The sequence below is a fragment of the Mycolicibacterium chengduense genome (genome assembly GCF_033741155.1).
Classification (GTDB): domain Bacteria; phylum Actinomycetota; class Actinomycetes; order Mycobacteriales; family Mycobacteriaceae; genus Mycobacterium.
Genome location: NZ_JAWQNH010000003.1, coordinates 114873 through 172384, shown reverse-complemented (window position 1 = coordinate 172384; position 57512 = coordinate 114873). Strand labels below are relative to the sequence as shown.

Genomic DNA, 57512 nt, shown 5'->3' with positions numbered 1-57512 from the left:
GGCGCCGACGGTGGCAATGGCCTGCAGGGCGGTGAAGATGCCCTCACCGGTGGCGGTGCGGTCGGCCAGCTGCAGTTTGTCGATCCCGTTCTTGGTGGCGTCCCGGTTGGTGGTCGGCGAGACCAGCACGGTGGCGGTTCCGGCGTAGGCGATCAGCCCCAGGTTGATGCCAGGGGTCAGCTGGTCGGCGAACTGTTTGGCGGCCTCCTGCGCGGCGACCAGCCGGCTGGGCGCCACGTCGGTGGCCCGCATGGACTGCGAGACGTCGATGACCAGCATCACGACCGCACGGTTGCGCGGGATACGGACGTCATGGGTGGGACCGGCCATCGCGACGGTGAACAGCAGCAGCGACGCGACCAGCAGGATCGCGGGAACGTGGCGCCAGCGGGTGGGCTGCTTGGGCGCCACCTTCTCCAGCAGTTCCATATTCGCAAAGCGCAGGATGCGCTTCTGGCGGGCCAACTGCACGACGATGTACAGCCCGACCAGGCCGAGGATCACCAGCAGGAACAGGAAGAACCACTTGTGTTCGAATCCCGTCAGCGTCATCGGTCCGAGCAACGGCAAAGTCATGTGCGGCTTGTCATTTCCGTTTCGATACTCATCGGGCTGCCAGGGCGCCGCGCCGGCGGTTGGCGACGAACCGGACCACGTCGGCGATCCAGTCCCGGTCGGTGCGCAGCGTCAGCAGAGGGGCGTCGCAGCGGCGCAGGGTGCGGGCCACCTCGGCGCGGTGGGCGGCGGCCGCCTTGGCGAAATCGTCGCGCAGCTTGGCGTCGATGGTGAATTCCCGGGTGACACCGGTCTCGGTGTCCTGCAGGATCACATCGCCGATATCGGGCAGTTCGATATCGCGGGGATCGAGGATCTCGATCCCCAGCACCTCGTGCCTGCCGGAGATGGCGCGCAGCGGCCGCATCCAGTCGATCGGGCCGAGGAAGTCGCTGATGATCACCGCCATCCCGCGCCGGCGTTCCGGACGGCGCAAGGCGTCGATGGTGGCGGCCAGGTCACCGCGCACCCCGTGCGGGGCCTGCGGTGTGGTGGCGATGGCCCGCAGCAATTCCTGCTCGTGCAGCCGGCCCGACAGCGCCGGCACCCGGCGCAAGGTGTCGCCGTTGGAGATCAGCGCGCCCAGCCGGTTGCCACCACCGCTGTTGAGGAAGGCGATCGCGGCCGCGGCGGCCACCGCCAGATCGCGTTTCTCGCAGCCTGCAGTGCCGAAGTCCAGGCTGGCGGACACGTCGACCACCAGCCAGGTCTCCAACTCCCGGTCGGCGATCATCTGGCGCACGTGCGGGTGGGTGGTGCGCGCGGTCACCGACCAGTCCATCCGGCGCACGTCGTCGCCGGGCTGGTACATCCGCGACTCGCCCGGTTCGGAGCCCGGGCCGGGGATCAGGCCGAGGTGGTCCCCGTGCAGCACCCCGTCGAGCTTGCGGCGGACCGTGAGCTCGAGCTTGCGCAGCGCGGCCGACAGCTGCGGGTCACGGATCTCGCCCCGCTTGAGTGATGGCAGGTCGACCGTGCGGCCTTGCTCCGGCGGCACAGTATCGGTCACCGACCGCTGGCCGCCGCCGCGGCAGGCACCCCGGGAGGCGCCGAATGCCCTTGCTGCGGAATGGCATTGACCTGCGGCAGGCCGACGGTTTGCAGGATCCGGTTGATCACGGTCTCCGAGGAGATCTCGTCGGCCAGCGCGTCGTAGGTGAGCACCAGCCGGTGCCGCAGCACGTCAGGGATGACCTCGACGACGTCCTGCGGGATGACGTAGTCGCGGCCGCGCACCAACGCCAGCGCGCGGGAGGCGGAGATAATGCCCAGCGAGGCACGCGGCGAGGCGCCGTAGGCGATCCACGCCTTGGCGTCGGGCATGCCGAACTTCTCCGGCTCGCGGGTGGCGGTGACGACGCGCACCACGTAGTCGACCAGGGCGTGGTGCACGAAGTTGTTGGCGGCCACCTCTTGCAGGCGCAGCAGGTCGCCGGTGTTGAGGATCTGCTTGGGCTCCGGCGGTTTCACACCCATCCGGTAGATGATCTCGCGCTCTTCCTCCGGCGACGGGTAGTCGACGTTGAGCTTGAACAGGAACCGGTCGCGCTGCGCCTCGGGCAGCTGATAGACACCCTCCTGCTCGATGGGGTTCTGGGTGGCCATCACCAGGAACGGATTGGGCAGCGGGAACGTCTTGCCGCCGATGGAGATCTTGCGCTCGGCCATCACCTCGAGCAGGGCGGACTGCACCTTGGCAGGCGCCCGGTTGATCTCGTCGGCGAGCAGGAAGTTGACCACCACGGGGCCGAGTTCGATGTCGAACTCCTCCTTGCCCTGCCGGTAGATGCGGGTACCGACGATGTCGGTGGGCACCAGGTCCGGCGTGAACTGGATGCGGGCGAAGGTACCGCCGACCACCTTGGCGAATGTTTCGACGGCCAGCGTCTTGGCCACGCCAGGCACGCCTTCGAGCAGCACGTGCCCCTTGGCCAGCAGCCCGACCAGCATGCGCTCCACCAGCTGGTCCTGCCCGACGATGATGCGCTTGACCTCGAAGATCGCGCGTTCGAGGGTGTGTACCTCGTTCTGCAGCGCGCTGTTGTTGGCGGGGGCGGCGGAAGCCTGTGTCGGCGCTCCGGGCGGGTAGCCCTGCGTCGGGGCCGGGCCTGGGTAGCCTCCGGCGCCCTGCGGCGGCCCACTCGGTGACGTCATCTAGCTTCCTCCCACAGTCGTTGTGTGTACCCGGCTGGTCAACCCTGAACTAACAAGGCGCCGCCGGTGCGGCGACACGCCCGCCGTCAACTATTCCAGGCTGTTCGGGATCCGTCGACGGCGCGGGCCCCTGCTCAGGCTGTCCTCAGGATTCGATGATGCGCGACAGGTGCGGGGACATGCCCGCCATCCGGACCGGGCTGACGGTCACCTTCTCGGCGCTACCGGAGGCCTCCAGCATCTTGCCGCCCCCCAGATAGATGGCCACGTGCTGGCTGCCGCCGGGCCCGTAGAAGATCAGGTCACCGCGCTTGGCCTGCGACGGCGGGATGGGCCGTCCGGTGTTGTACTGGTCGCCGGAGTACTTGGGGATCTGCACCCCGACACCGGCGAAGGCGTACCGGGTCAGGCCGGAGCAGTCGAAGCCCATCTTTCCGGCGTCGTAGTCCACGCCGGGGCCCGGACCGGTGAGGGTGCCCCCGCCCCACGAGTACGGCACACCCATCTGCGAGCCCGCCCGGCGGATCACGTATTCGATGGCCTGCGGGCCGCGCACCCGGCCGCCGGGCAGGGCGGCGGCCGACTTGGGCGCCAGCCCGAGGGACTGCAGGAACTGCTGGCCCAGATTGGCGGTGGTGTCCAGGGCGATCTTGCTGACCTGGAAGCCGGCGTTGGCCATCGCCACCGGATCACCGGGCCCGCCGGAGCTGACGATCTTGGGCAGGGTCGGATCCCATTGCCCGTCGTCGGGCGCCGCGGCGGCCTGGGGCGCGGAAACCACAGAGCCGAGCGTCAGCGCCGCCCCGGCCAGAACCGAGACGACGGCGACCTTCAGTCGAAATATCTTGGAGCGCAATACAATCCTCAGGTCAGTACTCGATGTAGCGAATGACGTACGGGGTCATGCCGCCGGTCCGCACCGGCGAGACCTTGACGTTGGACCCGGTGTAGGGCGCTTCGAGCATCTGCCCGTTGCCGAGGTACAGGGCGACGTGCTGGCTGCCGCCGGGGCCGTAGAAGATGACGTCGCCGCGGCGCATCTCCGAGGACGGGATCTTGCGGCCCATGTCGTACTGCGAGCCCGAGTAGTGCGGCAGCTTGATCCCCACCCCGGCGAAGGCGTACAGGATCAGGCCCGAACAGTCGAAACCGACTGTGCCGGCGCCGGAGTCGATGCCCCGGCTCGGGCCGCCGGCGTTGCCGCCACCCCACGAGTACGGCACGCCCATCTGCGACATGGCGCGCTGGATCACGTACTCGGAGGCCTGCCTGCCGTACACGCGCGGGATGGCGCCGTTGGTATAGCCGGTCGGCGTCGGGATCAGGCCCAGCTTCTGCAGGAAGGTGCGGCCCATGTTCGCGGTGAGTTGGGCCGAGGTGTTCATGATGCCGAGGATCGCGTTGATGATCGCGATCGGATCCCCGCTGACGAACGCGCTCGGGATCATCGGAAGGGTGGTGTCCCACTGGCTGGTGTTGGCCGGGGCGGCGGTCTTGCCGGGGGCGCGGTCCCAGTCGGCGCCCGCGGCGGGCGCCGGCCCGCCGGGCTTGGGCGCGGCCTGCGGCTGGGCCGCGCCGGGGGCCGGTTGGGTCGCGTCGGGCGCCGGTTGGGCCGGCCGCTCGGCGGCGGCCAATTTCGCCTGTGCCGCACTGCGTTCGGCGGTCAGCTTGTCCAATTCCTGCTGCTGGCCGGCGAAGGTCTGCTGAGCCTGGATGAGGCTGGCCACCGCGGCGTCCTGGCTGGCTTGCGCAGCGGCGGCCGCCTTGTCCGCGGTGTCTTTGGCCAGCCGGGCGGCCGACTCCCGGTTGATCTGTTCGGTGCGGGCCCGCTGCAGGTCGGTGATGACCTGTTGTGAACTCATGGCGAGCGCCTGGCCGGCCGCGGCGGTGCGCAGCGCCTCGGCCGGGTCGGCGGCGGTCAGATAGGACGCCGACGGGCCGTTGACGTACGTCGCGGCGGCGAAGGTGTCGAAACGCTTCTGGGCGTCGGCGATCCGGGCGTCGGCGTCGCTCACGTCGCGCTTGCTCTCGTCCAGTTTCTGCTGCGCGATCGCGACGTCGTCGCGGGCGTTGGCGACGTCGACGAGGGCCTTGTTGACGCTCTCCTGCTGCGTCTGCACGGCAGCGCCGAGGTCCTGCAGTTTCTGGTCGGCGTCGGCCACGGCGGCGACGAGTGCGGCGATGCCCTCCGGGTTCACCGGTTCGGCGACCGAGACGGCTCCGTTCGGCATGGTCCCCGCCAGCAGCACGCCGAAGGTCACGGGGAACGCGCACAGCTGCACGTACCGCCGGGAGGCGCCAGGGGTGCGTCTCATTCGACTCAGGTCTCCTCGGGCTGGACGCGAACGTCATGGCACTTCACGCAGTGCCAGGAGTCGCCCCGGAGGCGATGCTCACCCATCACATGGGTCACATCAATCACAGCTGCAACTACAGGCACTGTCTGCACCGTACGTCACAGCGCGCTCTAAAGAAACTTTAGTAACAAATTACATGTTTGTAATTGAATCCGTTGTGACCGAACGGTGATATTCGAATTCATCGACACCACTCGGCGGCCACTCAGCGCCCCATCACGCCATTACTGCGGTGCGCCGGAAACCGCTTTCTCAGCAACGCCGCGCTTGGCACGAACCTGCAGCATACGGGTACCGACGGCGGCCGCAGCTACCCCCAGCGTGAGCACGATGGTAAACGGTGTCCACGGAAAGTCCGGGGTGTGCAACTGCGACACGAAATTCTTCGAAGATTGGACGGCATTACCCGTTTTCGCCAGGTCCTGACCGGCCTCCAAGGTGACCCGGTCATAAACGTGGCTGTAGGTGCCCGCGAAGCCCGGACTGATCACCAGCACCGTCGATCCCGGGTAGACCGTGCCGACGTCGTTGGCGACATCACGCAACGGTGTGTCGATGGGTGGACTCGTCGGGAGCACCACCAGTTTGAGGTCGATCCCCTGAGCCTTCGCGTCGGCGACCACCTGGGCCAGCCCGGCGGGATCGGCCGACGCGGGGGCGGCCACCCCGTCCTCGCGGACGTCGGTCAGCACCTGAGCCATGCATTGGTCCACCGGGGTGGACAGGCCCAGCCCCACGGTGGAACAGACGTCGGGTGGAATGTATGCGGGCACGAACTGAACCGTCACCTGGCAGACGGTACTGGAAATTCACCCAAGCGACTGGCAGCACGCGCGCGAGCGGACGAGACTGGAGCGGCCCCCTCGGGCGATTCACAGGACAAGCGTACTGTTAGGATTATCGACGCCGTCGACACAGCCCGTCGCGGCGATGACTAACCGGGAGTTGATGTGACTAGCACAGATTCGGTCAATTCATTTGGAGCCCGCGACACTCTCACCGTCGGGGACAACAGTTACGAGATCTACCGCCTCGACGCGGTACCCGGGACCGAGAAACTGCCCTACAGCCTGAAGGTGCTCGCGGAGAACCTGCTGCGCACCGAAGACGGCGCCAACATCACCAAGGAACACATCGAGGCCATCGCGAACTGGGATCCTTCGGCCGAGCCGAGCATCGAGATCCAGTTCACCCCCGCCCGCGTGCTGATGCAGGACTTCACCGGCGTGCCGTGCATCGTCGACCTGGCCACCATGCGTGAGGCCGTCGCCACCCTCGGCGGCGACCCGAACAAGGTCAACCCGCTGTCCCCCGCCGAGATGGTGATCGACCACTCCGTCATCCTCGACGTCTTCGGCAATGCCGGCGCCTTCGAGCGCAACGTCGAGCTCGAATACGAGCGCAACGGCGAGCGCTACCAGTTCCTGCGCTGGGGCCAGGGCGCCTTCGACGACTTCAAGGTCGTCCCGCCCGGCACCGGCATCGTGCACCAGGTGAACATCGAGTACCTCGCCCGGGTCACCATGGTCCGCGACGGCGTGGCCTACCCCGACACCTGTGTGGGTACCGACAGCCACACCACCATGGAGAACGGCCTCGGCGTGCTGGGCTGGGGCGTCGGCGGTATCGAGGCCGAGGCGGCCATGCTGGGCCAGCCGGTCTCGATGCTCATCCCCCGCGTCGTCGGCTTCAAGCTGACCGGCGAGATCAAGCCGGGCGTCACGGCCACCGACGTGGTCCTCACCGTCACCGACATGCTGCGCAAGCACGGCGTCGTCGGCAAGTTCGTCGAGTTCTACGGCAAGGGTGTGGCCGAGGTGCCGCTGGCCAACCGCGCCACCCTGGGCAACATGAGCCCCGAATTCGGCTCCACCGCAGCCATTTTCCCCATCGACGACGAGACCATCAACTACCTGCGCCTGACCGGCCGCAGCGACGAGCAGCTCGCCCTGGTCGAGGCCTACGCCAAGACGCAGGGCATGTGGCACAACCCGGACTCCGAGCCGGTCTTCTCCGAATACCTGGAGCTGGACCTGTCCACCGTGGTGCCCTCGATCTCCGGTCCCAAGCGTCCGCAGGACCGCATCGAACTCTCCGATGCCAAGAACGCGTTCCGCAAGGACATCCACAACTACGTCGAGGAAAACCACCCGACGCCGGAGACCAAGCTGGACGAGGCCGTCGAGGAGTCCTTCCCCGCCAGCGATCCGGCCACGCTGTCCTTCGCCGACGACGGTGCCGTCGACGTCCGCCCGTCGGCCGCCAACGGAGCCTCGGGCCGGCCGTCCAAGCCGGTCACCGTGCGTTCCGAGGAGCGCGGTGAGTTCGTGCTCGACCACGGCGCCGTCGTGGTCGCGGGCATCACCTCGTGCACCAACACGTCCAACCCGTCGGTCATGATCGGCGCCGCGCTGCTGGCCAAGAAGGCCGTCGAGAAGGGCCTGACCTCCAAGCCCTGGGTCAAGACGAACATGGCACCGGGCAGCCAGGTGGTCACCGACTACTACAACAAGGCCGGCTTGTGGCCGTACCTGGAGAAGCTGGGCTACTACCTGGGTGGCTACGGCTGCACCACCTGCATCGGTAACACCGGTCCGCTGCCCGACGAGATCTCGGCGGCCATCAACGACAACGACCTGTCGGTGACCGCGGTGCTGTCCGGCAACCGCAACTTCGAGGGCCGCATCTCCCCCGACGTGAAGATGAACTACCTGGCCTCGCCGCCGCTGGTGATCGCCTACGGCATCGCGGGCACCATGGACTTCGACTTCGAGACGGACCCACTCGGCCAGGACAGCGACGGCAACGACGTGTTCCTCGCAGATATTTGGCCGTCCGCCGCCGAGATCGAGGAGACGATCGCCAGCTCCATCAACCGGGACATGTTCACCGACTCCTACGCCGACGTGTTCAAGGGCGACGAGCGCTGGCGTTCGCTGCCCACCCCGGAGGGCAACACCTTCGAGTGGGACGAGAAGTCCACCTACGTCCGCAAGGCCCCGTACTTCGAGGGCATGCCCGCCGAGCCGGAGCCGGTCAAGGACATCACCGGCGCCAGAGTGCTTGCCCTGCTGGGGGATTCGGTGACCACCGACCACATCAGCCCGGCGGGTTCGATCAAGCCCGGCACCCCGGCCGCCCAGTACCTCGACGCCAACGGCGTGGAGCGCAAGGACTACAACTCCCTTGGCTCGCGGCGCGGTAACCACGAGGTGATGATCCGCGGCACCTTCGCCAACATCCGCCTCAGGAACCAGCTGCTCGACGATGTCTCGGGCGGCTACACCCGCGACTTCACCCAGCCCGGTGGTCCGCAGGCGTTCATCTACGACGCCTCGGTCAACTACCAGAAGGCCGGCATCCCGCTGGTCGTGCTGGGTGGCAAGGAGTACGGCTCCGGTTCGTCGCGCGACTGGGCGGCCAAGGGCACCACGCTGCTGGGTGTGCGCGCCGTGATCACCGAGTCGTTCGAGCGCATCCACCGCTCGAACCTGATCGGCATGGGCGTCATCCCGCTGCAGTTCCCCGCCGGTGAGTCGGCCGCCAGCCTCAAGCTGGACGGCACCGAGACCTTCGACATCACCGGTATCGAAGAGCTCAACGCCGGCAAGACGCCCAAGACGGTGCACGTCACCGCCACCAAGGAGAATGGTTCCAAGGTGGAGTTCGACGCGGTCGTCCGCATCGACACCCCCGGTGAGGCGGACTACTACCGCAACGGCGGCATCCTGCAGTACGTGCTGCGCAACATGCTGAAGTCCTGAGCCGAAGCTCCCAGGCGATAAGTCAGCGCAGTGCCGAAAGTCACCGACGACCATCTGACGGCGCGCCGGCGCCAGATTCTCGACGGTGCCCGGCGCTGCTTCGCGGAGTACGGATACGAGAAGGCGACCGTGCGACGGCTCGAACACACCATCGGGCTGTCGCGCGGCGCCATCTTCCATCACTTCCGCGACAAGGACACGCTGTTCTTCGAACTGGCCCGCGAGGACGCCGAGCGGATGGCCGAGGTGGCCTCCCGGGAGGGCCTCATCCAGGTGATGCGCGACATGATCGCCGCGCCGGAGCAGTTCGACTGGCTGGCCACCCGGCTGGAGATCGCGCGCAAGCTGCGCAACGATCCGGCCTTCCACGCCGGGTGGGCCGAGCGGTCAGCCGAACTGTCGGCCGCCACCAGTGAGCGGTTGCGGCGGCAGAAACAAGCCGGCCGGCTGCGCGACGACGTCGCCGGTTCGGTGCTGCAGAACTATCTGGACCTGGTGCTCGACGGACTGGTGGCCCGACTGGCATCCGGCGACAGCACCGAAAACCTCAGCGCGGTACTGGACCTCGTCGAGGAGTCGGTGCGCCAGCGCGGCTGATCAGCCGATGCGCCGGTGGTTGGGACCGCCGCGGCTGCGCATGGTGGTGCCGGATTCGCGCAACATGCTGTGTACGGACCCGTACGAGCGGCCGGTCATCGCCACCAGTGACCGGATGCTCGCGCCCCGCTCGTAGGCGGTGCGCAGCTCGGTCAACACCTGGTCTCGGGGCTTGCTGCTTTCGTTCATCAGACGTCTCCCCACTTCTGCGAATGCATCCCGCGGGTACACAGCCTAGGAAGCAGTCAAACGTGCCGGGCCAAATTCGGGAAATGCGTTGCGAACTCAAATAAGTTCGCGCGGCACCGCAAACTCAGGCGAGCTCGATCAGGTCCCGGTACTCGTCGGACCAGAAGTCCTCGGTGCCGTCCGGCAGCAACACCACCCGCTGCGGATCCAGCGCCTCGGCGGCGCCCGGATCGTGGGTCACCAACACCACCGCACCCTCGTAGCTGCGCAGCGCGTCGAGCACCTGCTCACGTGAGGCCGGATCGAGGTTGTTGGTCGGCTCGTCGAGCAACAAGACGTTCGCGGTCGAGGCCACCAGGCCGGCCAGCGCCAACCGGGTCTTCTCGCCACCGGACAACGTCCCGGCCGGCTGGTCCAGCTGTGGACCGGTGAACATGAAGGCGCCCAACAGTCCTCGCAGATCCTGCTCGCCGGTGTCAGGTGCGGCGTGCCGGATGTTCTCCCAGACGGTCGCCCCGTTGTCCAGGGTGTCGTGCTCCTGGGCGAAGTAGCCGATCTTCAATCCGTGGCCGGGATCCAGGCCACCCGCGTCGGGCGTCTCCACGCCGGCGAGCAACCGCAGCAACGTCGTCTTGCCCGCACCGTTGAGACCGAGCACCACCACGCGCGAGCCGCGGTCGATGGCCAGGTCCACCCCGGTGAAGATTTCCAGCGACCCGTAGGTTTTCGTCAATCCTTTGGCAACCAGGGGTGTCTTGCCGCACGGCGCCGGGGTGGGGAACTTGATCCTGGCTACCTTGTCGGCCACCCGTTCGGCGTCGAGCTCGGCGATCATCCGCTCGGCACGACGCAACATGTTCTGGGCGGCAACGGCTTTGGTGGCCTTGGCGCCCATCTTGGCGGCCTGGGCCCGCAGCGCTCCGGCCTTCTTCTCGGCGTTGGCCCGCTCACGACGGCGACGCTGCTCGTCGGTGGCGCGCGCATCGAGGTACTTCTGCCAGCCCATGTTGTAGATATCGGCCTCACCGCGGACCGCGTCCAGGAACCACACCCGGTTGACCACATCGGCCAGCAGGTCGACATCGTGGCTGATGACCACCAGTCCACCGGTGTGGTTTTGCAGGAAGGTGCGCAGCCAGCCGATCGAGTCGGCGTCGAGGTGGTTGGTGGGCTCGTCGAGCAGCAAGGTGGTACCCGAGCCCGAACCCTCGGACGCGGCGAACAGGATGCGGGCCAATTCCACCCGTCGGCGCTGACCGCCGGACAAGGTGCGCAGCGGCTGGGTCAGCACCCGATCGGGCAACCCGAGGCTGGCGCAGATCCGGCCGGCTTCGCTCTCGGCGGCATACCCGCCGAGTGCGGCAAAACGTTCTTCGAGCTGGCCGTAGCGGCGCACCGCCTTGTCCCGGGCGGCGTCGTCGGCGACCTCGGCCATCAGCGTCTGCTGCTTCTCCAGCTCGGACAGCAGGGTGTCCAGGCCGCGGGCGGACAACACCCGATCCCTGGCCAGGACGTCCAGGTCACCCTCGCGGGGGTCCTGGGGCAGGTAACCGACCTCGCTGGTGGCCTCGACCTTGCCGGCATAGGGTTCGCCCTCGCCGGCCAGGATGCGCATGGTGGTGGTCTTGCCCGCGCCGTTGCGTCCGACCAACCCGATCCGGTCGCCGGGCTGCACGCGCAGTGCGGCGCCCTCGATGGACAGCAGTGTGCGCGCCCCGGCGCGGACCTCCAGGTCCGTTGCGGTGATCACGCACCTACCTCCTCGTTCTCGCTATTTGTCGTCGGTGAAGATGGCGGGCCGCTTCTCGGCGCGCGCGGCGACCGCTTCCTCGAAATTGGCGGTGAGCAGGCGCACGAACAGCTGGCCCAGACCTTCGGCCTGCATATGCCCCTCGAGGCTCGCGGCGTCCAGTCCACTCCACAGCGTCCGCTTGGTCAACTCGGTTCCCGGCCGGGAAAACGCCGCGATGCGCTGGGCAATTCCGTAGCAGTATGCCAGCAATTCGTCCTCGGCCACCACTTGCGATACCAGCCCGATCCGTTCGGCCTCGGCCGCGTCGACGTCGCGTCCGGTCAGCATGATCTCGAACGCCCGCGACGCGCCGATGGCCCGCGGCAGCAGGTAGGACAATCCCAGTTCGCTGGCCGTCAGCCCGTTGTTGATGCCGGCGGCCCGGAAGTAGGCACCCGACGCCGCGACCCGGATATCGCAGGCCAGCGCCAAGCACAGGCCACCGCCGATGGCGGCGCCGTTGACGGCGGCGATCACCGGCTGGTGCATGCGGCGCAGCGCCAGGATGACCTCGTCGAGCACCTCCATGGACCGCAAGGCGAACGTCGGCCGGGTCAGCCCGGCCACATGCGGCACCGAGCCCGCCGACTTGTGGTCGGCTCCGGAGGAGAAGCCCCGGCCGGCGCCGGTCAGCACCACCACCCGCACGTCGTTGTCGAACCGCAGCTCATCGAGCACCGCCCGCAGCGGCACCATCACGTCAAAGGCCATCGAGTTCATCCGCTCGGGCCGGTTCAGTGTGACCAGTGCCACGCCGGGATGCGGTCGGTCGACGAGGACGAAGTCGCTGTGATCAGTCACACGTGCACGCTAGCGCGTGCCGGGTGCGTCAGTTCTGTTGCGACGCGATGGCCGCGTCAGTTCTGCTGCGACGCGATGGCCGCGTCGATATCGAACTCTTTGATCTTGGTGATGAGCTCGTCCAGCTGTGCCGGCGCCAGCGCTCCGGACTGCCGGAACACCTGGTGCCCCTTCTTGAACGCCATCAGCGTCGGAATGGCCTGGATCTCGGCGGCCTGCGCCAACTCCGGCTCGGCCTCGGTGTCGACCTTCGCGTGCACCACATCGGGGTGCTTGTCGGCCGAGGCTCCGTAGGTCGGGGCGAAGGCGCGGCACGGACCACACCACGACGCCCAGAAGTCGACGATCACGATCTCGTTGTCGTCGAGGATGCCCTTGAATTCGGCTGCGGTGATGTCTCGTGTACCCACGGTTTTCCTAACGTTTTCCCGGTTGCCGTTGTTCCGTCTGACAACCATTGTCGCCGCCCCGTTCGCGCGGTGCTCGGCGTTGGCCGGAATCGGCCGCGTGCGTCAGACCGTGAAACCGAGCGCCCGCAGCTGCTCGCGGCCGTCGTCGGTGATCTTGTCCGGGCCCCACGGCGGGTTCCACACCCAGTTCAGCTTGATGTCCTTGACCAGGCCGGCCCCGATCAGCGCGGTGCGGGTTTGGTCCTCGATCACATCGGTGAGCGGGCAGGCCGCCGAGGTCAGCGTCATGTCGATCAGCGCGACCTTGCCGGCCTCCCCGTCCTCCAGGTTCAGCCCGTACACCAGGCCGAGGTCCACGACGTTGATGCCCAGCTCGGGGTCGACCACATCGCGCATCGCTTCTTCGACGTCGGCCAGCAACAGTTCTTCGGTCTGATCACTCATCGTTTCTCCTCCACGTCGAAAACACCGTCGCTGGCTTGCGCCACGGCATCTTTGAAAGCCATCCAGCCCAGCAGGGCGCACTTCACCCGGGCCGGGTAGCGGGAAACCCCGGCGAATGCGATGCCGTCGCCCAACACATCCTCGTCACCTTCGACATTGCCGCGGGACGAGATCATCTCCGTGAACGCCGCGACGGTCTTGAGCGCATCGCCGACGGTCTGGCCGATCACCTGGTCGGTGAGCACCGACGTCGAGGCCTGACTGATGGAACATCCCTGGCCGTCATAGGAGATGTCGTCGACGGTCTCGCCGTCCTCGGACAGCCGCACCCGCAGCGTCACCTCGTCACCACAGGTGGGGTTGACGTGGTAGACCTGCGCACCGAACGGCTCCCGCAGCCCGCGGTGGTGCGGATGCTTGTAGTGGTCCAGGATGACTTCCTGGTACATCTGTTCCAGTCGCACGCCGTCACGCCCCGAAGAACTCGATGGCCCGTTTCACGCCCGCCACCAGGCTATCGACCTCGTCGAGCGTGTTGTAAACCGCGAAGGACGCCCGCGCGGTCGCGGCGATGCCGAACCGGCGGTGCAGCGGCCAGGCGCAGTGGTGGCCCACCCGCACGGCCACGCCCTCGTCGTCGAGCACCTGCCCGACGTCGTGGGCGTGCACCCCGTCGACGACGAAGCTCACCGGCGATCCGCGGTGGTCCAGCGTGGTGGGGCCGATGATCCGCACACCGGGGATGGCGCCCAGCCCGTCGAGCGCCGCCGCCACCAGGTCGTTCTCGTGGGCGTGCACCGCCGGCATGCCCAGCGCGCCGAGATAGCGTGCGGCCGCGGCCAATCCGACCACCTGGGAGGTCATCGGGGTGCCCGCCTCGAACCGCTGCGGCGCAGCGGCGTAGGTGGTGGCCGCCATGGTGACGGTCTCGATCATCGAACCGCCGGTGATGAACGGCGGCATCGCATTGAGCAACGCGCGCCGCCCGTAGAGCACGCCGATGCCGGTCGGACCGAGCATCTTGTGACCGGAGAAGGCCGCATAGTCGACGTCCAGGGCGTGGAAATCCACCGGCTGATGGGGCACGGACTGGCAGGCATCCAGCACCGTCAGTGCGCCGACGGCCTTGGCCCGCGACACCAGTTCCGAGACCGGTGCGATCGCCCCGGTGACATTCGAATGATGGCTGAAGGCAACGACTTTGACCCGCTCGTCGAGCTCGAGCGAATCCAGGTCGATACGTCCGTCGGCGGTGACGCCATACCAGCGCAGCGTCGCGCCGGTGCGCTGCGCCAGCTCCTGCCAGGGAATCAGGTTGGCGTGGTGCTCCAGCTCGGTGGTGACGATGACATCGCCCGGCCCGACCGCGCGGTCGAACCGCCGGTCCCCCAGCGTGTACGCCACCAGGTTCAGCGATTCGGTGGCGTTCTTGGTGAACACCAGCTCGTCATCGTCGGCACCGACGAAGGCCGCGATATCGGCGCGGCCCTGCTCGTAGGCGTCGGTCGACTCCTCCATCAGCTGGTGCGCGCCGCGGTGCACCGCGCCGTTGGAGGTGGTCAGGAAGTCACGTTCGGCATCGAGCACCTGCAGGGGCTTCTGCGATGTCGCACCGGAATCCAAATAGGCCAACTGGTTTCCGCCGCGCATCACCCGGCTCAGGATCGGAAAGTCAGATCTGATCCTGGTCACATCCAGATCGACTGACGCCGTCATGTCAGGCGCCAGCGTGTGCCTGATCGGAGGCCTGGGTGAAGCGCTCATAGCCGTTCTCTTCCAGCTCATCGGCCAGTTCCGGGCCGCCCGAGGTGACGATGCGCCCGTCGAAGAAGACGTGCACGAACTGCGGCTTGATGTAGCGCAGGATGCGGGTGTAGTGCGTGATCAGCAGGACGCCGCCGTTCTCGGCTTCCTTATAGCGGTTCACGCCTTCGCTCACGATGCGCAGCGCGTCGACGTCCAGACCGGAGTCGGTCTCGTCCAGGATGGCGATCTTCGGCTTGAGCAGACCCAGCTGCAAGATCTCGTGGCGCTTCTTCTCACCACCGGAGAAGCCCTCGTTGACGCTGCGCTCACCGAATGCCGGGTCGATGTCCAGATCCGACATGGCGGCCTTGACCTCTTTGACCCAGTGCCGCAGCTTCGGCGCCTCGCCGCGGACGGCGCTCGCGGCGGTGCGCAGGAAGTTCGACATCGACACACCGGGCACCTCGACCGGGTACTGCATGGCCAGGAACAGCCCCGCGCGTGCGCGTTCGTCGATGCTCATCTCCAACACGTCGGCGCCGTCCAGGGTGATCGAGCCCGACGTGACGGTGTACTTGGGATGGCCGGCGATGGCGTAGGACAGCGTCGACTTACCGGAGCCGTTGGGGCCCATCACCGCGTGTGTCTCACCGGATTTCACGGTGAGGTTGACGCCCTTGAGGATCGGGATCTCCTGCCCGTCCGGGGCGTTGACGCTGACGTGCAGGTCGGTGATGGCGAGGGTGGTCATGAGTGGGTGTTTCCTTCGGTCAGTTCAAGTTCGTGTTCGATGGCTGCGGTGAGGCGGTCACGGACCGCGGGCACGGAGATCTTCTGGATCAGTTCGCCGAAGAAGCCGCGCACCACCAGCCGGCGGGCCTGATCCTCGGGGATACCGCGGGCCCGCAGGTAGAACAGCTGCTCGTCGTCGAAGCGCCCGGTGGCGCTGGCATGGCCGGCGCCGAGGATCTCGCCGGTCTCGATCTCCAGGTTGGGCACCGAGTCCGCGCGGGCGCCGTCGGTCAGCACCAGGTTGCGGTTGACCTCGTAGGTGTCGGTCCCGGTGGCCTCGGCGCGGATCAGCACGTCGCCCACCCAGACGGTATGGGTGTCGGGCTTGTCGGTGGACGGATCCCCTTGCAGCGCGCCCTTGTACGTGACGTGCGAACGACAGTTGGGCTGGGCATGGTCGACCAGCAGCCGGGACTCCAGGTGTTGGCCGTCGTCGGCGAAGTACAGCCCGAGCAGTTCGGCGTCGCCGCCGGGCGCATCGAAGCGCACCCGCCCGGTCAGCCGGGCGATCTCGGCGCCCAGGGTGACGTTGAAGTGGCGGAACACCGCGTCCTTGCCGAGCGCGGCGTGATGCATGGTGACGTGCACGGCGTCGTCGGCCCAGTCGGCGATCGACACCACCTTGAGCTGCGCGCCGGCGCCGAGCACGAATTCGACGTTGTCGGCGTAGGTTCCGCTGCCGCGGTGGTCGATCACCACCACTGCCTCGCCCAGTTGCTCGACGCGGATCTGCAGGTGCCCGTAGGCGGTCGCACCCGCGCCGGGCCCGCTGACGGTGATCTCGACCGGCTCGTCCACCACCGTGTTGCGCCCGACCGTCACCACCGTCGCCTGCGAGAACGACGAGAACGCTTGGGCGGCAACCCGATCAGCGGGCACGCCGCCCTGGCCGAGCCGCTCGTCGCCGCGCTGGACGGTCTCGACGGTGACGCCGGGGCGCTCGGTGACCTCGATCACCGCGCTGCCGTCGGCGGCCGCGGTGCCGTTGTGCAGCCCGCGCAGCCGCTTGAGCGGGGTGAACCGCCAGATCTCGTCGCGGCCGGCCGGCACCTCGAAGGCGTCGACGTCGAACGACGTGAACGCCTCGCCCTTGGTTGCTTCCAGAGCGACATCCATCAGCCGACCGCGCCTTCCATTTGCAGCTCGATGAGCCGGTTCAGTTCCAGGGCGTACTCCATGGGCAGTTCCTTGGCGATCGGCTCGACGAAACCACGCACCACCATCGCCATCGCCTCGTCCTCGGTCAGCCCACGGCTCATCAGGTAGAACAGCTGGTCCTCGCTGACCTTGGACACCGTCGCCTCGTGGCCCATCGTGACGTCGTCCTCGCGGATGTCGACGTAGGGATAGGTGTCGCTGCGGCTGATCGTGTCGACCAGCAGCGCGTCACATTTCACGCTGGATTTCGAGCCGTGCGCTCCCTTGTTGACCTGGATCAGGCCGCGGTAGGACGCGCGCCCGCCGCCGCGGGCCACCGACTTGGACACGATGTTGCTCGACGTGTGCGGCGCCAGGTGCAGCATCTTGGCTCCGGTGTCCTGGTGCTGCCCCTCGCCGGCGAACGCCACCGACAGCACCTCACCCTTGGCGTGCTCACCGGTCATCCAGACCGCCGGGTACTTCATGGTGACCTTGGAGCCGATATTGCCGTCGATCCACTCCATGGTGGCGCCGGCCTCGGCCCTGGCCCGCTTGGTGACCAGGTTGTAGACATTGTTCGACCAGTTCTGGATGGTCGTGTACCGAACGCGCGCACCGGGTTTCACCACGATTTCGACCACGGCGGAGTGCAGCGAGTCACTCTTGTAGATCGGCGCCGTGCAGCCCTCCACGTAGTGCACGTAGGAGCCCTCGTCGGCGATGATCAGGGTGCGCTCGAACTGGCCCATGTTCTCGGTGTTGATCCGGAAATAGGCCTGTAGCGGGATGTCGACGTGCACACCCGGCGGAACGTAGATGAACGAGCCACCCGACCAGACCGCGGTGTTCAGGGCGGAGAACTTGTTGTCGCCGGCCGGGATCACTGTGCCGAAGTACTGCTTGAAGATCTCCGGGTGCTCACGCAGGCCGGAATCGGTGTCCAGGAAGATGACGCCCTGGGCTTCCAGGTCCTCGCGGATCTGGTGGTAGACCACCTCGGACTCGTACTGGGCGGCCACGCCGGCGACCAGTCGCTGCTTCTCCGCTTCCGGGATGCCGAGCCGGTCGTAGGTGTTGCGGATGTCCTCGGGCAGTTCCTCCCAGGACGCGGCCTGCTTCTCGGTGGACCGCACGAAGTACTTGATGTTGTCGAAATCGATGCCCCCGAGGTTGGAGCCCCAGTGCGGCATGGGCTTCTTGTCGAAGGTGCGCAGTGCCTTCAGCCGGATGTCGAGCATCCACTCGGGCTCGTTCTTCTTGGCCGAGATATCCCGCACGACGGCCTCGGACAGGCCTCGCTGGGCGCTGGCGCCGGCGGTGTCGCTGTCCGACCAGCCGTAGCCGTACTTGCCCAGGGACGCAATGGTCTCCTCCTGGGTCAGCTGTTCCGGGGTGAGGGTCACTGCGACACTCCTTGTGTGGTGGTGGATTCGGCTCGGGCTGCGGGCCGAACTGACGCGGGCCCTTCGGACCCCAGTGGAACGTGGGTGGTGCAGGCGCAGTCGCCGTTGACGATGGTGGCGAGCCGCTGCACATGGGTGCCCAGGATCTCGGCGAAGGCCTGCCGTTCGGCATCGCACAACTCCGGGAACTCCTCGGCCACATGCGATACCGGGCAATGATGCTGGCAGATCTGCACACCCGACAGCGGACCGGCCACCGGTGTCGTGGTGGTTCGGTACCCGGCCTTGGTGAGCGCGGCGGCCATCCGGTCGGCCGTCTCGGCCACGTCGTCGGTGTGCGGAGCGGTCACCACCTCGGCGAGGATGCCGTCGATGCGGCGCCGGGCGAAGGTCTGCACCGCCTCGTCGCCGCCGATCTCACGCAACTGCCGCATGGCGGCTGCGGCCAGATCGTCGTAGGCGTGATGGAGCTTGGCGCGCCCGGCGGCGGTGATCCGGTACCGCTTGGCGGGCCGGCCACGGCCGTTGTGCTGCCACGCGGCGGCGGCACTGGCCTGGGCGTCCCCCGCCTCGATCAACGCGTCGAGGTGACGGCGCACGCCGGTGACCGAGATACCCAGCCGGTCGCCGATGTCGCCGGCGGTGACGGGGCCTTCCAGCAGCAACTGCACGATGGCGCTGCGGGTATCACCCTCAGGGGTCGGGCCGTCGGGGGTGATGTGAGGATCCGACAGGGCCGCGGGCGCGGCCGAAGCCACGCCAGAGACCTCCGGATTTAATTTCACAACACTATTGTGTCGGAATTCGACCTGCGGTTCCAGCAAGGGCACCCTAACTGTGCAGGAGCTCACCGGGCCACCGTCTACGCTGCTGGGATGACCGCGCTCGGGTCCTTCAGTTCGGCGGTCGCCCGATGGCATGCCGACGAGCGGACCGTTGGCTCCCCGCTCAACGACGCAGAAGTCGTCGCGCTGCGTCGTACCAGGGTTTTCGGCGCGACCGGCACCGTTCTCATGGCCATCGGCGCCCTCGGCGCCGGCGCCCGGCCCGTCGTTCAGGATCCGACCTTCGGCGTGCGGCTGCTGAACCTGCCGTCGCGCATCCAGACCGTATCCCTGACCATGACCACCACCGGCGCGGTGATGATGACGCTGGCCTGGCTGATGCTGGGCCGGTTCGCGCTGGGGCCGCGCCGGATGTCACGCAGCCAGCTGGACCGCACGCTGTTGCTCTGGGCGCTGCCGTTGCTCATCGCCCCGCCGATGTACAGCAAGGATGTGTACTCCTACCTGGCCCAGAGCCAGATCGCCCGCATCGGGCTGGACCCGTACAAGGTCGGTCCCGCCCCCGGGCTCGGCCTGGACCACGTGTTCACGCTGTCGGTGCCCAGCCTGTGGCGCGATACGCCTGCGCCCTACGGTCCGCTGTTCCTGTGGATCGGCCGCGGCATCTCCGCGCTCACCGGCGAGGACATCGTCGCGGCGGTGCTATGCCACCGCCTGGTGGTGCTGCTCGGCGTCGGACTGATCGTGTGGGCCACGCCCCGGCTGGCACAGCGCTGCGGGGTGGCCGAGGTGAGTGCGCTGTGGCTGGGTCCGTGCAACCCGCTGCTGTTCATGCATCTGGTGGCCGGCATCCACAACGAGGCACCCATGCTCGGATTGATGCTGGCGGGAACCGAATTCGCGCTGCGCGGCATCGACGGGGTGCGGGCCGGGGTCTGGCGGGTGCCCCCCAAACCGCTGGGCATGCTGGTCTTGGGCACCGTGCTGATCGCGTTGTCCTCGCAGATCAAACTGCCGTCCTTGTTGGCCGTCGGCTTCGTCGGCATGGCGCTGGCCTGGCGCTGGGGCGGCACCGTCAAGGCGTTCTTGGCGGCCAGCTGCTCGCTGGGCACCATCTCGCTGATCGTCATGGCGGTGATCGGCTGGGCCAGCGGCCTGGGGTTCGGCTGGCTGTTCACCCTGGGCACCGCCAACGTGGTGCGGTCCTGGATGTCCCCGCCGACCCTGATCGCGCTGGGCACCGGCCAGGTGGGCATCCTGCTGGGGCTGGGCGACCACACCACGGCCGTGCTGGGCCTGACCCGTGGTATCGGTGTGATCATCATCGCAATCCTGGTGACCTGGCTGTTGTTGGCCGTGTTCCGGGGCCGACTGCATCCCGTGGGTGGACTCGGGGTAGCCCTCGGCGCCACCGTGCTGCTCTTCCCGGTGGTGCAGCCGTGGTACCTGCTGTGGGCCATCATCCCGCTGGCCACCTGGGCCACCCGGCCCGGATTCCGCGGTGCGACCATCGCGATCACCCTGGTGGTGGGCATCTTCGGCCCGACCGCCAACGGCGACCGGTTCGCGCTCTTCCAGATCCTGGACGCCACCCTGGCCAGCACGGTGATCGTGCTGGCGCTGATCGCGCTGACCTGGCGCCGCCTGCCGTGGCGCGCCCTGCCCGGCGCACCCGTGGTCAGGTCCGCCGCTTACGCTGAATCCCCGTGACCACCGCTTCTGCCGCCACCCCGGTGCGCCTGCGCGGCGTGACCAAGCGCTACGGGGCCACCACCGCGGTCTCCGAACTGGACCTCGACGTCCACCGCGCCGAGGTGCTGGCCCTGCTGGGCCCCAACGGCGCGGGCAAGACCACCACGGTGGAGATGTGTGAGGGATTCCTGCGGCCGGACGCGGGCAGCATCGAGATCCTGGGTCTGGATCCAGCCGCCGAGAACAGCCGGGTCCGGGAACGCATCGGGGTGATGTTGCAGGGTGGCGGCGGTTATCCGGCCGCCCGGGCCGGTGAGATGCTCGACCTGGTCGCCTCCTATGCCGCCCACCCGCTGGATCCGCGGTGGTTGATGGACACCCTCGGGCTGACCGACGCCGCCCGCACCACCTATCGCCGGCTCTCCGGCGGGCAGCAGCAACGCCTGGCGTTGGCCTGCGCCGTGGTGGGCCGCCCGGAGCTGGTGTTCCTGGACGAGCCGACCGCCGGGATGGACGCGCACGCCCGCATCGTGGTGTGGGAGCTGATCGACGCGCTGCGCCGCGACGGTGTCACCGTCGTGCTGACCACCCACCAGCTGACCGAGGCCGAGGAACTGGCCGACCGGCTGGTGATCATCGACCACGGCAAGACCGTCGCCGCCGGCACCCCGGCCGAGCTGATGCGCAGCGGCGCGGAGAACCAGTTGCGGTTCAGCGCACCACCCAAACTGGACCTGACGCTGTTGGTGTCGGCCCTGCCCGAGACCTACCGCGCCTCCGAGGCAGCCCCCGGCGAGTACCTGGTGGAAGGCCATATCGATCCACAGGTGCTGGCGACCGTCACCGCGTGGTGCGCCCGGCTCGACGTGCTGGCCACCGATATGCGCGTCGAACAGCGCAGCCTCGAGGACGTCTTCCTCGACCTGACCGGACGGGAGCTGCGTTCGTGACCAACCGCTTCGCCGCAGGCACCTTTGCCCCCGACCCGCGCCCGGCGGGTGTGCGCCAGATGCTCACCGCCCAGTACGGGCTGGAACTCAAACTGCTGCTGCGCAATGGTGAGCAGCTGCTGCTGACCATGTTCATCCCGATCACCCTGCTTATCGGGCTGACGCTGATGCCGCTGGGCTCGTTCGGCACCGACCGGGCGGCGACGTTCGCGCCGGCCATCATGGCGCTGGCCATCATCTCCACGGCGTTCACCGGGCAGGCCATCGCGGTGGCCTTCGACCGTCGCTACGGCGCCCTCAAACGCCTCGGCGCCACGGCCCTTCCGGTGTGGGGCATCATCGCCGGTAAGTCACTGGCCGTCGTGACCGTGGTGTTCCTGCAGTCGATCCTGTTGGGCGCCATCGGGATTGCCCTGGGCTGGCGGCCCGCGGTGCTGGGCCTGCTGCTCGGCGCGGTGGTCATCGCGCTGGGTACCGCGTCGTTCGCCGCACTGGGCCTGCTGCTCGGCGGGACCCTGAAAGCCGAGATCGTGCTGGCGGTGGGCAACCTGGCGTGGTTCGTGTTCGCCGGCCTGGGCGCCCTGACGCTGGAGGGCGGGTTGGTGCCGCATACCGTCGCCTGGGTCGCCCGACTCACCCCCTCTGGTGCGCTCACCGAGGCGCTGACCCAGGCGATGGCGCTGTCGGTGGACTGGTTCGGCATCGTCGTGTTGGCGGTGTGGGGCGGTGTCGCCGGATTGTGCGCCCTGCGCTGGTTCCGCTTCACCTAGACCGTGGGTCCGGTCGTGACGGTCGCCGGTGTCGACGCGTGCCGTGGCGGCTGGGTGGGTGTGGTGCTGCGCGACGGCGCCTTCGCCGGCATCCACGTCACCGAACGACTCGCCGACCTGGTCGCGCGGTTCGGCGTCGTCGCCGCTGTCGGGGTGGACATCCCGCTGGGGTTGATGGAATCCGGGCCGCGCGGCACCGATACCGCCGCCCGTGCGCTACTCGGCAGCCGCCGATCCACCATCTTCGAGATCGCGCCGCGACCGTGCTGGGAGCAACCCGATCACGCCGCGGCCAGTGCGTTGAGCCGCCGCCTGATGGGCAAGGGCATGAGCATCCAGTCCTGGGGGCTGAAGGCCAAGCTGCTGGATGCCAACGCACTGCACGACCGACAGGCCGCACCGCTGTGGGAGGTGCACCCGGAACTGTCGTTCCAGCAGATGGGCCTGCAGTTCGCCGACGGCGCCAAGAAGACCTGGCGCGGGCAGCGGGCCAGGCTGCGGGTGCTGGCCGCCAACGGTATCGACGTGCCGGAGGATCTGGGCGTGGCGGCGCGAGTGCCCGCCGACGATGTCCTGGATGCGGCGGCGGTGGCGTGGAGCGCCGCCCGGATCGCGGCAGGCCAGGCGTACAGCGTGCCCGACCCGCCACGGGTCAACGAGCGGGGCCAGCGAGTCGCGATCTGGTGTTGAGCAGCCCCTACTACGGCCTGTAGTTAGCATTGTTCTACGATCGGGCCGTGGCGGTGTATCGGTGGTTTCTCAAAGTCGTCGACCTGCTGCCCCTGCCCAGCCTGCGCGTCCAGCGGCTCATCGCCTTCCTCGTCATCCTGACTCAGGGCGGCATCTCGGTGACCGGCGCGATCGTCCGGGTGACCGCCTCCGGGTTGGGCTGCCCGACCTGGCCGCAGTGCTTTCCCGGCAGTTTCGTGCCGGTGCCGCATGCCGAGGTGGCCATCGTGCATCAGGCCGTCGAGTTCACCAATCGGCTGTTCACCTTCGGTGTGGTGGCCACCGCCGCACTGGCCGTGCTCGCGGTGACCCGGGCCCGGCGCCGCCGCGAGGTGCTGGTGTACGCCTGGCTGATGCCGGCCTCGACCGTCGCCCAGGCGGTGATGGGCGGCATCACCGTGCTCACCGGCCTGTTGTGGTGGACGGTGGCCATCCACCTGCTGGCATCGATGATCATGGTGTGGCTGGCGGTGCTGCTCTACGTCAAGATCGGCGAACCCGATACCGGGGTGGTAACCGATCAGGTGGTGAAACCGTTGCGCCAGTTGACTTTCGTGTCCGCGGTGGTGCTGTCGGGCATCTTGGTCACCGGGACACTGGTGACCGGGGCCGGCCCGCACGCCGGCGACAAGAGCCTGGACCGGGTGGTGCCCCGGCTGGAGATCGAGATCACCACCCTGGTGCATGTGCATTCGTCGTTGCTGGTGGCCTACCTGGCGCTGCTGATCGGGCTGGGATTCGGACTGCTGGCCGTGGGCGCGCCGCGGGCGGTGCGGATCCGCTGGGTGGTGCTGGTGGTGCTGGTCGCCACGCAGGGCATGATCGGCGCCGTGCAGTTCTACAACGGCGTCCCCGCGGCACTGGTCGCGGTGCACGTGGCCTTCGCCGCGGCATGCACTGCCGGCACCGCCGCGCTATGGGCGTCCATGCGGACGCGACAGTGGTCCGAGCCCCAGCCGCTCCAGGGCTGACTCGACGCCGACCGCGAAATCCCGCTCGGCACGCGCCTTCTGCGTGGCGTCGAGCTGCCGGAACCCCAGTGACGGCTCGATCAGTTCCAGCTCCAGCAGCCGGGCATCGTCGGCGCCGAGCACGTCGACACGGGCGTAGAGCAGGTCCTCGCGCCGCATCCCGAATCGGCGCACCACCGACATCACGGCGTCATGGCCGAGGTCCCACAGGGCATCGTCGGGGTCCGCGCCGGACAGCGTCTCGGCCGCGAACGTACCGGTCTCCTCGAACACCGGCGCGTTGCCCGGCGGCGGCAGCAACGGGCCCTTGGTGAACGCGTGCGACGGCTCCCCGTTCAGGAACACCAACGCCGTCTCCCCCGCCGCGACCCGGTGATCGAACGGCTGCACCAGCACCGGCCGGCCCTGCGCCTGCAGTGCCTGGGCGTGTGCTCGGGCCGCGGCGGCGTCGACGAACCGCTGGGCGCCGGCCGAGCCGGCGCCGACCGCCGGTTTCACGACCACCTCGCCGGCGGGTATCTCGACGGCGTCGGCGACGCCGAAATATCGGGTCGGGACGATGGGCACCCCGTCGGCCTGCAGGTCCAGCAGGTAGTGCTTGTCGGCGCTCCAGGCCACCAACTCGGGCGGGTTGAGCAGGTGGCGCACCCGCCGGCTCCAGTCCAGGAACTCGTCGAGACGGTCGGCGTAATCCCATGCCGCGCGCAGGATCACGAGATCGGCCCGCAGGGTCGCCGGGTCGTCCCAGGATTTCCACTGCGCGTGCAGGCCGCGCCGGCGCAGCGCGGTGACAAGTCCGTCGTCGTCGCCATCACCCTGCGGCAGGGCCGGGCAACTCGCGAAAACGATGCGGGGGTGGAACACGTCGGGGCGGGCCAGCTTCACCAGTGGATGATAGGTGGCATGCATGCCATCGAAGTTTCCGAGACCGGAGGACCGGAGGTCCTCACCTACGTCGAGAAGCCCGAGCCGGTTGCGGGCCCGGGGCAGGTGGTGATCAAGGCCGAAGCCATCGGGGTGAACTTCATCGACACCTACTTCCGGTCCGGCCTCTACAAGCGTGAGCTGCCCTTCGTGGTGGGCACCGAGGTGTGCGGCACCGTCGCGGCGGTCGGGGAGGATGTCGCGGCGCTGGCCGTCGGCGACCGGGTGGTCACCGCCGACGCCGACGGCGCCTACGCCGACTACTGCGTGGCCCAAAGCGATCGGGTGGCCTATGTCCCCAACGGGGTGGCGCCCGAGTCGGTGGCCTCGGCCCTGCTGAAAGGCATGACGGCGCACTACCTGATCAAGTCGGTCTACCCGGTGCAGCCCTCGGACTCCATCCTGGTGCACGCCGGTGCGGGCGGGGTGGGACTGATCCTCACCCAGTGGGCCACCAGCATGGGCACCCGGGTGATCACCACGGCGTCGACGCCGGAGAAGGCGGCGTTGTCCCGGATGGCCGGCGCGGTCGAGGTGCTCGACTACCCGGACGATCCGGCGGAGTTCGGTGCCGCGATCCGCGAGCTGACCGCCGGCGCCGGGGTTGCCGCGGTGTACGACGGCGTCGGCGCCTCCACCTTCGACGCCAGCCTGGCCAGCCTCGCGGTGCGCGGCACCCTGGCGTTGTTCGGCGCGGCCAGCGGCCCGGTGCCCCCGGTGGACCCACAGCGACTCAACGCGGCAGGCTCGGTGTTCCTGACCCGGCCGAAGCTGGGTGACTTCACCCGTACCGCCGACGAATTCGCCTGGCGGGCCGGCGAACTGCTCAGCGCCATCGCCGACGGCTCGATCTCGGTGACGGTCAGCGAGCGCTACCCGCTGGCCGAGGCCGCCCGCGCGCACATCGACCTCCAGGGCCGCAAGACCGTCGGCTCGATCGTGCTGGTGCCCTAGACCGGCTCCGAGACTGAAGCCAGGGATCGATTCTCCCCCAAATCCGTCCCTGGCTTCAGTCTCGGTACGGTCAGGCAGCGCCGGGCCGTCGCCGGGCCAACGCCGCGGCCACCCTGGCGATGATCTCGTCCTCGCTGTCCTCGGCTATCACTCGAAGCACGATCCAGCCCAGCGCCTGCAGCTCGTGCTGGATGCGCCGATCTCGCACATACTGACCGCGTTCGGTCTGGTGGTGCCTGCCGTCGTACTGCACCGCGATCTTCAGCGAGCGCCAACCCATGTCGACCTTGGCGACCATCCGGGTGCCCGCGAACACTTCGATCTGGGTGTCTTCCGGTGGCATCCCGGCGTCGGTGAGCAGGAGCCGCAGCCAGGTCTCGCGGGGTGATTCCGCGCCGCCGTCGGCCAACGCCAACGCGGTCCGCAGCGGCCGGATCCCGCGGCAGGAGGGATACCGGGCGATCAGCGGCGCGACGTCGTCGACGGTGACCCGCCACGTCCACAACAGCGCGTCCATCCGCGCCACCGCGTCGTCGCGCGTCAGGTGCCGACCGAGGTCGAACAGCGTCCGGGCCCGCGTCGTGACGGGCACCCCGCCGAACGTGGTGATTTCGTCGCGCGCGTACGTCTCGTTGCGCACGATCACCCCCGTCGGCGGATGGGTGTTGCACCAGAGCATTTCGATCGCGCTGTCCTCGGGCACCCATCGCGCACCGAGCAGACCGGACGCCGCCACCCCCGCAATGACGCCACGCCGTCCCGACCACAACCACGCGGCCCTGGCCCGGTCGAGCAGCGTCGGATTGTCGGGCCCGTACACGTCGGGAAACAGTCTGCGGTGGTGCCGCCGCAGCTCGCTGCGGGTGACCTTCCCCGCGGCCAGCGCCTCACTTCCGATGAAGACCCCCATCCGCGGATGCTGGCACGACACACCGACAAGCCCGTCGAGACTGAAGCCAAGGACGTGACCGGACCGGATTTCGTCCCTGGCTTCAGTCTCGGTGCCCCTACACGGGATGCGCCGCCGGGAACGTCCAGGATCCGTCCAGGATCTCCGGCCGCGGGCGGTAGAGCCGGACCAGGTAGTTCCAGCCCGCGGTGATCGGCAGCACGTTGGGTGCCCCGTCACCACCGAATTGGACGGTCACCGCACCGTCGGCGTCCGCGACGGCTGTGACATTGTTCACCGAATACGCGTTGCCGGGGTTCGGCTCCAGATAGCCGTCCTTGTTGTACACCGTGATCGACCAGAAACCATCCACCGGAACGTCTTTCACCGTCAGCCGGTGCACGGTGACACCGTCGTTCGCCGGCGGCACCACGGTGAGGTACAGCGCATCGCGTTCGGGATTACCGCCCCAGGCGAAGGCGGTGCCGATCAGGTGATGCACCGGGTCGACCTCGTCGCGCGCGCCGAAGGTCCGCGTCGAGTCGGTGAGCGTGGTCGACAGCGTGATGAGGGCATCGCGCACCGTTTTTTGCGTCGCCGGGTCCCAGTCGGGGATCTCGAAGCGGCCCGGCTCGGGCTGGGTCACCTCGATGGCGTCCTGCAGAGCGTGCACGGCCGGCAGATCCGCCGCGTCGTTCGGGTCGACGAGGGTGCGCACCGCCGCCAGCAGGTACCGGGTGCCCACCACATCGCGCGACAGGATCACCGCGGCCGGGGCGTAGGCCACCTCCACGGTGTAGTGGTCCTCGTTGATGATCTGCACCGACATGAACCGGCCTGCGCTGTCCGGCAAGGTGATCGTCACATCGCCGGCGTCCAGATCGAAGACGGCGGCCGAATACAGGGTGTCGCGGTTCTGCCGGATCACCATCTGGTCGTCCACCGGGGAGAGTTCGCGGAAATGCAGGAACTGCCCGAATCCGCCGGCGGCCGCGATGCGGGCGAAGTAGACGTCCGATTCGGCGCGAGCGAAGTTGTCGGGGCTGACCAGTCGGCTCATGCCGACGAATCTAGCGCCCCAGCAAGGTCGGCAGCGCCAGTGCGGAATCGATGGCCAGCGCGCAGAACACCACGGCCAGATAATTGTTCGACTGCAGGAACAACCGCAACGGCTTGACCGGCTCGCCGCGCTTCACCCCGGCATAGAGCTGGTGCGCCATCACCAGGAACCACGCGCCGGCCAGCAGTGCCACCGACGCATAGAGCCAGCCGGTGGCCAGGGTCAGCGCCAGCGTGGTGAGCACCGTGAGCCAGGTGTAGATCAGGATCTGACGCGTCACCTGCCGCTCGGTGGCCACCGCAGGCAGCATCGGCACCCCGGCCGCCTTGTAGTCGTCCTTGTAGCGCATCGCCAGTGCCCAGGTGTGCGGCGGCGTCCAGAAGAAGATGATCAGGAACATCACCAGGGCCGGCCATCCGATGGTGCCGGTCACCGCCGACCAGCCGATCATCACCGGCATACAGCCGGCCGCGCCGCCCCACACCACGTTCTGCGAGGTGCGCCGCTTCAGCAACAGCGTGTAGACGAAGACGTAGAACGCGATGGTGACCAGGCCCAGCACCCCGGAAAGCAGGTTGGTGGTCCACCACAGCCAGGCGAAGGAGCCGGCCGAGAGCACCAGACCGAAGATCAATGCGTGCCGGGTCGGCACCGAGGCCCGGGCCAGCGGCCGCAGCGCGGTCCGCTTCATCACCTTGTCGATATCGGCGTCGGCGACGCAGTTCAGGGTGTTGGCCCCGGCGGCGGCCATCATGCCGCCGATCAACGTGTTGACGATCAGCAGCGGATCGACCGTGCCGCGGTCGGCCAGCAGCATGGCTGGGATCGCCGTCACCAACAACAGCTCGATCACGCGCGGCTTGGTCAATGCCAGATATGCCAGAAACGTCGAACGGATCCGACTGGGCGCTGCGCTAGCTGACCGGCGCTCGCGAATGCTCACGCAAATAACTCCTCGGGCAGCGTCACGCGGGCTTCTACTACAGACGATGGTAGACCGCGGGCCTGTGAGCCCGACACCGCAGGGTCAATTCCGGTGAACCGGGAAGTAAACGACCACCAACCGGCCTGCCGCGGATGAGTCGGTCCTACTAGGGTGTTTTAGAGGAACAAGCAGCTGATCTCGCAGACGCTAGGAGCACGCGTAGTGACCACCACCGAGGAGATTTCCGCCCTCACCCGCCCCAACCACCCGGACGACTGGACGGACCTCGACTCCTTGGCTGTCGACACCGTGCGCGTTCTGGCCGCCGACGCGGTGCAGAAGGTCGGCAACGGCCATCCGGGCACCGCGATGAGCTTGGCCCCGCTGGCCTACACCTTGTTCCAGCGGCAGATGCGCCACGACCCCAGCGATGTGCACTGGTTGGGCCGGGATCGGTTCATCCTGTCTTGCGGGCACTCCAGCCTGACGCTGTACCTGCAGCTGTACCTGGGCGGTTTCGGCCTGGAGCTCGAGGACATCGAGGCGCTGCGGACCTGGAAGTCCAAGACGCCCGGGCACCCGGAGTTCCGGCACACCAAGGGGGTGGAGATCACCACCGGGCCGCTGGGCCAGGGCCTCGCGTCCTCGGTCGGCATGGCGATGGCGGCCCGCTACGAGCGTGGCCTGTTCGACCCCGACGCCGCGCCGGGTACCAGCCCGTTCGACCACTACATCTACGTGATCGCCTCCGACGGCGATATCGAGGAAGGCGTCACCAGCGAGGCGTCCTCCCTGGCGGGCACCCAGCAGTTGGGCAACCTCATCGTCTTCTACGACAAGAACCACATCTCCATCGAGCACGACACCGATATCGCTTTGAGCGAGGACGTGGCGGCCCGTTACCGCGCCTATGGCTGGCACGTCCAGGAGGTCGAGGGCGGCGAGAACGTCACCGGTATCGAAGAAGCCATCGAGGCCGCCAAGGCAGTCACCGACAAGCCGTCGTTCATCGCGGTGCGCACGATCATCGGCTACCCGGCGCCCACCAAGATGAACACCGGCGGCGTGCACGGCTCGGCCCTCGGCGACGACGAGGTGGCCGCCACCAAGAAGGTGCTGGGATTCGACCCGGACAAGAAGTTCGAGGTGCGTCCCGAGGTCATCGAGCACACCCGAAAGCTGGTCGACCGCGGCCGGGAGGCGCACGAGAAGTGGCAGACCGATTTCGACGCATGGGCCGAGCGTGAGCCCGAGCGCAAGAAGCTGCTGGACCGGCTGCTGGCCCAGGAACTGCCCGAAGGCTGGGATGCCGACCTGACGTACTGGGAGCCGGGCTCCAAGCCGCTGGCCACCCGCGCCGCATTCGGCAAGGTACTCAACGACGTCGCGCCCAAGCTGCCCGAATTGTGGGGTGGCTCTGCCGATCTCGCCGGCAGCAACAACACCACGATCAACGGCGTGAAGTCGTTCGGTCCGCCGTCGATCTCGACGTCGGATTACACCGCCGACTGGTACGGGCGCGTGCTGCACTTCGGGATCCGCGAGCACGCGATGGGCTCGATCCTGTCCGGCATCGTGTTGCACGGCCCGACGCGGGCGTTCGGCGGGACGTTCCTGCAGTTCTCCGATTACATGCGTCCGGCGGTCCGGCTGGCCTCCCTGATGGACATCGACACCATCTACATCTGGACCCACGACTCGATCGGTCTCGGTGAGGACGGCCCCACCCATCAGCCCATCGAGCATCTGGCCGCGCTGCGCGCCATCCCGAATCTGTCGGTGGTGCGCCCCGGTGACCCGAACGAGACCGCCTACGCCTGGCGCAGCATCATCGCGCGTGGCAACGGCAGCGGCCCGGTGGGTTTCATCCTGACCCGGCAGGGCATCCCGGTGCTGGAGGGCACCGATTCCGACGGGGTGGCCCGGGGTGGTTACGTCCTCGGCGGCGGCAACCCCGCCGACGACGCCGACGTGATCATCATCGCGACGGGCTCCGAGCTGCAGTTGGCGGTCGAGGCCCGGAAGCTGTTGGCCGAGAAGGACATCGTCGCCTACGTGGTGTCGATGCCGTGTGTGGAGTGGTTCGAATCCCAGCCCAAGGAGTACCGCGACTCGGTACTCCCGCCGGATGTGTCGGCACGCGTCGCGGTCGAGGCCGGGATCGCGCAGCCGTGGCACAAACTGGTCGGCGACACCGGCGAGATCATCTCGATCGAGCACTACGGCGAGTCGGCCGACGACAAGACGTTGTTCCGCGAATTCGGCTTCACCGCTGAGGCCGTCGTCGCGGCCGCGGAACGCTCCCTCGACAACTAGAGAAAAGAGCACATCTCATGTCCCAGAACCCGAACCTCGCAGCGCTGAGCGCCGCGGGCGTCTCCGTATGGCTCGACGACCTGTCCCGTGACCGGCTGCAGACCGGCAACCTGCAGAACCTGATCGACACGCGCAGCGTCGTGGGGGTCACCACCAACCCGTCGATCTTCCAGGCCGCGCTGTCCAAGGGCGACGCCTACGACGGTCAGATCAAGGAACTCGCGGAGCGCGGCGCCGATGTCGACGCCACCATCCGCACGGTGACCACCGACGACGTGCGCAACGCGTGCGACCTGTTCGCCAAGGCCTACGAGGCCTCCGGCGGCGTGGATGGCCGGGTTTCGATCGAGGTCGATCCGCGGTTGGCACACGACACCGACAAGACGATCCTGCAGGCCATCGAGCTGTGGAAGATCGTCGACCGGCCCAACCTGCTGATCAAGATCCCGGCGACCGAGGCCGGACTGCCCGCCATTACCGCGGTGATCGCCGAGGGCATCTCGGTCAACGTCACCCTGATCTTCTCGGTGGAGCGGCATCGCGCCGTGATGGACGCCTACCTGGCGGGCCTGGAGAAGGCCAAGGAGGCGGGCCACGACCTGGCCAAGATCCATTCCGTGGCGTCGTTCTTCGTCTCCCGGGTGGACACCGAGATCGACGCCCGGCTGGACAAGCTGGGTTCCGAGGAAGCGCTGGCGCTGCGCGGGCAGGCCGGGGTGGCCAACGCCCGGCTGGCCTACGCCGCCTACGAAGAGGTGTTCGGCGGTGAGCGGTTCGCCAAGCTCACCGAGTCCGGCGCCCGCGTGCAGCGCCCGCTGTGGGCCTCGACCGGCGTCAAGAACCCGGACTACTCGGACACCCTGTACGTCACCGAACTGGTCGCCCCGAACACGGTGAACACCATGCCGGAGAAGACCCTGGAGGCCGTCGCCGATCACGGCGTGGTCACCGGGGACACCATCACCGGCACCGCCGAGGCGTCACAGCAGGTCTTCGACAAGCTGTCGGCCATCGGCATCGACCTGACCGACGTGTTCCTCGTCTTGGAGAACGAAGGCGTCGACAAGTTCGAGAAGTCCTGGGCCGAGCTCCTCGAGGCCACCCAGGGACAGCTGGACGCCGCGAAGCGATGACGGCGACCACCGACACAGGTCCCGCATGGCGTAACCCGCTGCGGGACAAGCGCGACAAGCGGATGCCCCGCATCGCGGGACCATGTGCGGTGGTGATCTTCGGGGTCACCGGCGACTTGGCCCGCAAGAAGCTGATGCCGGCCATCTACGATCTGGCCAACCGCGGTCTGCTGCCGCCCAGTTTCGCGTTGGTCGGGTTCGCCCGGCGCGATTGGGCGGACGAGGATTTCGGCAAGATCGTCTACGAGGCGGTACAGCAGCACGCCCGCACCCCGTTCCGGCAGGAGGTGTGGGACCGGCTGGCCGAGGGATTCCGGTTCGTGCAGGGCACGTTCGACGACGAGGCGTCCTTCGAGCGCTTGAAGGACACCCTGCACAAGCTGGATGCCGAGCGCGGCACCAGTGGCAACCACGCGTTCTATCTGTCGATCCCGCCGAAGGCGTTCCCGCAGGTGTGCGAACAGCTTTCGAAGTCGGGGTTGGCCGAGAAGGCTTCTGCGGACGTGAGGAGCGGATCAACTGGCGATAGCTGGAGCCGAGTCGTCATCGAGAAGCCGTTCGGCCACGACCTCAAGAGCGCCGAGGAACTCAACGCCGTCGTCAACAGCGTGTTCCCGGAGTCCTCGGTGTTCCGCATCGACCACTACCTGGGCAAGGAGACGGTCCAGAACATCCTGGCGTTGCGGTTCGCCAACGAGTTGTTCGAGCCGGTGTGGAACTCGCACTATGTCGACAGTGTGCAGATCACCATGGCCGAGGACATCGGCCTGGGCGGGCGCGGCGGCTACTACGACGGGGTCGGGGCGGCGCGCGACGTCATCCAGAACCACCTGCTGCAGCTGCTGGCGCTGACGGCGCTGGAGGAGCCGGTGAGCTTCTCCCCCGCCGAGCTGCAGGCCGAGAAGATCAAGGTGCTCTCGGCCACCAAACTGGTTGAGCCGCTGGATGAGACGACCTCGCGCGGGCAGTACGTGGCGGGCTGGCAGGGCGGCGAGAAGGTCGTCGGGTTGCTCGACGAGGAGGGCTTCTCCCAGACCTCGACCACCGAGACGTTCGCGGCCATCACACTCGAGGTGGACACCCGCCGGTGGGCCGGGGTGCCGTTCTATCTGCGCACCGGAAAACGGTTGGGGCGCAGGGTGACCGAGATCGCACTGTTGTTCAAGCGGGCGCCGCACCTGCCATTCGACGCCACCATGACCGACGAGCTGGGCCAGAACGCGCTGGTGATCCGGGTGCAACCGGACGAGGGCATCACCCTGCGGTTCGGGTCCAAGGTGCCCGGCCACATCATGGAGGTCCGCGATGTCAGCATGGACTTCTCCTACGGTTCGGCGTTCGCCGAGGAATCGCCGGAGGCCTACGAACGGTTGATCCTCGACGTGCTGCTCGGTGAACCGTCGCTGTTCCCGGTCAACGCCGAGGTCGAACTGTCCTGGAAGATTCTCGATCCCGCGCTGGAGTACTGGGCGACGCATGGCAAGCCGGACCCGTACGAGTCCGGCACCTGGGGCCCCGATTCGGCGTTCGAGATGCTGCACCGGTCCGGCCGTGAATGGCGGCGGCCGTGATGATCCGAGAAGGAGCCGAGCCGTGATCGTCGATCTGCCCGACACCAATACCGGTGCCATCAACAAGAAGATCGTGGCGCTGCGCGAAGAAGGCGGGGCGATCACGCTCGGCCGGGTGCTGACGCTGGTGGTCGCCCCCGACAGCGAGTCACTGCTGGAGGAGTCGATCGAGGCCGCCAACGTGGCCAGCCGCGAACATCCCTGTCGCGTCATCGTCGTCATCCCGGGTGACCGGCTGACCACCGAACCGCGGCTGGATGCCCAGCTGCGGGTGGGACGTGACGCCGGCGCCAACGAGGTGGTGGTGCTGCGGTTGTCCGGACCGCTGGCCAACCATGCCAGCAGCGTGGTGACCCCGTTCCTGCTGCCCGACACCCCGGTGGTGACGTGGTGGCCCGACCTGGCGCCCCGGGTACCCGCGCAGGACCCGCTGGGCAAGTTGGCGATCCGACGCATCACCGATGCGACCAACGGCGAAGACCCGTTGGCGTGTATCAAGAGTCGGCTGGCCGGATACACCCCCGGAGACACCGACCTGGCGTGGAGCCGCATCACCTACTGGCGCGCACTGCTGGCGGCGACGCTGGATCAGGCGCCCTACGAGCCGATCACCTCGGTGCTGGTGTCGGGGCTGAAAGAGGAGCCGGCCCTGGACATCCTGGCCGGGTGGTTGGCCGGTCGGCTGGACTGCCCGGTGTCCCGTGCGGTCGGCGACCTCAAGGTCGAACTGACCAGGGCCAGCGAGACGATCGTGTTGAGCCGGCCGCAGACCGGCGTCACCGCGACCCTGACCCGCACCGGACGACCGGACGCACAGATTCCGTTGGCGCGCAGGGAAACCCGGGACTGCCTGGCCGAGGACATGCGCCGGTTGGACGCCGACGAGATCTATCTGGAAGCACTACAGGGAATCGACAAGGTGGCTTATGTCTGACCAGAACCAGCGCGTCATCGAAACCTACCTCGACGCGACCGAGTTGGCCGCGGCCGCCGGCGCCCGGCTGGTGGGCGCCATCACCTCGGCGATCGCCAACCGGGGCGAGGCCGTCGTCGTCCTCACCGGTGGAACGGTCGGGATCGCGTTGCTGCGCCACGTAGCCGGTTTCAGCACCGAGATCGACTGGTCCAAGGTGCAGCTGTTCTGGGGTGACGAGCGTTTCGTACCCGCCGCCGACGACGACCGCAACGTCAAGCAGGCCCGTGCGGCGCTGTTGGAGAGCATCGACATCCCGGCGGCGAATGTGCACGCGATGGCCGCCAGTGACGGCGAGTTCGGCGACGATATCGACGCGGCCGCCGCTGCCTACGAAAAGCTGCTGCCCGCCGAATTCGACGTGCACCTGCTGGGCATGGGCGGTGAGGGGCACGTCAACTCGTTGTTCCCCGACACCCCCGCGGTTCAGGAAACCGGCCGGCTCGTCATCGCGGTGAACGACTCGCCCAAACCGCCGCCCCGGCGGATCACCTTGACCCTGCCCGCCGTGGCGCGGGCCCGCGAGGTCTGGCTGGTGGTCGCCGGTTCGGAGAAGGCCGAGGCCGTCGCCGCGGCGATCGGCGGCGCCGCCGCGGTCGACGTGCCGGCGGCCGGCGCGGTCGGCAAGGAGAAGACGGTGTGGCTGCTCGACGAGGCGGCCGCCGCCAAGCTGTGAACGCTCACTCGGCGCGCGGCGGTGCGTCGGAGTGTGCGTCGCGGTAACCGGCCAGGTATTCGGCTGCCGCTTCGCCCGTCGGCATCTCGTCCCGCCAGCGGTAGGTGCATGAATGGCTCACCTCCGTTAAGACGCAGCATCCCCCGCCGAGGTTCCGGTTGCGGCCATACTGAGGTCATGGCAGACCCCATGGCGGCCAAGGGCGGGCGGCAACGCATCAAGACGCTCACCCAGGCCGCCCTGAACGCGGATATGACCGTCGGGCAAGTCGAGTCGCTGCTGGCCGACCTGGAGGTGACGGTGGTGGACCTCAACAAGTCCATCGGCGGCCTGGACACCACCATGGCGCGGTTCAACGAGACGATCACCCGTATCGACGAACTCGCCCCGCGCTTGTTCGGTGTGCTGGAACGGATGGAGCGCATCGTCGAGCGCGTCGAGGTGATGGTCGGTCTCGGCGAGACGATGCTGGCGCCGGTGGCCGCGACCGAGAACGCCGTGCGCCGGGTTCTCGGGCGGTTTCGGCCCTAGAAGATCTCAGCCAGAGTTTCGCAGCGCGGTGGCCAGCCCGCTCATGGTCAGCAGGATGCCGCGCTGCACCAGTTCGTCGGTGTCCCCGGCCCGATGCCGACGCAGCAACTCCACCTGCAGGTGGTTCAGCGGTTCCAGGTACGGGAAACGGTTGAACACGGACCGGGCCAGGGCGGGGTTGTCGGCCAGTAGATCGTCCTGACCGGTGATCAGCCGGTGCATCCGGATGGTGCGGTCGTGCTCGGCCAGAATCTTGTCGAAGACCCGCGCGCGCAGCGCCTCGTCCTCCACCAATTCCGAATACCGGGCGGCCAGCCCCATATCGGATTTCGCCAACACCTGCGCCATGTTCGACAGCACGGTCCGGAAGAACGGCCACCGCTCGTAGAGGTCCTGCAGCACCTCAAGGCGGCCATCTCCGCCCGCGATGAACTCCTCGAACGCCGTGCCGGTGCCGTACCAGCCGGGCAGCATCACCCGGGACTGGCTCCAGGCCAGCACCCACGGAATGGCCCGCAGGTCGGAGATGGCCGTCGTCGGTTTGCGCGAGGTGGGCCTGCTGCCGATGTTGAGTGCACCGATCTCGCTGACCGGGGTGGAGGACTTGAAGTACTCGACGAAACCCGGTGTCTCGTGCACCAATTCGGCGTAGGCGCGCTGGGCCAGGGCAGCCAGGTCGTCGAGCACCTGGTATGCGGGCTCGGCCGCCTCCCCCAGTCCCTCGACGTCGAGCAGGGTGGATTCCAGGGTCGCGGCCAGCAGCGTCTCCAGGTTGCGGTGTGCGATCCGCGGTTCGGCGTATTTCGCGGCGATCACCTCGCCCTGTTCGGTGATGCGCAGCGAGCCGTTCACCGCGCCCGGTGGCTGGGCCAGGATCGCGTCGTAGCTGGGGCCGCCGCCGCGGCCGACGGTGCCGCCGCGACCGTGGAACAGCCGCAACCTGATTCCGGTCTTGCGGGCCGATTCGACGAGGTCGAGTTCGGCCCGGTACAGCGCCCAATTGGCCGCCAGGTACCCGCCGTCCTTGTTGGAATCCGAGTAGCCGAGCATCACCTCCTGGTGGTCGTCGCGGGCGGACACCATGGCCCGGTACACGGGCAGGTCGAGCACCGCTTCCAGGATCCCGGACCCGCGCTGCAGGTCGTCGATCGTCTCGAACAGCGGCACGATACCCACCGGGGCGTACGGGTGATCACCCGAAACATCCAGCAGCCCAGCCTCTTTGAGCAGGACAGCGGCCTCCAGCATGTCGGAGACCGACTGGCACATCGAGATGATGTAGTTGGGCACCGCCTGCGGTCCGAGCACCTTCACCGCGCGGGCCGCGGCCGCGACGATGCCCAACTCCTTGCGGGCCAGCTCGGACAGTTCGGCGCCCTCGCCGATGAGCGGCCGACGGGTGCCGATCTCGGCGGCCAGCAGTGCCACCCGCTCGTCCTCGGGCAGCGAGGCGTAGTCGGGGTGCACACCGGCCCAGGCCAGCAGCTCGGCGATCACCTGTTCGTGCACCTCGGAGTTCTGCCGCATGTCCAATCCGGACAGGTGGAACCCGAAGACACGCACCGCTTCTCGCAGTCGGCTCAGCCGGTCGTCGGCCAGCACGGCGCTGCCGTTGGCCCGCAGCGACGCATCCACGACATCCAGGTCGGCCAGCAACTCGGCGGGCGTGACGTACGGTTCCAAGCCGAGATCGAGTACATCCGCGGGCTGCTCGTCCAGGATGGCCGCGGCGGTCGCGGTCAGCCGGGCGTGGATGACGCGCAGCGCGCGGCGGTAGGGCTCGTCGGCACGGGCCGGCTCGGTACACAGCGCGGTGAGGGCGATCAGCTCCTCGGATACGTGCACCAGCCGCGCCGACATGGACAGTTCCTGTTCCAGCGCCGTCAGCTCGCCGAAGTAGTGCGCGATCGCGGTGTGGGCGGCCCGCCCGGTGGCGAGCCGGACGATGTCGGCGTTCACGTTGGGGTTACCGTCGCGGTCTCCGCCGATCCACGACCCGGGCCGCAGGATCGGCTCGGCCAGCAGTCCCGCCCCGGGGAACAGCGTCTCCAGCGCGGTGCGCACCTCGGCGTTGACCGTGGGGATCACCTCGAGGAAGGCCGCCTGGTAGTAGCGCAGGCCGGTCTCGATCTCGTCGGAGATCTTCAGCCGCGACAACCGCACCAGCGCCGTCTGCCACAGCGTGAGGATGTGCCTGCGCAGTTCGGTCTCGATATCGCGGCCGTCGGCGGTGCTGGTCTGGCCGTGCAGGCGCAGCCGCATCAGCTCGGTGATCCGATGTTGGGTGTCGAAGACGGTCCGGCGGCGGGTTTCGGTGGGGTGGGCGGTGATCACCGGAGAGACCAGCGCACCGCGAAGCGCCTGACCGACGACGTCCACGTCCAGGTCGGCATCGGCCAACTTGCCGTAGGTGGCGGCCAGGCTGCTGTCCTGCGGCGGTTCGCCGGACGCGACGTGCACGGCCCGCCGCCGCTCGCGGTGGATGTCCTCGGCGACGTTGGCCAGCAGGGCGAAATGGGTGAATGCGCGGATCACCGGGATGGCCAGGTGGATATCGATACCGGTGAACAGCCGGGCCAAATCGGTGCGGTCGAGTTCGGAGCGGCGCACCTGGAACGAGCCGACGCGGGCCCGCTCGACCAGGTCGAACACCACGTCGCCGTTCTGCTCGCGGACGGTGTCGCCGAGGATGGCCCCCAGCAGCCGGATGTCTTCGCGCATCGGTTCGGTGGCTTCCCGGCCGACGCTGGTGCGCCGCACCGATCCGATCGGTTCGAGCACCGTGTCCACGCGTCCGTTGTCAGCCATGCCCACAATTATCGACGGGCCGCTTCAGCCCCGCATGGCGAGACCGACTGCCGGCGTCAGACGTTGTACTTGATCCGCAGCGCCATACCGATGATGGAGACCACCCAGATACCGACCACGAAATAGGTCAGCCGGTCCAGGTTCTTCTCCACGACCGTCGAGCCGGACAGGCTGGACTGGACGCCGCCACCGAACAGGGTGGACAGGCCGCCGCCCTTGGCGCGATGCAGCAGCACCAACAGCACCACCAGGACACTGGTGACGACGAGGGTGATCTGCAGGGCGAGTTCCATGGCGGTCAGCCTACACGGAGGTGATTTCGGCGCGGAAACCCGCGTCCACCACCACGGATGACCGCGCCGAGATCACCCCAGGGTCAGGGCAGGGGGCCGCCGGCCGCGATCGCGGACAGGGTGGCGAACTGCTCCCCGTCCAGCGAGGCGCCGCCGACCAGGGCGCCGTCCACGTCGGGCTGCGCCACGATCTCGCCGACATTCTTGGCGTTCACCGAACCGCCGTAGAGCACCCGAACCGAGGCGGCGACGTCCGGCGACGCCAGCGTCACCAACTCGTCGCGGATGGCCTTGCAGACCTCTTGCGCGTCGGCCGCGCTTGCCACCCGGCCGGTGCCGATCGCCCACACCGGCTCGTAGGCGATCACCACCTGGCCGATCTGCTCGGCCGACAGGCCGGCCAAGGAACCCTTGAGCTGGTTCACGTTGTAGGCGACGTGCTCACCGGTCTCGCGGATGTCCAGCCCCTCGCCGATGCACACGATCGGGGTGAGCCCGTGCTTGAGCGCGGCCTTGGCCTTGGCGGCCACCAGTTCGTCGCTCTCGGCGTGGTAGGTGCGGCGTTCCGAATGGCCGACGACGGCAAAGGTGCAGCCCAGTTTGGCCAGGAAGGCACCGCTGATCTCGCCGGTGTAGGCGCCGGAATCATGCTGGGACACGTCCTGGGCGCCGTAGGTCAGGCGCAGCTTGTCCCCGTCCACCAAGGTCTGCACACTGCGCAGATCGGTGAACGGCGGGATGACGGTGACATCGACCTTGTCGAAGTACTTGTCCGGCAAGGCGAATGCGATCTTCTGCACCAGCGCGATGGCCTCGAAATGGTTGAGGTTCATCTTCCAGTTGCCGGCGATGAGCGGCTTACGGGCCATGTATGTCCTTAGTCCAGAACGTCGATGCCGGGCAGGGTTTTGCCCTCGAGGTATTCCAGCGACGCGCCGCCGCCGGTGGAGATGTGCGAGAAGCCGTCCTCGGGCAGCCCGAGCAGCCGCACCGCGGCCGCCGAGTCACCGCCGCCGACCACGCTGAACGCACCTTTCTCGGTGGCCCCGATGATCGCCTCGGCGACACCCTTGGTGCCGGCGGCAAAGGCCGGGAACTCGAACACGCCCATCGGGCCGTTCCAGAACACCGTCTTGGCATTGGACAGCAGCGCGGCGAACCGCTTCACCGACCCGGGCCCGATGTCCAGACCCATCAAGTCGGCGGGGATCTGGTCGGCGGCCACCGTCTCGGCCGCGGCGTCGGCGGCGAACTTGTCGGCCACCACGATGTCCACCGGCAGGTGGATAACGTCGCCGTACTTTTCGAGCAGGTCCCGACAGGTATCCAGCATCTCGGCCTGCAGCAACGACGTACCCACCGAAACCCCTTGCGCGGCAAGGAAGGTGAAGCACATGCCGCCGCCGATGATCAGGCTGTCGGCCTTGGTCGCGAGGTTCTCGATGACGGCCAGCTTGTCCGACACCTTCGACCCGCCGAGCACCACGGCGTAGGGCCGCTCACCGGCAGTGGTCAGCTGCTGCAGCACCTTGACCTCGGCGGCCACCAGCGTGCCCGCGTAATGCGGCAGCAGGGTGGCCACGTCGTACACCGAGGCCTGCTTGCGGTGCACCACCCCGAACCCGTCGGAGACGAACGCGCCAGGCGACCCGTCGGCGCCCTCGACCAGCCCGGCCAGCGCCTTGGCCAACCCGAGCCGCTCGGCGTCGTCCTTGCTGGTCTCGCGCGGGTCGAAGCGGATGTTCTCCAGCAGCAGCACGTCACCGTCGGTGAGGCCCTCGGCGCGGGCGAGCGCGTCGGTACCGACCACGTCACCGGCCAGCTGGACGTGCCTGCCGAGTCGCTCCCCCAGCGCCGCGGCGACCGGGGCCAGCGAGAACTTCGGATCCGGCTCGCCCTTCGGGCGGCCCAGGTGTGCGGTCACGACGACCTTGGCCCCGGCCTCGGCCAGGGCTTTCAGCGTCGGGACCGAGGCGATGATGCGGCCCGGGTCGGTGATGTTGCCCGAGTCGTCGAGGGGGACGTTCAGATCCGAACGGACCAGAACGCCGCGTCCCTCGACCCCCTCGGCCAGCAGCTCGGAAAGCGTGGCAACCACTGTGTCTCTATCCCGTCGCTTCGCTCGCCCCGACTACAGCGACTTACCGACCAGGGCGACCAGATCGGCGAGGCGGTTAGAGTAGCCCCACTCGTTGTCGTACCAGGACACGACCTTGACCTGGTTGTCGATCACCTTGGTCAGGCCCGAGTCGAACAGCGAGCTGTGCGGGTCGGTGACGATATCGCTGGACACGATCGGCGCGTCGTAGTACTTGAGGATGCCCTTGAGCGGTCCCTCGGCGGCTGCCTTGAACGCGGCGTTGATCTCCTCGACCGTGCCGGTCTTGGAGACCTCGGCGGTCAGGTCGGTCACCGAGCCGGTGGGGATCGGCACGCGCAGTGCGTAGCCGTCCAGCTTGCCCTTGAGCTCCGGGAGCACCAGGCCGATGGCCTTGGCCGCACCCGTCGAGGTCGGCACGATGTTGATGGCGGCGGCGCGGGCACGACGCAGGTCGCTGTGCGGGCCGTCCTGCAGGTTCTGGTCCTGGGTGTACGCGTGGATCGTGGTCATCAGGCCCTTGACGATGCCGAACTCGTCGTTGAGCACCTTGGCCAGCGGCCCGAGGCAGTTCGTGGTGCACGAGGCGTTGGAGATGATGTTCTGGCTGCCGTCGTACTTGTCGTCGTTGACGCCCAGCACGATGGTGATGTCCTCGTCGGTGGCCGGCGCGGAGATGATGACCTTCTTGGCGCCCGCGTCCAGGTGGCCCTGCGCCTTGTCGCGCTTGGTGAAGATGCCGGTGGACTCGACCACCACGTCGACGCCGAGGTCGCCCCAGGGCAGGGCGGCGGGGCCCTCCTTGACGGCCAGCGCCTTGATCTTCTGGTCACCGACCACGATGCTGTCGCCGTCGACGCTCACCTCGTAGGGCAACCGGCCGAGGATCGAGTCGAACTTCAGCAGGTGCGCCAGCGTTGCGGTCGAGGTCAGGTCGTTGACGGCCACGATCTCGATATCGGTGTTCTTGCCGGCGGCCTTCTGCGCGTCGAGGGCGCGGAAGAAGTTGCGTCCGATGCGGCCGAATCCGTTGACGCCTACCCGGATGGTCACGTGTTGTCTCCTTGACTAGTCGGCGGTCCACTCTGCTCGCACGCCAGCCTAGTGGTGTGGGTTACGTCGCGTGCGGGCTGGTCAGGCGTCCGGGTCGTGCAGGGCGAGTTGGTCGATGTCGTGCGCGTCACGGCCCCGGCCGGCCAGGTCGGCGATCAGACCGGCATCGGAGAGGTCCATCGGCGCCGAGTGCTTCCAATCCTGGTGCGCCACCTCGTTGAGCCGCTTGGTGATCTCGTGATCGGTCACCTCGATGGCCAGTTCCCGGCGGTGGTCGAAACTGCCTGGGGAGAAATTGATCGAGCCGACGACGGCGCGTTCGTGATCGGCCAGGATCATCTTGGCGTGCAGTTTCATGTGCTTGAGCCGGTGGATCTTGATGCCCACGTCGTCGAGGATGCGCATGCCGCTGACACCTTCGACCAGCTTCCCGTCCTTGAGGTGGTGCGCGGCGCGGGCCATCACGTGCACCTTGACGCCGCGGCGGGCCGCCCGCACCAGCCGCTCGATGATCACCGGGTCCTGGTAGCGCTCGTTCTGCAGGAACAAGGTGTGCTTGGCACTGTCGATGAAATCGGCGATCCGGTGCCTGCCGTTGGACGGGCACCAGATCAGGTGAGCGCCGGTGCCGGGGTCGAAGTCCTCGCGTGCCCAATCGGCTTCGAAGCAGTCGATGATCTCGGCGACCTCGTAGGCGCTGGGTGTGACGACGGCGTAGTCGCGCGTGAGGGTGAAGTTCTCCTCGGTCCAGTTCAGCGATTCGACGAAGGCGTGCTCGTCGTCGACCACCATCGACTTCTCGTGGGTCAGGTCGAAGGCGGGGTTGCTCTCCCGCACCTCGATGCCGAACCGCTGCAACATCTCCCGGGCGGCGTCGTTGTCGGTCTCGCCGTCGCGCCGTTCCGGGTTGAGCATGACCTTGACGTCGACGCCGCGCCGGTGGGCTGCCACCACGGCGTCCAGCAGCGGCCGGTGACTGAAGGCGAACATCTTGATGCGTACCGAACGGGTGGACGCATGGATGGCGTCGAGCACCGGCTGCGCGGAGTCGTCGGGCAGGATGATCAACGAACGCGTCACGGTGTCTGGTCCTCGTATTGGATGCGGTGCAGGTCGGCGTATCTGCCGCCCGCGTTCAGCAGCTCGTTGTGAGTGCCCTCCTCGACGACGCGGCCCTCCTCGAGCACGACGATCTTGTCCGCATCGCGGATGGTGGACAGCCGGTGGGCGATCGTGATGACGGTGCGGTCGGCCATCAGCCGTTGCAGGGCCGACATCACCAGGCGCTCGGATTCCGCGTCCAGCGCGGCGGTGGGCTCGTCGAGGATCAGGATGGGGCTGTCCCGGATCAGGGCGCGGGCGATGCCGATGCGCTGGCGCTGCCCGCCGGACAGGGTCAGCCCGCGATCGCCGACCGCACTGTCATAGCCCTGCGGCATCTCGGAGATGAACTCGTGGGCGTTGGCCAGTTTGGCCACCTCCACGATCTCGTCGTGGTCGGCGTCGGGCCTGCCGAAGGCGATGTTGTCGCGGATGGTCCCGCGGAAGAGCACGGTGTCCTGCAGCACGTAGGCGATCTGGCGGCGCAACTCGTGCAGTTTGTAGTCGCGCAGGTCCACACCGTCGATCCGGACGGTGCCCACGCTGGGGTCGTAGAACCGGGGAATCAGGCTGACCAGGCTGGATTTTCCGCTGCCGGTATGCCCGACGACGCCCACCAGCTGCCCCGGCGCCACCTCGAAGGTGACATCGCGCAGTACCGGGGTTTCGGCGTCGTAGCTGAAGGCCACCCGCTCGAAGGCGATCGCGCCCTTGATCCGCGCCGGTTCGACGGCGTCCGGCTTCTCCTCGACCGTCGTCTCGGCGGTCAGCAGGTCGTTGACCCGGTCCACCCCGACCGAGGCCATGGCGATGGTGTTGGTGAGCTTCGCCAGGTCCTGAACCGGTTTGAAGAACGACACCAGGTAGGAGATGAAGACCGTCAGGGTGCCCGCCGTCATCGCCCCGGCGAGGATCAGCGCCGAGCCGCGCCACAACACCAGTGCGGTGCAGGCGGCGACCACGACCGCGACGATCGGGGACACCACCGATTTCACCCGCCGTGCGTTCAGGGCGGCGTCCACCGCCTGCTGGCCGGCCAGCGCGAGTTGACGCTCCTGGAGCTCCTCGCGGTCGAATGCCTTGACCACCCGGATCGACTGCAGCCCTTCCTCGGCAACGGCGACGATGTCGGATTCCCGTCGGCGCACCTCGTGGGTGGCCGCCTTCACGGCCTTGCGGATGCGAGAGACGAACAACAGCAGCAGCGGCGCCACCGCGAGCGCGACCAGGGTGAAATCCCATTGCAGCCACAGCATCACGATCAGCATGCCGAAGATGGTCAGCAGATCGGTCGCGATGCCGAGGGTGGAGGCCGACGCGAAATCCTGGATGGTGTCGACGTCATCGGTGAGGGTGCTCAGGATCGGCCCGACGCGATGGGTGTCGAAGTAGTTCAGGGAAAGCTGCTGCAGGTGGTGGTAGGCCCGGGTGCGCAGATCGTTGCCGATGCGCTGGCCGACCGTCTCGGTCAGGTAGTTGGCGGCGTAGGTGGCCAGGGCGGCGATCACCGCGATGACGATGACCATGATCGCCGCCAGTCCGGCGATGTGCATCCGACCTTCGCCACCGAGCATCGGTTGCAACAGGCCGTGCAACCACCCCGGCAGTGGGTGGTCGCCGACGACGCTGTCGAGCACCACCTTCAACGGCCACGGTGCGGCCAGGCCCATCGCGATCTGGATCAGTAGCACCCCGAAGATGCCGGCGACCAACCACCGGTAGGGACGGATCAACTCAAGGATCAGCCTCATCGCGACCGCCGCCTCTGTGTGGGATGAACCTGGTTGGGTTGACGTCGAAGTTTGTCGCCACACAGTACAACGTCAGGTTGACGCGCGAGGGCCATGCGCGCACGCGTCCGGTGCGCGTCTGCGCGATGTGGGCTGCTGCACAGCAGCTGCCGGATTTCGCACAGTTTGCTGGTCGTCTGTCACCGGCCGCCCGAATTTCCCACACCGGTCATCGAGATCGGAAAACGCAGTTCCTGGAAGGAACCGAACCGGTACTCGAATTCACCGTGACGGCCTGGTTGCCGCACATACACCGAAACTCTCTCGGCCGCCACAATGATCCCACGGAAGCGCCGGCCCACTCCGCTCACGGGTTGGCTGAAAATGCACTTTGCGATCCTTTTACCATTTCTGTGGTTAATCAAATCAACTGGCTACCAAGCGATTACGCGGTACGAATCCATTCCGACCACGCCCAGGTTCCGACCGCGTCATTTGCGATAATCGCACACACCGAGCAATGTACCGGTCGGCAATTAGCGCGGGGCGCCGATTCAGCGCGGCAATCTGAGAATCGACACCGAGTGCCGCCAAAATGGTGCGTTACTGTCCTGTGACTTCAGGTCGGAAAACCCTAGCGTCGGGAGTGGGCCATGTCGCTACATCGCCGCCATGTCAGGTCCGTATTGCACACCATCACCGTTCCACTGCTGACGGCAGCCGTGGTCGCCGGCTCGCCGAGCTTCACCGTCTCCGTCCCCGCCAGTGCCGCCATCACCGAACCGGTCGAGCTGACCGCCTCGATCGACACCTCTTCGACGACGGTGGGGATGGCCGACTCCAGCCTCTACTTCATGGACCAGGCCGACCTCGACACCGCGATGCAGCACCTGCAATCGATGGGCGTGACCCAGATTCGGGTGTTTCTTCCTTGGCGCGCAATGGAACCCGCCGACGGCACCTACGACTGGACCCAGGCCGACCAGTTACTCGACACCGCGGCCTCCTACGGCATCGCGGTGGACGCGGCCATCACCAGCTCCCCCACCTGGGCGTCGCCCTACGGTGGCCTGGTCGCCGACGGCGCCCCCAGAGCGGCGTCGGACTACGCGTCCTTCGTTGCGGCGGTCGCCTCGCGCTACGGATCGGCGGCCAACAACGGCGATGCGAAGATCGCATCCTATGAGATCTGGAACGAGCCCAACGGTTTCACCGGCTGGTATCCAACCCCGGACGCGGCCGCCTACACCGCGCTGCTCAAGGCTGCCTACACGGCGATCAAGGCGGTCGATCCGAAGGCGACGGTCGTCGGCGGGGTGCTCGGGGCGGGCAACAGCATCGGCACCCTGACCATCAACCCGGTCACCTTCCTCACCGAGATGTACGCCGACGGCGCGGCCGGCTACTTCGATGCGCTGGCGTTCCACCCGTACAACTACACCAGTCTGTTCTCCGCGGGATCGACCTTCGTCAACTCGGCACTGCAACAACTCGAGCAGATGCGTGCGGTGATGGAAGCCAATGGCGATGCGGCCAAACTGATCTGGGCCACTGAGTACGGCGAGCCGTCCACACAGGCCGGCGAGGCCAACCAGGCCGCCTACATCCAGGACTTCCTGACCACCTGGGCAACGCTGTCCGGGGTCGGGCCGTCGTTCATCTACTCGCTGATCGACACGGCGACGGGGTCGAGCACGGCCGAGGACAACCTGGGCGTCTTCACCGATACCTGGACCGCCAAGCAGGCCGTCGCCGTCATCGAAGCCTGGATCGCCGCGCATCCGATCAGCACCGGGCCGTCGACCGCCACCGTGCCGCCGGTCCTGAGCCAGTTGGTGACGGCGGTGACCCGGATGATGCAGGCCGTGGTTACCGGTATCACCACCATGGTCAGCAGGGCCATCACGACGGTGCGACAGCTGGCCGCCGCCGTGGTTTCGGCGGTGCGCAACGCGCTTGCGTCCCTGCCCGCCGCACGCAAGGCCACCGCGCATTCGGTGAAGGCGTCGGCTGTTCCTGCAACGGCCACTGTCGCCGCCGTCACCCCGAAACGCGTGGGGACCCCGAGCGCAGCGAAAGCTGTTGCACGGCAGGACACCTCAACTGGAGCATCAACGACGCGGCACGTCACCGACCAGCATGCCGGTGTCGGCCGGCACTGGCGGCCCGCCGCCGGCCGGCACCGGCAGGCCGCCTGAACCGCCCGGACTCAGGCGTCGTCGAGCAGATCCGGGGTGACCGCGGACTCGGTATCCGGGATGCCCTCCTGCTTGGCCTTGCGATCGGCCATCGAGAGCAACCGGCGGATCCGGCCGGCCACCGCATCCTTGGTCATCGGCGGCTCGGCCAGCCGGCCCAGTTCTTCCAGCGAGGCCTGCCGATGCTCCACCCGCAGCCGACCCGCCTGGGCCAGATGATCGGGTACCGAGTCGCCGAGGATGTCCAGGGCCCGCTCCACCCGCGCCGCCGCCGCGACCGCCGCCCGCGCCGAGCGGCGCAGGTTGGCATCGTCGAAGTTGGCCAACCGGTTCGCCGTTGCCCGCACCTCGCGCCGCATCCGGCGCTCCTCCCAGGTCAGCCGCGTGTCCTGGGCGCCCATCCTGGTGAGCAGCGCGCCGATCGCCTCGCCGTCACGGACCACCACCCGGTCGCTGCCGCGGACCTCGCGGGCCTTGGCACTGACCCCGAGCCGGCGTGCCGCGCCGACGAGGGCCAGGGCGGCCTCCGGCCCGGGACAACTCACCTCGAGGGCCGACGAGCGGCCCGGCTCGGTGAGCGAACCGTGCGCCAGAAACGCGCCGCGCCACGCGGCTTCGGCGTCGTTGATGCTGCCGCCCACCACCTGGGCAGGCAACCCGCGCACGGGTCGGCCCCGCAGGTCGAGCAACCCGGTCTGGCGGGCCAGCGCCTCACCGTCCTTGGCCACCCGCACCACGTAGCGGGTGCTCTTGCGGATACCGCTGGCGGACAACACATGCACCACCGCGTTGTACCCGTACAGGTCGAAGATGTCCTTGCGCAGCCGCCGCGCGATGATGCCCAGGTCGACCTCGGCCTCCACCACCACCCGGCCCCCGACGATGTGCAGTCCACCGGCGAAGCGCAGCAGCGAGGACACCTCGGCCCGGCGCGCGCTGACCGAGTTCACGACCAGCCGGCTCAGTTCGTCCTTCACCTCAGCGGTCATCGCCACGACTCGTCACCCCTCGATACGTTCACCGTCGATTGCCCGTGCGCTCCTTCGACCGGCCGGGCCGGGGTGGGAGCGGTGGAATCGCTGTCTCCAGGACGTGATGCCCTGCCCCGCAGCCGGACCCGCTCCAGTGCGGCGGCCAGCATCGATGGATCGTGTAACTGTGTACCAGGCCGCGACACGTCGGCAAACTCCACCTTCGCGCCGAGGCTCGTCGCGGTGCGCATCAGCTGCTCGCGCTCGCGATCGCTGGGCACCCGCGCCGAGTCCACGATGATGTCGTCGACGGTGAAGCCGGGGGCGTGCTGCGCCAGCACGTGGATATGCCGCTCGGCCGAGAACCCGGCCGTCTCGCCCGGCTCCGCGGCCAGGTTGAGCACCAGTGCCCGCCGGGCGGTCGTGGCCTGCAGCGCGGCAGCCAGCTGCGGCACCAGCACATGCGGGATCACGCTGGTGAACCAGGAGCCGGGACCGAGCACCACCAGGTCGGCGGCCATGATCGCGTCCACCGCCTGCCGGGTGGCCGGCGGATCGCCGGGCAACAGCCGGACGCGGCGCACCTTACCGACGGTGGTGGCCACCGCCACCTGACCGCGGATCACCCGGAACATCCGCGGATCGGTCTCCAGGCCGGCGACATCGGCCTCGATCTGCAGCGCGATCGGGCACATCGGCAGTACCCGGCCCTTGAGGCCGAGGATCTTGCCGAGTTCGTCCAGCGCGGCCACCGGGTCGGTCAGCACCTCGTTGAGCCCGGCCAGGATCAGATTGCCGATCGGATGCCCGGCCAGTGCCCCGCTGCCGCCGAACCGGTGCTGGATGATCGTTGCCCACAACCTGCCTTGCGGGGTGTCAGATGCCAACGCCGCCAACGCCATTCGCAGATCCCCGGGTGGCACGATGTCCAGTTCGCTGCGCAGCCGCCCCGACGAGCCGCCGTCGTCGGCGACGGTGACCACGGCGGTGACATGCGGGGTGAGCCGACGGGCCGCCGACAGGGTCGCATACAGGCCGTGCCCGCCGCCGAGGGCCACCACCCGGGGGTCGGCCGGCCGCCGCGCGGGCGGGAAATCACCGATCGCGTACGGGTCCGTCATTCGCGCCCCAGATCGCGGTGCAACACCCGTACCGTCAACTGGTCACCGCTCTGCAGTCGGCCGGCCAGCGCCTCGGCGATCGCCACGCTGCGGTGCTTGCCACCCGTGCAGCCGATGGCCACCGTCATGTACCGCTTCCCCTCCCGGCGATAGCCGTCGATGACCACGTCCAGCAGCCGATGGTAGGTGTCGAGGAACTCCGCGGCGCCCTGCTGGCCCAGCACGTAGTCCCGAACAGCAGGATGCTGGCCGGTGTGCGGACGCAATTCGTCGACCCAATGCGGGTTGGGGATGAACCGCACGTCCATCACGGTGTCGGCGTCCATCGGCAGACCGTACTTGTAGCCGAACGATTCGACGGTGATGTTGGTGTGCGCGACCGTCTCGCCGCCGAAGGCGCGTTCGATGCTCTCCCGCAGGGCCGGCACCGCCAGGGTGGAGGTGTCGATCACCAGGTCGGCGGCCGCACGCACTGGCGCGAGCATGGCCCGCTCCGCGGTGATGCCTTCGGCCAACGTCTGATTGCCCTGCAGGGGGTGACTGCGCCGGTTCTGTTCGTAACGGCGCACCAGCGTCTCGTCGGAGGCGTCCATGAACAGCACCCGCGGTTGGATGCCCCGGGTTCCGAGTTCGGTGCGCACCGAGTCCAAGTCCCCGGTGAAGCCCTTGGACCGGACGTCCATCACCACCGCCAGCCGGGTGATCCGGGATCCGGCATCCAACCCGAGGTCGACCATTCTGGCGATCAGTTCCGGTGGCAGGTTGTCGGCCACATACCAACCCAAGTCTTCGAGCACCTTGGCGGTGGTACCGCGTCCCGCGCCGGAGAGCCCCGTCACGAGGACAACCTCGATACCAGATTCGTCACTCATATGTTGGTCTGTCACCCCGATGCCTGTTGGTTACTGGGTTGATCGTTACTGGGTTGATCGTTACTGGGTTGATCGTTACTGGGTTGATCTTGGTGGTCTCGATCATTGTCGATAACGGCGGCTGCCGCGCCGGAATCGGTGGCCCCCGCGTCGTCTCCGGTGGCGCCCAGCGCTTCCAGCACCGCCCGGGCGGTGGCCACCCCGATGCCGCGCACGGCGGTGATCTCCTCGATGCTGGCCGCCGACAACCGGGATACCGATCCGAAATGGGTGACCAAGGCCTTGCGCCGGTGTTCCCCGAGGCCGGGTACCGCATCCAGGGCCGAGGCCGTCATCCGCTTGGACCGCTTGCTGCGGTGATAGGTGATGGCGAACCGGTGGGCCTCGTCGCGGATGCGCTGCAGCAGGTACAGGCCCTCGCTGTTGCGCGGGAAGATCACCGGTTCCGCCTCATACGGCACCCACACCTCTTCCAGCCGCTTGGCCAGGCCGATGACCGCCACGTCGGTGATGCCGAGTTCGTCGAGCACGGTGGCGGCGGCGTTCACCTGCGGTGCACCACCGTCGACGACGTACAGGTTGGGCGGGTAGGCGAAGCGCCGCGAGCGCCCCTCGGCCACCATCGGCCGCTCGGCGTCGGCGATGTGCCGTGCAAACCGGCGCCGGGTCACCTCGGCGATGGAGGCCACGTCGTCGGAACGGCCGCCGCCGGCGGCCTCCCGGATGCCGTAATGCCGGTAATCGGACTTGCGCGGCAGCCCGTCCTCGAACACCACCATCGAGGCGACCACATCGGTGCCCTGCACGTGGCTGATATCCACGCATTCGATGCGCAGCGGGGCATCGTTGAGCCCCAGCGCATCCTGGATGCTCTGCAACGCTTCGGATCTCGCGTTGAAGTCACCGGCGCGCTTGAGTTTGTGCTGGGCCAGTGCCTCTTTCGCGTTGCGGGCGACGGTCTCGGCGAGCGCCAACTTGGCACCACGGACCGGGACCCGCAGCGACACCCGGGACCCGCGCAATCCGGACAGCCAATCGGCGAGTTCGTCGGCGTTGTCCGGAAGGACCGGCACCAGTACCTGTTTGGGCACCGGATTGGTGGCCTCATCCTGGTCGGCGGTGCCGTCGCCGAGGTCGGCCTGATCGCCGTAGAACTGGGTGAGGAACTGCTCGACCAGTTGTGCCTCGGCGGATTGCCCGGCGTCCGAGCCACTTTCGGCCACCTCGGGCTCGGCTGTCTTCTCGACCACCCAGCCCCGCTGGCCGCGCACCCGGCCGCCGCGGACGTGGAACACCTGCACCGCGGCTTCGAGCTCGTCGGCGGCGAAGGCCACCACGTCGGCGTCGGTGCCGTCACCGAACACCACGGTCTGCTTCTCCAGCGCACGCTTGAGCGCCCCGATATCGTCCCGCAGCCGCGCGGCCCGTTCGAAGTCGAGCTCCTCGGCCGCGGCAGTCATCTGCCGCTCCATATCGCGGACCAGCCGGTCGGTCTTGCCCGCGAGGAAATCGCAGAAGTCCAGCACGATCTGGCGGTGTTGTTCGGCGCTGACCCGCCCGATGCAGGGCGCTGAACATTTGTCGATGTAGCCCAGCAGGCACGGCCGGTCGATCTGCCTGTGCCGCTTGAACACTCCCGCCGAGCAGGTGCGCGCCGGGAACACCCGGGTGAGCAGGTCGACGGTCTCGCGGATGGCCCAGGCGTGTGAGTAGGGCCCGAAATAGCGCACGCCCTTGCGGCGCGGGCCGCGGTAGACGAACAGCCGCGGGTACTCCTCGTTGAGGGTCACCGCAAGCACCGGATACGACTTGTCGTCGCGGTAGCGGATGTTGAAGCGCGGGTCGAACTCCTTGATCCAGTTGTATTCCAACTGCAGCGCTTCGACCTCGGTGGACACCACCGTCCACTCGACACTGCCCGCCGTCATCACCATCTGCCTGGTCCGCGGGGCGAGCCCGGCGATATCGGCGAAATAGGAGTTCAGCCGGCTGCGCAGGCTCTTGGCCTTGCCGACGTAGATCACCCGGCCGTGCGGATCCCGGAAACGGTAGACACCGGGTTCCACCGGGATGGAACCCGGCGCAGGCCGGTACGTCGCTGGATCGGGCACGGGTCCAGGTTAGAGCGTGTCGATGTAACCGCAGAACGCTGCGGCCTTGGCTTCGTAATTGCGGTAGATGTCGTAGCTGGCCGCGCCGGGCGACAACAACACCACGTCGATATCCGGCAGCCCCGCGGCCAGCCGCACGGCCTGCTCCAGGCTCGCCACCCGGTGGGTCTGCTCGGCATGCGACCGCGCGAACCGGGTGCCGATCAACGCACCGTTGGACGGCCCCTGGATCAGCGTCACCCTGCGCTGCCCACTGCACAGGTAGTCGTCGAGCTGGCGATAGTCGAGTTGGCGGTCCATACCGCCGACGATGAGCGCCACGTGCTCCCCCGCCGGCATGGCGCGCAGCGCGGCGACCACACTCTCCCCGGTGGTGGCCAAGGTGTCGTCGATCCAACGGGTCGCCCCGGTGGTGCGTACCGTCTGCAGCCGGTGCGGCAGCCCGGTGAAGGTGGCGGCGGCGGCATCCACTTCCGCATCGGTGACCGGCCTGCCGAGCACCTCTGCGGCGGCGTCGGCGGCCAATGCGGCGTTGGCCACGTTGTGCGGGTAGGACATCACCCCACCTGAGCGCGGTGCCCGTGCCGTCACCGGGTCGACCAGCCGAACCACCGGTGGCAGCGCGCTGATCCCGATGCCGTCCAGCGCAGCGACCACCTCCGGCGTGGTGATCAACGCCCGGGCTCCGTGGTCGAAAATGTGCGCCTTGGCCGCGTAGTAATTCGGGACGTCGCCGTGGAAGTCCAGATGATCCTGGTACAGGTTGGTGATCACGGCCACCGCCGGTGACGTGCGCAGCAGCGCGCACTGCTGACTCGACAGCTCGGCGACCACCCAAGGGCCGGGCTCAGAGTCCGAATCCGGCCCCGACAAATCCGACAGCGGCGTGCCGATATTGCCCGCCACCACGGCCGATGAGCCCAGGCTGGTCAGCAGGTGCGCCACGAACGCCGCGGTGGTGCTCTTGCCTTTCGTGCCGGTGACGCCGATGGTGCGTTTTCCGTGCCCGCTGAGGTACCAGTCGGCGGCGCTGGACACCTGCGGCCCACCGCGGCGCAGCTCTTCGAACAGTGGATGCCGCCACGGTACGCCGGGACTGACGAAGACGATGTCGACATCGCGCAGCAGGTGGACCGCGTCCGGACCGAAATGTGCTGTCATCCCTGGTATTTCGGTGGCCGCCAACTCGGTCGCCCGGTCGTCGACCGCGATGATGCGCCGGGCCCCGTGCGCGGCCGCGGTACGAGCCATCGACAGCCCCTCCTTGCCCAGCCCCCAGATGCCGACGACCCGACCCGCCAGGTCAGTCATCGAGCAGCTTCGCGTAGCGCGGCGGGACGTGATGCTCGACCGGCGCGCTGTCCTGCCCGGCCGCGACGGCTTCCAATTCGCCGCGGTGGGTGGCGAATTCGTCGATCAGGGGCAGCCCATGCCAGGTGTCGTCGTCCAGCACGGTCAGCATCGCCTCGGCGGCCTCGTAGTACTCCCCCACACACTCGAACGGCTTGTGCACACCGAGGCCGAGAATATCGGCGATACCGTCCCGCTGGCCGGGGTCGCCGAACAGGTTGGCGCCGAAGATCTCTTCGAGGCGGGCCCGGCCGAGCCGGGGAGCCAGCAGCACGAACACGAACTGACATTTCGGGCAGTGCCCGCACCACGACGTGGCGCGGCGGGCGGGGTCCAGCGCGAACAGCCGGTTACAACTGGTGAAGACGTCGAAATAGTCGGTGCAGGTGGCGAATCGGTCGGCGATCTGCGATTCGGACAGCCCACGCAGCAGCGAGAAGTACCGGTCCGGGTTGAGCCCGTACTGCGCCAGCGTGTCCCGCAGCAAGGTTTCGTAGGTGATGCTCTTGGACCACTGATGGTTGATATCGCGACCCAGCCACTCGACGTTGCCCACATTGGACGAGCGTTCGTTGGACAGCACCACGGGTCCGAAACCGTTGGCGTCGGCCACGATCAGGCCGATCACACTGTTGATCGCGGTCACCGGGACATGACCGTTGTAGGCGCCGTTGGCGTTGGCCTCGATCAGCCGACGGTCGATGCTGCGCCGCACATGCACACTGTCCAGGCCGCTGACCTCGATACAGCGGTCAATGGGGTCATACCGGTTGACGCTGAACAGCACCGGCTTGATCCCGTGCCGGCGGAACGCCTCGATACTGACCACCGAGTCCTTGCCGCCGCCGACGGGCACCAGCGGTGTGGCCCCGGCATCCCAGGTGTCGGCGCCGGTCGCGGGTGCTTCGGCCTGCGGTCCGGTGATCTCCGGGCTCAGCGCGGCGGGCAGGTCGTTGCGGTAGGCGAACTCCCCGAGCCCGCCCTCGACCAGGCGGCGCAGGTAAAGCTTCTCGAATTCACCGGTGGGGAAGGCGATTTCGATGAGCGGCGGGGCGGCGGCCTTGTAGTAGCTCAGCGAGCAGGTCAGCGCCAGCAGCCGGGCCAGCAGCGGATGTGGTTGCGCGCCGGCCAGACTCGCGCCGAAATCGATCACCTCGGTGAAGCTGACCGGCTCGGGGCCGCGCAGGGTGTACCGCAGTGTCAGCGCGTCATCGACCGACTCGTACCCGTCGATCACCAGCGCCTCGAAGGTCTCGGGACGGAATTCGGTCATAACCGGCACTCCCCGATCGCACGCACGGGGTGGGTCTCGAACAGCGGTGACACCCACCACGCCCGCCGCACGGCCGCCAGGTCGACCGGCTCGTCGGTGACGATGTCGGCATCCAGTAGCGCGGCCGCGCGCAGCCGGCTCAGCCGGTCGGCGCCCAGCCCGATCCGACCGTCGGGTGTGTCGCACAGCAGCGCCCCCAACAGGGGCACCCCGATGCGCTGCCCGTCGGCCGGAACGGCGTCGGCGTGCCCGGCGCTGGCCAGCTCACGTTCGGCCAGCACCAGCCCGGCCCGGCTGGTGGTGCGGGCGGCCATCTGCTGCCAGTACGGCGGTGTCGCGACACCGGGCCGGGTGGCCAGGCTGACGGCCCGCGCGCGGACCGGTTCGATCGGCGTGCCGGTGACCACGAACTGCGCCACCCCGGCCACATCCGCGACCACGACGGTGAGCGCCGCGCTGCCGGTGCCGCGCAGCAGTTCGGTGGTGATATCGGTCATCGCTCGGCGCAACCCGTCGACGGCCGGCATGGCGATTCCGAAAAACTCCGCAGGCTCGGCCAGCCAGTGCCAGATGGCGTCGTAATCGGGTTCGCGTCCGGCCACGACCGGGAGCGTCATGGTGGGCTGGGTACCGAGACCGCCGATGAGGGCGGCCGCCGAGACGAGGGGTATGTCGCTTGCGGAGAGGCCGTCAGCCGAGGTGGATACGAACGCGGGAGTAGTCATCGACATGCCGATCCTACCGCAGCCAGCAGCAGCGATACTGGACACCATGGCGCACGGCACGGGCACGGAGATGGGTGACGCGCGCGTGGCCCGGTTGACCGAGACCGACTGGCGCGCGTTCGCCGGGGTGCGGCTGCGTGCACTCACCGACTCGCTGGGTACCGACGACCCCCAGTTCCAGCGGGAGTCCACGTTCACGGCCGCCCAGTGGCGCCGGCGGTTGCGTGCGCACGCACAGTTCGCTGTGGTGCTGAACAATCGGCCGATCGGCCTGATCGCCGCGCAGCGCCAGGGCTCGGAGGCCGTCTACCTGTACTCGCTGTGGCTCGACCCGTCGGTTCGCGGGCTGGGCCTGGGGCGGACGCTGGTGGCCGAGGCGGTGCGCTGGGCACGCACCCAGCGGGTGCGGCGGGTCACCTTGCGAGTCAACGTCGACAACGCGCGTGCGCGGGCCGTCTACGAGAGTCTGGGGTTCGTCGTCTGCCCGGCCGAGGACATGTCCGCAGACGAGATCACGATGTCGCTGACCGTGAGTTGAGGTCGGGCCGGTAGCGGTCGAGCAGCGCCCGCAGCCGGTCCATGGCGTCGACGGCCCGTTCCTTGTCCACCGCCTGGATCGCCATCGCCGGTGTGTATTCGTCGTCGGCCAGGTCCACCCTGGCCCACCGGGCACCGACCGGAAACGACACGTCCACCACGTCGGACCACGGGATGAGCTTGTAGCCGAGCAGGTTTCGGACCGCGATTCCGGTCGGTCCGGCCTTCAGCCGAGGCCGGGCGAACAGCAGCACCAGACTCCCGAGCACCACGCCGAGCACACCCATCGCGATCTGATCGGAGGTGCGGAACACCACCCCGCTGGACCCCACCTTGAGCAGGAATCCGACGGTGATGTGCGCTGCGGCGATCAGGAACGCCGCCAGATAGACGAAGTACGGGGTCAGGTGCGGTTTGATGTCCAGGTCCCAGGACGCCTCGCCGGCCGTCATGACCGGATGTCGCGGAGCACCACCGCCGTCGACAGGGCGGCGGCCACCGCCTGGGCGCCCTTGTCCTCACCGGAGTTCGGCAGACCGGCCCGGTCGAGCGCCTGCGCTTCGGTGTTGGTGGTCAGCACACCGTTGGCCACCGGGGTGGACTCGTCCAGCGACACCCGGGTCAGGCCCTGGGTGACGGCGTCACACACATAGTCGAAATGCGGTGTCTCACCACGGATCACCACACCGAGCGCGACCACGGCGTCGTACTTGGCGGCCAAAGCCTGTGCCACCACCGGGATCTCGATCGCGCCGAGCACCCGCACGATGGTCGGATAGGTCACCCCGAGCTGCTTGGCAGCCCGCACCGCACCGTCGAGGAGGGCGTCGCAGATGGTGGTGTGCCACGTGCTGGCCACGATGGCCAGCGACACGTCCGAGGCGTCGATATCGGGTAGGTCGGGTACGCCGTGACCGCTCACAGGGCGCCACCGAACTCCCCCGGCGGGGAAACTTCGTCGTAGTCCTCCAGGCCCACCAGGTCGTGTCCCATCCGGTCGCGTTTGGTCATCAGGTAGCGGATGTTCTCCGAATTGGCGCGAACCGGCAGCGGCACCCGCTCGATGATGTGCAGCCCGTAGCCGTCCAGCCCCACCCGTTTGGCCGGGTTGTTGGTGAGCAGCCGCATGGACCGCACGCCCAGGTCCACCAGGATCTGGGCGCCGATGCCGTAGTCGCGGGAGTCGGCGGGCAGGCCGAGTTCCAGGTTGGCGTCCACGGTGTCCGCGCCGGCATCCTGCAACTGATAGGCCTGCAGCTTGTGCAGCAGGCCGATCCC

55 protein-coding genes (2 of these 55 cut by a window edge) are annotated in these 57512 nt (G+C 68.0%); 17 read left to right on the top strand and 38 right to left on the bottom strand.

All coding sequences use genetic code 11. The features are described from left to right. From SBI67_RS11265 to SBI67_RS11240, 6 genes are all read right to left on the bottom strand, one after another. A protein-coding gene (locus SBI67_RS11265) for a VWA domain-containing protein (protein ID WP_318980648.1) crosses the window boundary here: on the bottom strand, positions 1–576 show its 5' portion. It extends 432 nt beyond the left edge of the window; the window shows 576 of its 1008 coding nt (coding positions 1–576); the start codon lies at positions 574–576; its stop codon lies off the left edge, out of view. Positions 577–604: 28 nt separating this feature from the next. Beyond that, a complete protein-coding gene (locus tag SBI67_RS11260; protein WP_318981308.1) occupies positions 605–1552 on the bottom strand; it encodes a DUF58 domain-containing protein in 948 nt (315 codons plus the stop codon). A gap of 8 nt (positions 1553–1560) precedes the next feature. Next, positions 1561–2709, bottom strand: coding sequence for a chaperone MoxR1 (gene moxR1 / locus SBI67_RS11255; RefSeq protein WP_266046417.1), 1149 nt, complete (start codon positions 2707–2709; stop codon positions 1561–1563). A 145-nt stretch (positions 2710–2854) separates the two neighbouring features. Further along, the gene (gene ripB / locus SBI67_RS11250; RefSeq protein WP_318980647.1) at positions 2855–3565 is read right to left on the bottom strand and encodes an NlpC/P60 family peptidoglycan endopeptidase RipB; all 711 of its coding nucleotides are present in this window, start codon (positions 3563–3565) and stop codon (positions 2855–2857) included. Between the two features lie 13 nt (positions 3566–3578). Next, complete coding sequence (gene ripA, locus SBI67_RS11245; protein ID WP_318980646.1) at positions 3579–5024, bottom strand: NlpC/P60 family peptidoglycan endopeptidase RipA; 1446 nt, start codon at positions 5022–5024, stop codon at positions 3579–3581. 266 nt (positions 5025–5290) lie between these two features. Next, positions 5291–5854: an Rv1476 family membrane protein gene (locus SBI67_RS11240; RefSeq protein WP_318980645.1), complete on the bottom strand. Its 564-nt coding sequence runs from the start codon at positions 5852–5854 to the stop codon at positions 5291–5293. Between the two features lie 162 nt (positions 5855–6016). On the opposite strand from SBI67_RS11240, the gene SBI67_RS11235 reads away from it, so the two are divergent. After that, entirely contained in the window at positions 6017–8830 is a 2814-nt protein-coding gene (locus SBI67_RS11235; RefSeq protein WP_318980644.1) for an aconitate hydratase, read from the top strand. A gap of 30 nt (positions 8831–8860) precedes the next feature. Then, positions 8861–9427, top strand: a complete 567-nt coding sequence (locus SBI67_RS11230) for a TetR/AcrR family transcriptional regulator (protein ID WP_318980643.1) — start codon at positions 8861–8863, stop codon at positions 9425–9427. Here the strand turns inward: SBI67_RS11230 and SBI67_RS11225 are convergent, their stop codons facing one another. The 11 genes from SBI67_RS11225 to SBI67_RS11175 all read right to left on the bottom strand — a co-directional run bounded on the left by SBI67_RS11225 (position 9428) and on the right by SBI67_RS11175 (position 18995). Then, the gene (locus tag SBI67_RS11225; protein ID WP_318980642.1) at positions 9428–9616 is read right to left on the bottom strand and encodes a helix-turn-helix domain-containing protein; all 189 of its coding nucleotides are present in this window, start codon (positions 9614–9616) and stop codon (positions 9428–9430) included. Positions 9617–9740: 124 nt separating this feature from the next. Then, on the bottom strand, positions 9741–11366 hold the full coding sequence (locus SBI67_RS11220) for an ABC-F family ATP-binding cassette domain-containing protein (protein WP_318980641.1): 1626 nt from the start codon (positions 11364–11366) through the stop codon (positions 9741–9743). A 21-nt stretch (positions 11367–11387) separates the two neighbouring features. Then, positions 11388–12209 carry an enoyl-CoA hydratase gene (locus SBI67_RS11215; RefSeq protein WP_318980640.1) on the bottom strand — a complete coding sequence of 274 codons (822 nt, stop codon included), beginning with the start codon at positions 12207–12209 and terminating at the stop codon, positions 11388–11390. A gap of 56 nt (positions 12210–12265) precedes the next feature. Then, entirely contained in the window at positions 12266–12619 is a 354-nt protein-coding gene (trxA, locus tag SBI67_RS11210; protein ID WP_318980639.1) for a thioredoxin, read from the bottom strand. A 102-nt stretch (positions 12620–12721) separates the two neighbouring features. Then, positions 12722–13063: a metal-sulfur cluster assembly factor gene (locus tag SBI67_RS11205; protein ID WP_024453925.1), complete on the bottom strand. Its 342-nt coding sequence runs from the start codon at positions 13061–13063 to the stop codon at positions 12722–12724. Continuing rightward, a complete protein-coding gene (gene sufU / locus SBI67_RS11200) occupies positions 13060–13527 on the bottom strand; it encodes a Fe-S cluster assembly sulfur transfer protein SufU (RefSeq protein ID WP_318980638.1) in 468 nt (155 codons plus the stop codon). Before sufU ends, SBI67_RS11205 begins: the two co-directional genes overlap by 4 nt. A 4-nt stretch (positions 13528–13531) precedes the next feature. Further along, positions 13532–14779 (bottom strand): cysteine desulfurase, encoded by a 1248-nt coding sequence (locus SBI67_RS11195; RefSeq protein WP_318980637.1) that lies wholly within the window; start codon positions 14777–14779, stop codon positions 13532–13534. Between the two features lies 1 nt (position 14780). Next, on the bottom strand, positions 14781–15560 hold the full coding sequence (sufC, locus tag SBI67_RS11190) for a Fe-S cluster assembly ATPase SufC (RefSeq protein WP_318980636.1): 780 nt from the start codon (positions 15558–15560) through the stop codon (positions 14781–14783). Continuing rightward, positions 15557–16717: a Fe-S cluster assembly protein SufD gene (sufD, locus tag SBI67_RS11185; protein WP_318980635.1), complete on the bottom strand. Its 1161-nt coding sequence runs from the start codon at positions 16715–16717 to the stop codon at positions 15557–15559. Before sufD ends, sufC begins: the two co-directional genes overlap by 4 nt. Next, a complete protein-coding gene (sufB, locus tag SBI67_RS11180) occupies positions 16717–18144 on the bottom strand; it encodes a Fe-S cluster assembly protein SufB (RefSeq protein ID WP_318980634.1) in 1428 nt (475 codons plus the stop codon). Before sufB ends, sufD begins: the two co-directional genes overlap by 1 nt. Beyond that, positions 18141–18995 (bottom strand): helix-turn-helix transcriptional regulator, encoded by an 855-nt coding sequence (locus tag SBI67_RS11175; RefSeq protein WP_318980633.1) that lies wholly within the window; start codon positions 18993–18995, stop codon positions 18141–18143. The genes sufB and SBI67_RS11175 overlap by 4 nt, the downstream gene beginning before the upstream one ends. 24 nt (positions 18996–19019) lie before the next feature. Here SBI67_RS11175 and mptB point away from each other — a divergent pair, with 24 nt between their 5' ends. Genes mptB through SBI67_RS11150 form a run of 5 tightly spaced genes read left to right on the top strand, consistent with a single transcriptional unit; the run spans position 19020 to position 24041 of the window. Next, positions 19020–20639, top strand: a complete 1620-nt coding sequence (mptB, locus tag SBI67_RS11170; protein WP_318980632.1) for a polyprenol phosphomannose-dependent alpha 1,6 mannosyltransferase MptB — start codon at positions 19020–19022, stop codon at positions 20637–20639. Then, positions 20636–21571, top strand: a complete 936-nt coding sequence (locus tag SBI67_RS11165; RefSeq protein ID WP_318980631.1) for an ABC transporter ATP-binding protein — start codon at positions 20636–20638, stop codon at positions 21569–21571. Before mptB ends, SBI67_RS11165 begins: the two co-directional genes overlap by 4 nt. Continuing rightward, positions 21568–22341 carry an ABC transporter permease gene (locus SBI67_RS11160; RefSeq protein WP_318980630.1) on the top strand — a complete coding sequence of 258 codons (774 nt, stop codon included), beginning with the start codon at positions 21568–21570 and terminating at the stop codon, positions 22339–22341. Before SBI67_RS11165 ends, SBI67_RS11160 begins: the two co-directional genes overlap by 4 nt. A gap of 15 nt (positions 22342–22356) precedes the next feature. Further along, positions 22357–23031 carry a DUF429 domain-containing protein gene (locus SBI67_RS11155; protein ID WP_318980629.1) on the top strand — a complete coding sequence of 225 codons (675 nt, stop codon included), beginning with the start codon at positions 22357–22359 and terminating at the stop codon, positions 23029–23031. 47 nt (positions 23032–23078) lie between these two features. After that, on the top strand, positions 23079–24041 hold the full coding sequence (locus SBI67_RS11150) for a COX15/CtaA family protein (RefSeq protein ID WP_318980628.1): 963 nt from the start codon (positions 23079–23081) through the stop codon (positions 24039–24041). Here the strand turns inward: SBI67_RS11150 and SBI67_RS11145 are convergent. Next, positions 23985–24926, bottom strand: a complete 942-nt coding sequence (locus SBI67_RS11145) for an ATP-grasp domain-containing protein (protein ID WP_318981307.1) — start codon at positions 24924–24926, stop codon at positions 23985–23987. The two genes, SBI67_RS11150 and SBI67_RS11145, sit on opposite strands and share 57 nt — an antisense overlap. A gap of 18 nt (positions 24927–24944) precedes the next feature. On the opposite strand from SBI67_RS11145, the gene SBI67_RS11140 reads away from it, so the two are divergent. After that, entirely contained in the window at positions 24945–25919 is a 975-nt protein-coding gene (locus tag SBI67_RS11140; protein ID WP_318980627.1) for a quinone oxidoreductase family protein, read from the top strand. Between the two features lie 70 nt (positions 25920–25989). Here SBI67_RS11140 and SBI67_RS11135 read toward each other — a convergent pair whose 3' ends face one another. From SBI67_RS11135 to SBI67_RS11125, 3 genes are all read right to left on the bottom strand, one after another. Then, positions 25990–26829 (bottom strand): putative endonuclease domain-containing protein, encoded by an 840-nt coding sequence (locus tag SBI67_RS11135; RefSeq protein WP_318980626.1) that lies wholly within the window; start codon positions 26827–26829, stop codon positions 25990–25992. A gap of 97 nt (positions 26830–26926) precedes the next feature. Next, on the bottom strand, positions 26927–27868 hold the full coding sequence (locus SBI67_RS11130) for a DUF1254 domain-containing protein (RefSeq protein WP_318980625.1): 942 nt from the start codon (positions 27866–27868) through the stop codon (positions 26927–26929). A gap of 10 nt (positions 27869–27878) precedes the next feature. Then, complete coding sequence (locus SBI67_RS11125; protein WP_318980624.1) at positions 27879–28811, bottom strand: heme o synthase; 933 nt, start codon at positions 28809–28811, stop codon at positions 27879–27881. A 204-nt stretch (positions 28812–29015) separates the two neighbouring features. Between SBI67_RS11125 and tkt the strand changes: the two genes are divergently transcribed. The 6 genes from tkt to SBI67_RS11095 all read left to right on the top strand — a co-directional run bounded on the left by tkt (position 29016) and on the right by SBI67_RS11095 (position 35993). Next, positions 29016–31109, top strand: a complete 2094-nt coding sequence (gene tkt / locus SBI67_RS11120) for a transketolase (RefSeq protein ID WP_318980623.1) — start codon at positions 29016–29018, stop codon at positions 31107–31109. A 17-nt stretch (positions 31110–31126) separates the two neighbouring features. Next, positions 31127–32242, top strand: a complete 1116-nt coding sequence (gene tal / locus SBI67_RS11115) for a transaldolase (RefSeq protein ID WP_318980622.1) — start codon at positions 31127–31129, stop codon at positions 32240–32242. Next, on the top strand, positions 32239–33813 hold the full coding sequence (zwf, locus tag SBI67_RS11110; RefSeq protein ID WP_318980621.1) for a glucose-6-phosphate dehydrogenase: 1575 nt from the start codon (positions 32239–32241) through the stop codon (positions 33811–33813). The genes tal and zwf overlap by 4 nt, the downstream gene beginning before the upstream one ends. Positions 33814–33835: 22 nt before the next feature. After that, positions 33836–34747 (top strand): glucose-6-phosphate dehydrogenase assembly protein OpcA, encoded by a 912-nt coding sequence (opcA, locus tag SBI67_RS11105; protein WP_318980620.1) that lies wholly within the window; start codon positions 33836–33838, stop codon positions 34745–34747. Further along, positions 34740–35462: a 6-phosphogluconolactonase gene (gene pgl, locus SBI67_RS11100; RefSeq protein ID WP_318980619.1), complete on the top strand. Its 723-nt coding sequence runs from the start codon at positions 34740–34742 to the stop codon at positions 35460–35462. Before opcA ends, pgl begins: the two co-directional genes overlap by 8 nt. A 177-nt stretch (positions 35463–35639) precedes the next feature. After that, on the top strand, positions 35640–35993 hold the full coding sequence (locus SBI67_RS11095) for an ATPase (protein WP_318980618.1): 354 nt from the start codon (positions 35640–35642) through the stop codon (positions 35991–35993). A gap of 6 nt (positions 35994–35999) precedes the next feature. On the opposite strand, the gene ppc is transcribed toward SBI67_RS11095, so the two are convergent. The 7 genes from ppc to SBI67_RS11060 form a co-directional block, all read right to left on the bottom strand. Next, on the bottom strand, positions 36000–38801 hold the full coding sequence (gene ppc, locus SBI67_RS11090) for a phosphoenolpyruvate carboxylase (RefSeq protein WP_318980617.1): 2802 nt from the start codon (positions 38799–38801) through the stop codon (positions 36000–36002). Positions 38802–38857: 56 nt separating this feature from the next. Beyond that, complete coding sequence (secG, locus tag SBI67_RS11085) at positions 38858–39094, bottom strand: preprotein translocase subunit SecG (protein WP_024453902.1); 237 nt, start codon at positions 39092–39094, stop codon at positions 38858–38860. A gap of 83 nt (positions 39095–39177) precedes the next feature. Beyond that, positions 39178–39963, bottom strand: a complete 786-nt coding sequence (gene tpiA, locus SBI67_RS11080) for a triose-phosphate isomerase (protein WP_024452793.1) — start codon at positions 39961–39963, stop codon at positions 39178–39180. An 8-nt stretch (positions 39964–39971) separates the two neighbouring features. Next, positions 39972–41192, bottom strand: a complete 1221-nt coding sequence (locus SBI67_RS11075) for a phosphoglycerate kinase (protein ID WP_318980616.1) — start codon at positions 41190–41192, stop codon at positions 39972–39974. 33 nt (positions 41193–41225) lie between these two features. Further along, positions 41226–42245: a type I glyceraldehyde-3-phosphate dehydrogenase gene (gene gap / locus SBI67_RS11070; RefSeq protein WP_318980615.1), complete on the bottom strand. Its 1020-nt coding sequence runs from the start codon at positions 42243–42245 to the stop codon at positions 41226–41228. Between the two features lie 81 nt (positions 42246–42326). Next, positions 42327–43325 carry a phospholipase D-like domain-containing protein gene (locus tag SBI67_RS11065; RefSeq protein WP_266046385.1) on the bottom strand — a complete coding sequence of 333 codons (999 nt, stop codon included), beginning with the start codon at positions 43323–43325 and terminating at the stop codon, positions 42327–42329. Beyond that, entirely contained in the window at positions 43322–45097 is a 1776-nt protein-coding gene (locus SBI67_RS11060; RefSeq protein ID WP_318980614.1) for an ABC transporter ATP-binding protein, read from the bottom strand. Before SBI67_RS11060 ends, SBI67_RS11065 begins: the two co-directional genes overlap by 4 nt. Positions 45098–45135: 38 nt before the next feature. Here SBI67_RS11060 and SBI67_RS11055 point away from each other — a divergent pair, with 38 nt between their 5' ends. Both SBI67_RS11055 and SBI67_RS11050 read left to right on the top strand, forming a co-directional pair. Further along, positions 45136–45693 carry a hypothetical protein gene (locus SBI67_RS11055; RefSeq protein ID WP_318980613.1) on the top strand — a complete coding sequence of 186 codons (558 nt, stop codon included), beginning with the start codon at positions 45136–45138 and terminating at the stop codon, positions 45691–45693. Positions 45694–45729: 36 nt separating this feature from the next. Further along, complete coding sequence (locus SBI67_RS11050; RefSeq protein ID WP_318980612.1) at positions 45730–47274, top strand: cellulase family glycosylhydrolase; 1545 nt, start codon at positions 45730–45732, stop codon at positions 47272–47274. Positions 47275–47285: 11 nt separating this feature from the next. Here SBI67_RS11050 and whiA read toward each other — a convergent pair whose 3' ends face one another. Genes whiA through SBI67_RS11015 form a run of 7 tightly spaced genes read right to left on the bottom strand, consistent with a single transcriptional unit; the run spans position 47286 to position 55697 of the window. Beyond that, positions 47286–48263 (bottom strand): DNA-binding protein WhiA, encoded by a 978-nt coding sequence (gene whiA / locus SBI67_RS11045; protein ID WP_266046382.1) that lies wholly within the window; start codon positions 48261–48263, stop codon positions 47286–47288. After that, complete coding sequence (yvcK, locus tag SBI67_RS11040) at positions 48260–49366, bottom strand: uridine diphosphate-N-acetylglucosamine-binding protein YvcK (RefSeq protein ID WP_318980611.1); 1107 nt, start codon at positions 49364–49366, stop codon at positions 48260–48262. Before yvcK ends, whiA begins: the two co-directional genes overlap by 4 nt. Beyond that, a complete protein-coding gene (gene rapZ, locus SBI67_RS11035; protein WP_266046380.1) occupies positions 49363–50238 on the bottom strand; it encodes an RNase adapter RapZ in 876 nt (291 codons plus the stop codon). Before rapZ ends, yvcK begins: the two co-directional genes overlap by 4 nt. Positions 50239–50249: 11 nt before the next feature. Next, positions 50250–52349: an excinuclease ABC subunit UvrC gene (uvrC, locus tag SBI67_RS11030; RefSeq protein WP_318980610.1), complete on the bottom strand. Its 2100-nt coding sequence runs from the start codon at positions 52347–52349 to the stop codon at positions 50250–50252. A gap of 9 nt (positions 52350–52358) precedes the next feature. Continuing rightward, positions 52359–53660 (bottom strand): Mur ligase family protein, encoded by a 1302-nt coding sequence (locus SBI67_RS11025; protein WP_318980609.1) that lies wholly within the window; start codon positions 53658–53660, stop codon positions 52359–52361. After that, positions 53653–54972 carry a MurL-like N-terminal domain-containing gene (locus tag SBI67_RS11020; protein ID WP_318980608.1) on the bottom strand — a complete coding sequence of 440 codons (1320 nt, stop codon included), beginning with the start codon at positions 54970–54972 and terminating at the stop codon, positions 53653–53655. The genes SBI67_RS11025 and SBI67_RS11020 overlap by 8 nt, the downstream gene beginning before the upstream one ends. Then, on the bottom strand, positions 54969–55697 hold the full coding sequence (locus tag SBI67_RS11015) for a hypothetical protein (RefSeq protein WP_318980607.1): 729 nt from the start codon (positions 55695–55697) through the stop codon (positions 54969–54971). The genes SBI67_RS11020 and SBI67_RS11015 overlap by 4 nt, the downstream gene beginning before the upstream one ends. 46 nt (positions 55698–55743) lie before the next feature. On the opposite strand from SBI67_RS11015, the gene SBI67_RS11010 reads away from it, so the two are divergent. Further along, positions 55744–56235 carry a GNAT family N-acetyltransferase gene (locus SBI67_RS11010; protein ID WP_318980606.1) on the top strand — a complete coding sequence of 164 codons (492 nt, stop codon included), beginning with the start codon at positions 55744–55746 and terminating at the stop codon, positions 56233–56235. Here SBI67_RS11010 and SBI67_RS11005 read toward each other — a convergent pair. The 3 genes in view from SBI67_RS11005 to SBI67_RS10995 are tightly spaced (each overlapping or abutting the next) and all read right to left on the bottom strand, a layout consistent with a single transcriptional unit that may run on beyond the window. Then, complete coding sequence (locus tag SBI67_RS11005) at positions 56210–56686, bottom strand: PH domain-containing protein (RefSeq protein ID WP_318980605.1); 477 nt, start codon at positions 56684–56686, stop codon at positions 56210–56212. The two genes, SBI67_RS11010 and SBI67_RS11005, sit on opposite strands and share 26 nt — an antisense overlap. Continuing rightward, a complete protein-coding gene (gene ribH, locus SBI67_RS11000; protein WP_318980604.1) occupies positions 56683–57156 on the bottom strand; it encodes a 6,7-dimethyl-8-ribityllumazine synthase in 474 nt (157 codons plus the stop codon). The genes SBI67_RS11005 and ribH overlap by 4 nt, the downstream gene beginning before the upstream one ends. Next, positions 57153–57512, bottom strand: partial view of a bifunctional 3,4-dihydroxy-2-butanone-4-phosphate synthase/GTP cyclohydrolase II gene (locus SBI67_RS10995; RefSeq protein ID WP_318980603.1) — the final stretch only. The gene runs 915 nt beyond the window's last position; only the last 360 of its 1275 coding nucleotides appear in the window; its start codon lies beyond the right edge, outside the window; the stop codon is at positions 57153–57155. Before SBI67_RS10995 ends, ribH begins: the two co-directional genes overlap by 4 nt.

What these genes read in the sequence shown, in the direction of transcription:
- SBI67_RS11020 (WP_318980608.1), bottom strand. Translation starts at nt 54,972, where the DNA reads ATGACCGAATTCCGTCCCGAGACCTTCGAGGCGCTGGTGATCGACGGG.
- SBI67_RS11135 (WP_318980626.1), bottom strand. Translation starts at nt 26,829, where the DNA reads ATGGGGGTCTTCATCGGAAGTGAGGCGCTGGCCGCGGGGAAGGTCACC.
- zwf (WP_318980621.1), top strand. Translation starts at nt 32,239, where the DNA reads ATGACGGCGACCACCGACACAGGTCCCGCATGGCGTAACCCGCTGCGG.
- whiA (WP_266046382.1), bottom strand. Translation starts at nt 48,263, where the DNA reads ATGACCGCTGAGGTGAAGGACGAACTGAGCCGGCTGGTCGTGAACTCG.
- SBI67_RS11195 (WP_318980637.1), bottom strand. Translation starts at nt 14,779, where the DNA reads ATGACGGCGTCAGTCGATCTGGATGTGACCAGGATCAGATCTGACTTT.
- tal (WP_318980622.1), top strand. Translation starts at nt 31,127, where the DNA reads ATGTCCCAGAACCCGAACCTCGCAGCGCTGAGCGCCGCGGGCGTCTCC.
- SBI67_RS11225 (WP_318980642.1), bottom strand. Translation starts at nt 9,616, where the DNA reads ATGAACGAAAGCAGCAAGCCCCGAGACCAGGTGTTGACCGAGCTGCGC.
- SBI67_RS11095 (WP_318980618.1), top strand. Translation starts at nt 35,640, where the DNA reads ATGGCAGACCCCATGGCGGCCAAGGGCGGGCGGCAACGCATCAAGACG.
- ppc (WP_318980617.1), bottom strand. Translation starts at nt 38,801, where the DNA reads ATGGCTGACAACGGACGCGTGGACACGGTGCTCGAACCGATCGGATCG.
- ripA (WP_318980646.1), bottom strand. Translation starts at nt 5,024, where the DNA reads ATGAGACGCACCCCTGGCGCCTCCCGGCGGTACGTGCAGCTGTGCGCG.
- SBI67_RS11140 (WP_318980627.1), top strand. Translation starts at nt 24,945, where the DNA reads ATGCATGCCATCGAAGTTTCCGAGACCGGAGGACCGGAGGTCCTCACC.
- SBI67_RS11005 (WP_318980605.1), bottom strand. Translation starts at nt 56,686, where the DNA reads ATGACGGCCGGCGAGGCGTCCTGGGACCTGGACATCAAACCGCACCTG.
- secG (WP_024453902.1), bottom strand. Translation starts at nt 39,094, where the DNA reads ATGGAACTCGCCCTGCAGATCACCCTCGTCGTCACCAGTGTCCTGGTG.
- sufC (WP_318980636.1), bottom strand. Translation starts at nt 15,560, where the DNA reads ATGACCACCCTCGCCATCACCGACCTGCACGTCAGCGTCAACGCCCCG.
- SBI67_RS11205 (WP_024453925.1), bottom strand. Translation starts at nt 13,063, where the DNA reads ATGAGTGATCAGACCGAAGAACTGTTGCTGGCCGACGTCGAAGAAGCG.
- SBI67_RS11050 (WP_318980612.1), top strand. Translation starts at nt 45,730, where the DNA reads ATGTCGCTACATCGCCGCCATGTCAGGTCCGTATTGCACACCATCACC.
- SBI67_RS11060 (WP_318980614.1), bottom strand. Translation starts at nt 45,097, where the DNA reads ATGAGGCTGATCCTTGAGTTGATCCGTCCCTACCGGTGGTTGGTCGCC.
- rapZ (WP_266046380.1), bottom strand. Translation starts at nt 50,238, where the DNA reads ATGAGTGACGAATCTGGTATCGAGGTTGTCCTCGTGACGGGGCTCTCC.
- mptB (WP_318980632.1), top strand. Translation starts at nt 19,020, where the DNA reads ATGACCGCGCTCGGGTCCTTCAGTTCGGCGGTCGCCCGATGGCATGCC.
- moxR1 (WP_266046417.1), bottom strand. Translation starts at nt 2,709, where the DNA reads ATGACGTCACCGAGTGGGCCGCCGCAGGGCGCCGGAGGCTACCCAGGC.
- pgl (WP_318980619.1), top strand. Translation starts at nt 34,740, where the DNA reads ATGTCTGACCAGAACCAGCGCGTCATCGAAACCTACCTCGACGCGACC.
- tpiA (WP_024452793.1), bottom strand. Translation starts at nt 39,963, where the DNA reads ATGGCCCGTAAGCCGCTCATCGCCGGCAACTGGAAGATGAACCTCAAC.
- SBI67_RS11015 (WP_318980607.1), bottom strand. Translation starts at nt 55,697, where the DNA reads ATGACTACTCCCGCGTTCGTATCCACCTCGGCTGACGGCCTCTCCGCA.
- SBI67_RS11025 (WP_318980609.1), bottom strand. Translation starts at nt 53,660, where the DNA reads ATGACTGACCTGGCGGGTCGGGTCGTCGGCATCTGGGGGCTGGGCAAG.
- SBI67_RS11130 (WP_318980625.1), bottom strand. Translation starts at nt 27,868, where the DNA reads ATGAGCCGACTGGTCAGCCCCGACAACTTCGCTCGCGCCGAATCGGAC.
- sufD (WP_318980635.1), bottom strand. Translation starts at nt 16,717, where the DNA reads ATGGATGTCGCTCTGGAAGCAACCAAGGGCGAGGCGTTCACGTCGTTC.
- yvcK (WP_318980611.1), bottom strand. Translation starts at nt 49,366, where the DNA reads ATGACGGACCCGTACGCGATCGGTGATTTCCCGCCCGCGCGGCGGCCG.
- SBI67_RS11010 (WP_318980606.1), top strand. Translation starts at nt 55,744, where the DNA reads ATGGCGCACGGCACGGGCACGGAGATGGGTGACGCGCGCGTGGCCCGG.